Source organism: Edwardsiella hoshinae NBRC 105699 = ATCC 33379 (assembly GCF_000474215.1).
Lineage (GTDB): Bacteria > Pseudomonadota > Gammaproteobacteria > Enterobacterales > Enterobacteriaceae > Edwardsiella > Edwardsiella hoshinae.
The window spans coordinates 1-56880 of the sequence record NZ_BAUC01000025.1 but is presented as its reverse complement, the minus strand read 5'-3'; the positions used below and the strand labels follow the sequence as shown (position 1 = coordinate 56880).

General features: G+C 54.9%; 53 protein-coding genes and 2 tRNA genes (1 of these 55 only partly in view). 33 read left to right on the top strand and 22 right to left on the bottom strand.

Translation table 11 applies throughout. The annotated features are described in order from the left end of the window. Nucleotides 1-737: the 5' portion of a YicC/YloC family endoribonuclease gene (locus tag EHO01S_RS12170; protein ID WP_024524210.1), read on the bottom strand. Its footprint begins 127 nt before the window's first position; 737 of the gene's 864 nt are visible here — the first part of the coding sequence; its start codon is at nucleotides 735-737; its stop codon lies off the left edge, out of view. 132 nt (nucleotides 738-869) lie between these two features. Between EHO01S_RS12170 and rph the strand changes: the two genes are divergently transcribed. Together rph and pyrE are read left to right on the top strand one after the other, a co-directional pair. After that, nucleotides 870-1586, top strand: coding sequence for a ribonuclease PH (gene rph, locus EHO01S_RS12165; RefSeq protein WP_024524209.1), 717 nt, complete (start codon nucleotides 870-872; stop codon nucleotides 1584-1586). Nucleotides 1587-1669: 83 nt separating this feature from the next. After that, entirely contained in the window at nucleotides 1670-2311 is a 642-nt protein-coding gene (gene pyrE, locus EHO01S_RS12160) for an orotate phosphoribosyltransferase (RefSeq protein WP_024524208.1), read from the top strand. A gap of 37 nt (nucleotides 2312-2348) precedes the next feature. Here pyrE and slmA read toward each other — a convergent pair whose 3' ends face one another. From slmA to coaBC, 3 genes are all read right to left on the bottom strand, one after another. Then, the gene (slmA, locus tag EHO01S_RS12155) at nucleotides 2349-2945 is read right to left on the bottom strand and encodes a nucleoid occlusion factor SlmA (protein ID WP_024524207.1); all 597 of its coding nucleotides are present in this window, start codon (nucleotides 2943-2945) and stop codon (nucleotides 2349-2351) included. A gap of 107 nt (nucleotides 2946-3052) precedes the next feature. Further along, nucleotides 3053-3511, bottom strand: a complete 459-nt coding sequence (dut, locus tag EHO01S_RS12150) for a dUTP diphosphatase (protein ID WP_024524206.1) — start codon at nucleotides 3509-3511, stop codon at nucleotides 3053-3055. Then, nucleotides 3489-4706: a bifunctional phosphopantothenoylcysteine decarboxylase/phosphopantothenate--cysteine ligase CoaBC gene (coaBC, locus tag EHO01S_RS12145; protein WP_024524205.1), complete on the bottom strand. Its 1218-nt coding sequence runs from the start codon at nucleotides 4704-4706 to the stop codon at nucleotides 3489-3491. Before coaBC ends, dut begins: the two co-directional genes overlap by 23 nt. Nucleotides 4707-4893: 187 nt before the next feature. Here coaBC and radC point away from each other — a divergent pair, with 187 nt between their 5' ends. The 4 genes from radC (at nucleotide 4894) to mutM (ending at nucleotide 7136) form a co-directional block, all read left to right on the top strand. Beyond that, complete coding sequence (radC, locus tag EHO01S_RS12140; protein WP_024524204.1) at nucleotides 4894-5574, top strand: RadC family protein; 681 nt, start codon at nucleotides 4894-4896, stop codon at nucleotides 5572-5574. Nucleotides 5575-5813: 239 nt separating this feature from the next. Continuing rightward, entirely contained in the window at nucleotides 5814-6050 is a 237-nt protein-coding gene (gene rpmB, locus EHO01S_RS12135) for a 50S ribosomal protein L28 (protein ID WP_005290060.1), read from the top strand. An 11-nt stretch (nucleotides 6051-6061) separates the two neighbouring features. Further along, nucleotides 6062-6229: a 50S ribosomal protein L33 gene (gene rpmG, locus EHO01S_RS12130; protein WP_005290066.1), complete on the top strand. Its 168-nt coding sequence runs from the start codon at nucleotides 6062-6064 to the stop codon at nucleotides 6227-6229. Nucleotides 6230-6326: 97 nt separating this feature from the next. After that, nucleotides 6327-7136 (top strand): bifunctional DNA-formamidopyrimidine glycosylase/DNA-(apurinic or apyrimidinic site) lyase, encoded by an 810-nt coding sequence (gene mutM / locus EHO01S_RS12125; protein ID WP_024524203.1) that lies wholly within the window; start codon nucleotides 6327-6329, stop codon nucleotides 7134-7136. Here the strand turns inward: mutM and coaD are convergent. From coaD to rfaQ, 6 genes are all read right to left on the bottom strand, one after another. Further along, the gene (gene coaD, locus EHO01S_RS12120; protein ID WP_024524202.1) at nucleotides 7133-7618 is read right to left on the bottom strand and encodes a pantetheine-phosphate adenylyltransferase; all 486 of its coding nucleotides are present in this window, start codon (nucleotides 7616-7618) and stop codon (nucleotides 7133-7135) included. The genes mutM and coaD overlap by 4 nt on opposite strands. After that, on the bottom strand, nucleotides 7615-8391 hold the full coding sequence (locus EHO01S_RS12115) for a glycosyltransferase family 2 protein (protein WP_024524201.1): 777 nt from the start codon (nucleotides 8389-8391) through the stop codon (nucleotides 7615-7617). Before EHO01S_RS12115 ends, coaD begins: the two co-directional genes overlap by 4 nt. A 3-nt stretch (nucleotides 8392-8394) precedes the next feature. Further along, nucleotides 8395-9672, bottom strand: coding sequence for a lipid IV(A) 3-deoxy-D-manno-octulosonic acid transferase (gene waaA / locus EHO01S_RS12110; RefSeq protein ID WP_024524200.1), 1278 nt, complete (start codon nucleotides 9670-9672; stop codon nucleotides 8395-8397). A 111-nt stretch (nucleotides 9673-9783) separates the two neighbouring features. Continuing rightward, a complete protein-coding gene (locus EHO01S_RS12105) occupies nucleotides 9784-10896 on the bottom strand; it encodes a glycosyltransferase (protein WP_024524199.1) in 1113 nt (370 codons plus the stop codon). After that, nucleotides 10893-12023, bottom strand: a complete 1131-nt coding sequence (locus EHO01S_RS12100) for a glycosyltransferase family 4 protein (RefSeq protein ID WP_024524198.1) — start codon at nucleotides 12021-12023, stop codon at nucleotides 10893-10895. Before EHO01S_RS12100 ends, EHO01S_RS12105 begins: the two co-directional genes overlap by 4 nt. Continuing rightward, nucleotides 12020-13096, bottom strand: a complete 1077-nt coding sequence (gene rfaQ, locus EHO01S_RS12095) for a putative lipopolysaccharide heptosyltransferase III (protein WP_024524197.1) — start codon at nucleotides 13094-13096, stop codon at nucleotides 12020-12022. Before rfaQ ends, EHO01S_RS12100 begins: the two co-directional genes overlap by 4 nt. Nucleotides 13097-13226: 130 nt before the next feature. Between rfaQ and EHO01S_RS12090 the strand changes: the two genes are divergently transcribed. Then, complete coding sequence (locus EHO01S_RS12090) at nucleotides 13227-14198, top strand: polysaccharide deacetylase family protein (RefSeq protein WP_024524196.1); 972 nt, start codon at nucleotides 13227-13229, stop codon at nucleotides 14196-14198. 71 nt (nucleotides 14199-14269) lie between these two features. On the opposite strand, the gene EHO01S_RS12085 is transcribed toward EHO01S_RS12090, so the two are convergent. From EHO01S_RS12085 to rfaD, 7 genes are all read right to left on the bottom strand, one after another. After that, a complete protein-coding gene (locus tag EHO01S_RS12085; protein ID WP_051355218.1) occupies nucleotides 14270-15532 on the bottom strand; it encodes a glycosyltransferase in 1263 nt (420 codons plus the stop codon). 143 nt (nucleotides 15533-15675) lie between these two features. Further along, entirely contained in the window at nucleotides 15676-16782 is a 1107-nt protein-coding gene (locus tag EHO01S_RS12080) for a glycosyltransferase family 4 protein (RefSeq protein WP_024524194.1), read from the bottom strand. Then, nucleotides 16763-18016, bottom strand: coding sequence for an O-antigen ligase family protein (locus EHO01S_RS18390; RefSeq protein ID WP_071991022.1), 1254 nt, complete (start codon nucleotides 18014-18016; stop codon nucleotides 16763-16765). Before EHO01S_RS18390 ends, EHO01S_RS12080 begins: the two co-directional genes overlap by 20 nt. Next, nucleotides 18010-18951: a glycosyltransferase family 2 protein gene (locus EHO01S_RS12075; RefSeq protein WP_024524193.1), complete on the bottom strand. Its 942-nt coding sequence runs from the start codon at nucleotides 18949-18951 to the stop codon at nucleotides 18010-18012. Before EHO01S_RS12075 ends, EHO01S_RS18390 begins: the two co-directional genes overlap by 7 nt. 7 nt (nucleotides 18952-18958) lie before the next feature. Continuing rightward, nucleotides 18959-19921 carry a lipopolysaccharide heptosyltransferase RfaC gene (gene rfaC, locus EHO01S_RS12070; RefSeq protein ID WP_024524192.1) on the bottom strand — a complete coding sequence of 321 codons (963 nt, stop codon included), beginning with the start codon at nucleotides 19919-19921 and terminating at the stop codon, nucleotides 18959-18961. Further along, nucleotides 19909-20985 carry an ADP-heptose--LPS heptosyltransferase RfaF gene (rfaF, locus tag EHO01S_RS12065; protein WP_024524191.1) on the bottom strand — a complete coding sequence of 359 codons (1077 nt, stop codon included), beginning with the start codon at nucleotides 20983-20985 and terminating at the stop codon, nucleotides 19909-19911. Before rfaF ends, rfaC begins: the two co-directional genes overlap by 13 nt. Nucleotides 20986-21008: 23 nt before the next feature. Further along, nucleotides 21009-21938, bottom strand: coding sequence for an ADP-glyceromanno-heptose 6-epimerase (rfaD, locus tag EHO01S_RS12060; protein WP_024524190.1), 930 nt, complete (start codon nucleotides 21936-21938; stop codon nucleotides 21009-21011). Nucleotides 21939-22244: 306 nt separating this feature from the next. Here rfaD and EHO01S_RS12055 point away from each other — a divergent pair, with 306 nt between their 5' ends. Together EHO01S_RS12055 and tdh are read left to right on the top strand one after the other, a co-directional pair. Then, nucleotides 22245-23441 carry a glycine C-acetyltransferase gene (locus tag EHO01S_RS12055; protein ID WP_024524189.1) on the top strand — a complete coding sequence of 399 codons (1197 nt, stop codon included), beginning with the start codon at nucleotides 22245-22247 and terminating at the stop codon, nucleotides 23439-23441. Nucleotides 23442-23450: 9 nt separating this feature from the next. Then, nucleotides 23451-24476, top strand: coding sequence for an L-threonine 3-dehydrogenase (gene tdh / locus EHO01S_RS12050; protein ID WP_024524188.1), 1026 nt, complete (start codon nucleotides 23451-23453; stop codon nucleotides 24474-24476). Nucleotides 24477-24536: 60 nt separating this feature from the next. On the opposite strand, the gene EHO01S_RS12045 is transcribed toward tdh, so the two are convergent. Further along, nucleotides 24537-26060 carry a YifB family Mg chelatase-like AAA ATPase gene (locus tag EHO01S_RS12045; protein WP_024524187.1) on the bottom strand — a complete coding sequence of 508 codons (1524 nt, stop codon included), beginning with the start codon at nucleotides 26058-26060 and terminating at the stop codon, nucleotides 24537-24539. 484 nt (nucleotides 26061-26544) lie between these two features. On the opposite strand from EHO01S_RS12045, the gene ilvL reads away from it, so the two are divergent. From ilvL to ilvA, 6 genes are all read left to right on the top strand, one after another. Further along, the gene (gene ilvL, locus EHO01S_RS18385) at nucleotides 26545-26643 is read left to right on the top strand and encodes an ilv operon leader peptide (protein WP_071526333.1); all 99 of its coding nucleotides are present in this window, start codon (nucleotides 26545-26547) and stop codon (nucleotides 26641-26643) included. 137 nt (nucleotides 26644-26780) lie between these two features. After that, on the top strand, nucleotides 26781-28430 hold the full coding sequence (gene ilvG, locus EHO01S_RS12040; RefSeq protein ID WP_024524186.1) for an acetolactate synthase 2 catalytic subunit: 1650 nt from the start codon (nucleotides 26781-26783) through the stop codon (nucleotides 28428-28430). Then, nucleotides 28427-28717, top strand: coding sequence for an acetolactate synthase 2 small subunit (gene ilvM / locus EHO01S_RS12035; protein ID WP_005290111.1), 291 nt, complete (start codon nucleotides 28427-28429; stop codon nucleotides 28715-28717). Before ilvG ends, ilvM begins: the two co-directional genes overlap by 4 nt. 49 nt (nucleotides 28718-28766) lie before the next feature. Beyond that, entirely contained in the window at nucleotides 28767-29696 is a 930-nt protein-coding gene (locus tag EHO01S_RS12030; RefSeq protein ID WP_024524185.1) for a branched-chain amino acid transaminase, read from the top strand. 108 nt (nucleotides 29697-29804) lie between these two features. After that, the gene (gene ilvD / locus EHO01S_RS12025) at nucleotides 29805-31661 is read left to right on the top strand and encodes a dihydroxy-acid dehydratase (RefSeq protein WP_024524184.1); all 1857 of its coding nucleotides are present in this window, start codon (nucleotides 29805-29807) and stop codon (nucleotides 31659-31661) included. After that, nucleotides 31658-33202, top strand: a complete 1545-nt coding sequence (ilvA, locus tag EHO01S_RS12020) for a threonine ammonia-lyase, biosynthetic (protein ID WP_024524183.1) — start codon at nucleotides 31658-31660, stop codon at nucleotides 33200-33202. Before ilvD ends, ilvA begins: the two co-directional genes overlap by 4 nt. Here the strand turns inward: ilvA and ilvY are convergent. Continuing rightward, complete coding sequence (gene ilvY, locus EHO01S_RS12015) at nucleotides 33168-34130, bottom strand: HTH-type transcriptional activator IlvY (RefSeq protein ID WP_024524182.1); 963 nt, start codon at nucleotides 34128-34130, stop codon at nucleotides 33168-33170. The two genes, ilvA and ilvY, sit on opposite strands and share 35 nt — an antisense overlap. 194 nt (nucleotides 34131-34324) lie before the next feature. On the opposite strand from ilvY, the gene ilvC reads away from it, so the two are divergent. After that, the gene (gene ilvC, locus EHO01S_RS12010; RefSeq protein ID WP_024524181.1) at nucleotides 34325-35803 is read left to right on the top strand and encodes a ketol-acid reductoisomerase; all 1479 of its coding nucleotides are present in this window, start codon (nucleotides 34325-34327) and stop codon (nucleotides 35801-35803) included. Nucleotides 35804-35831: 28 nt separating this feature from the next. Here the strand turns inward: ilvC and ppiC are convergent, their stop codons facing one another. Next, nucleotides 35832-36113: a peptidylprolyl isomerase PpiC gene (gene ppiC / locus EHO01S_RS12005; protein WP_024524180.1), complete on the bottom strand. Its 282-nt coding sequence runs from the start codon at nucleotides 36111-36113 to the stop codon at nucleotides 35832-35834. Nucleotides 36114-36309: 196 nt separating this feature from the next. Here ppiC and rep point away from each other — a divergent pair, with 196 nt between their 5' ends. Further along, nucleotides 36310-38331 (top strand): DNA helicase Rep, encoded by a 2022-nt coding sequence (gene rep, locus EHO01S_RS12000; protein ID WP_024524179.1) that lies wholly within the window; start codon nucleotides 36310-36312, stop codon nucleotides 38329-38331. A 38-nt stretch (nucleotides 38332-38369) separates the two neighbouring features. Here rep and gppA read toward each other — a convergent pair whose 3' ends face one another. Continuing rightward, the gene (gppA, locus tag EHO01S_RS11995; protein WP_024524178.1) at nucleotides 38370-39872 is read right to left on the bottom strand and encodes a guanosine-5'-triphosphate,3'-diphosphate diphosphatase; all 1503 of its coding nucleotides are present in this window, start codon (nucleotides 39870-39872) and stop codon (nucleotides 38370-38372) included. 5 nt (nucleotides 39873-39877) lie between these two features. Further along, nucleotides 39878-41167: an ATP-dependent RNA helicase RhlB gene (rhlB, locus tag EHO01S_RS11990; protein WP_024524177.1), complete on the bottom strand. Its 1290-nt coding sequence runs from the start codon at nucleotides 41165-41167 to the stop codon at nucleotides 39878-39880. 145 nt (nucleotides 41168-41312) lie between these two features. Between rhlB and trxA the strand changes: the two genes are divergently transcribed. The 16 genes from trxA to EHO01S_RS11910 all read left to right on the top strand — a co-directional run bounded on the left by trxA (nucleotide 41313) and on the right by EHO01S_RS11910 (nucleotide 56867). Continuing rightward, on the top strand, nucleotides 41313-41639 hold the full coding sequence (gene trxA / locus EHO01S_RS11985) for a thioredoxin TrxA (protein WP_024524176.1): 327 nt from the start codon (nucleotides 41313-41315) through the stop codon (nucleotides 41637-41639). A gap of 433 nt (nucleotides 41640-42072) precedes the next feature. Then, a complete protein-coding gene (gene rho / locus EHO01S_RS11980; protein WP_005297111.1) occupies nucleotides 42073-43332 on the top strand; it encodes a transcription termination factor Rho in 1260 nt (419 codons plus the stop codon). Between the two features lie 281 nt (nucleotides 43333-43613). Then, nucleotides 43614-44702, top strand: a complete 1089-nt coding sequence (gene wecA / locus EHO01S_RS11975) for a UDP-N-acetylglucosamine--undecaprenyl-phosphate N-acetylglucosaminephosphotransferase (RefSeq protein WP_024524175.1) — start codon at nucleotides 43614-43616, stop codon at nucleotides 44700-44702. 30 nt (nucleotides 44703-44732) lie between these two features. Continuing rightward, complete coding sequence (gene wzzE / locus EHO01S_RS11970) at nucleotides 44733-45773, top strand: ECA polysaccharide chain length modulation protein (protein WP_024524174.1); 1041 nt, start codon at nucleotides 44733-44735, stop codon at nucleotides 45771-45773. Between the two features lie 80 nt (nucleotides 45774-45853). Beyond that, nucleotides 45854-46984, top strand: coding sequence for a non-hydrolyzing UDP-N-acetylglucosamine 2-epimerase (gene wecB / locus EHO01S_RS11965; protein ID WP_024524173.1), 1131 nt, complete (start codon nucleotides 45854-45856; stop codon nucleotides 46982-46984). Next, nucleotides 46981-48243 carry a UDP-N-acetyl-D-mannosamine dehydrogenase gene (gene wecC / locus EHO01S_RS11960; protein ID WP_024524172.1) on the top strand — a complete coding sequence of 421 codons (1263 nt, stop codon included), beginning with the start codon at nucleotides 46981-46983 and terminating at the stop codon, nucleotides 48241-48243. The genes wecB and wecC overlap by 4 nt, the downstream gene beginning before the upstream one ends. Then, nucleotides 48240-49304, top strand: a complete 1065-nt coding sequence (gene rffG / locus EHO01S_RS11955; protein ID WP_024524171.1) for a dTDP-glucose 4,6-dehydratase — start codon at nucleotides 48240-48242, stop codon at nucleotides 49302-49304. The genes wecC and rffG overlap by 4 nt, the downstream gene beginning before the upstream one ends. Nucleotides 49305-49365: 61 nt before the next feature. After that, nucleotides 49366-50247, top strand: a complete 882-nt coding sequence (rfbA, locus tag EHO01S_RS11950) for a glucose-1-phosphate thymidylyltransferase RfbA (RefSeq protein ID WP_024524170.1) — start codon at nucleotides 49366-49368, stop codon at nucleotides 50245-50247. Continuing rightward, nucleotides 50225-50920, top strand: a complete 696-nt coding sequence (rffC, locus tag EHO01S_RS11945; RefSeq protein WP_024524169.1) for a dTDP-4-amino-4,6-dideoxy-D-galactose acyltransferase — start codon at nucleotides 50225-50227, stop codon at nucleotides 50918-50920. Before rfbA ends, rffC begins: the two co-directional genes overlap by 23 nt. Before the next feature lie 19 nt (nucleotides 50921-50939). Continuing rightward, nucleotides 50940-52070 carry a dTDP-4-amino-4,6-dideoxygalactose transaminase gene (gene rffA, locus EHO01S_RS11940; RefSeq protein WP_024524168.1) on the top strand — a complete coding sequence of 377 codons (1131 nt, stop codon included), beginning with the start codon at nucleotides 50940-50942 and terminating at the stop codon, nucleotides 52068-52070. Continuing rightward, nucleotides 52070-53320, top strand: coding sequence for a lipid III flippase WzxE (wzxE, locus tag EHO01S_RS11935; RefSeq protein ID WP_024524167.1), 1251 nt, complete (start codon nucleotides 52070-52072; stop codon nucleotides 53318-53320). The genes rffA and wzxE overlap by 1 nt, the downstream gene beginning before the upstream one ends. Further along, nucleotides 53317-54396, top strand: coding sequence for a TDP-N-acetylfucosamine:lipid II N-acetylfucosaminyltransferase (locus EHO01S_RS11930; RefSeq protein WP_024524166.1), 1080 nt, complete (start codon nucleotides 53317-53319; stop codon nucleotides 54394-54396). The genes wzxE and EHO01S_RS11930 overlap by 4 nt, the downstream gene beginning before the upstream one ends. After that, on the top strand, nucleotides 54393-55769 hold the full coding sequence (gene wzyE / locus EHO01S_RS11925) for an ECA oligosaccharide polymerase (RefSeq protein ID WP_024524165.1): 1377 nt from the start codon (nucleotides 54393-54395) through the stop codon (nucleotides 55767-55769). The genes EHO01S_RS11930 and wzyE overlap by 4 nt, the downstream gene beginning before the upstream one ends. Further along, nucleotides 55759-56499, top strand: a complete 741-nt coding sequence (gene wecG, locus EHO01S_RS11920) for a lipopolysaccharide N-acetylmannosaminouronosyltransferase (protein WP_024524164.1) — start codon at nucleotides 55759-55761, stop codon at nucleotides 56497-56499. Before wzyE ends, wecG begins: the two co-directional genes overlap by 11 nt. A gap of 158 nt (nucleotides 56500-56657) precedes the next feature. Continuing rightward, nucleotides 56658-56734: transfer RNA gene (locus EHO01S_RS11915), tRNA-Arg, on the top strand. 57 nt (nucleotides 56735-56791) lie between these two features. Then, nucleotides 56792-56867: transfer RNA gene (locus EHO01S_RS11910), tRNA-His, on the top strand. The last annotated feature ends 13 nt before the right edge of the window (nucleotides 56868-56880 follow it).

Sequence of the window (56880 nt, the reverse complement as noted above, 5' to 3'; positions counted from 1 at the left end):
ATCATGAAATCCAGGCGGCGTCCAACGGCCTCTTTCTTCTTCAGGATGGCATAGGTTTCTTTGACATGTGCGTCTAAGCGATCCAGTTCTTCAGCCACATCGATACGTTGGGCCATCAGTACTAGCTCTTGCTCCAGACGATTGTTCTCGAGTTGGACTTGAGCCTCTTCTAGCTTGCTAACCAGACGCTCACGTTGCCATTGAAGGATCTCAGGCATCCGGGTACGCACCTTGGCAACCTCGACAGAGACGGCGTCGAGGCGTTGTTCGATTAATGCTTTGAGGGCACCACCTTCACGCTCACGCGCGTCGATGAAGTCATCGATAGTGCTATCCAGAGCGCTCAGCAGTTCGCTGCTGATGGCATCCAGATCCTGCTCGGCGGCAGCCATTACGCCAGGCCAACGCAGTACGTCCAACGGATTGATCTCGCCTTCGTCGCTCTGGAGTTTGACCCAGTTGGCTGCTTCAACCAGCTGTTTAGCCAGGTTTTCGTTGAGGATGAGCGCGCTTTGTGCGCTGGGATCGAGTTCGAAACGCAGGTTACACTCGACCTTACCGCGGGTCAGACGGGTGCGCAGGCGCTCACGGATCACCGGCTCCAGGCTTCGAAATTGCTCCGGAAGACGGATATAGGTTTCCAGATAGCGTTGGTTGACTGAGCGCAGCTCCCAGGCTGCGCTGCCCCAGTTACCCTTGACTTCGCGTCGGGCGTAAGCGGTCATGCTACGGATCATAGTGCCTGCCTATTACTAAAACGGTGTGTGTTGTCGGGATTATAGCCCCGTGGCGTCCTGCGTGATAGGCATAAGCGGATGAAGGCCGTATAATGCGCAGCCGATTACTGTATTACCTGCGGAGATGAGCTTATGCGTCCAGAAGGCCGAGCAGCCGGACAGATCCGTCCACTGCGTTTGACTCGCCATTATACCAAGCATGCGGAAGGCTCCGTACTGGTGGAGTTTGGCGATACTAAGGTGCTATGTACCGCCAGCGTCGACGAGGGAGTGCCGCGCTTTTTGAAAGGTCAGGGCCAAGGCTGGGTTACCGCAGAGTATGGCATGCTACCTCGCTCTACCCACAGCCGCATGGCGCGTGAGGCGGCCAAGGGCAAGCAGGGCGGCCGTACCATGGAGATCCAACGGCTGATCGCTCGGTCGCTGCGAGCAGCGGTAGATCTGAAGAAATTGGGTGAATTCACTATTACCTTAGACTGCGACGTGATCCAGGCGGACGGTGGTACGCGCACTGCATCCATCACAGGTGCTTGTGTGGCATTAGCCGATGCATTGAACGCTCTGGTTGTGGCCGGTAAGTTAAAAGTGAACCCATTGAAAGGAATGGTCGCCGCTGTATCGGTTGGCATCGTTGCTGGCGAGGCGTTATGTGATCTGGAGTATGTAGAAGACTCGGCCGCCGAAACCGATATGAATGTGGTGATGATGGAAGATGGCCGAATGATCGAAGTGCAGGGCACTGCGGAGGGTGAGCCATTTAGCCATGAGGAATTATTGACGCTCTTGGCGTTAGCCAAAGATGGTATAAGTCAGATCATCCAGGCGCAGAAGGCGGCGCTAGCACAATGATTTTTAGGCGACTGTATTAGTCGCCTTTTTTTTGCCCGAGAGATGGGCATCTCTGGTGTTCACAGACTTTGAAGGAGAAATGTATGAAGGCCTATCAGCGCCGTTTTATTGAATTCGCACTTAGCAAACAGGTTCTTAAGTTCGGCGAGTTCACGCTGAAATCGGGGCGTACCAGCCCCTATTTCTTTAACGCAGGGTTGTTTAATACCGGGCGTGATCTGGCGCTGCTGGGGCGCTTTTACGCGGAGGCGCTGGCCGATAGCGGTATCGCATTCGATGTACTGTTCGGACCGGCATATAAAGGGATACCGATCGCTACCACGACGGCTGTGGCGTTAGCCGAGCATCATGATCTGGATGTTCCTTACTGTTTTAACCGTAAAGAGGCGAAGGATCATGGTGAGGGTGGGACCTTGGTCGGTAGCCCTCTCCAGGGGCGGGTGATGTTGGTGGATGATGTGATCACCGCCGGTACCGCTATTCGTGAGTCGATGACCCTGATTCAAGCAAACGGTGCGGCGCTGGCTGGGGTACTGATCTCCCTCGATCGCCAGGAGCGCGGCCGTGAAGCATTGTCCGCGATCCAGGAGGTCGAACGCGATTATGGCTGTCGGGTGATTTCTATCATCACATTAAGCGATCTGATCCATTATCTGGAGGAGCAACCGGAGATGGCGCCGCATTTGGCTGCGGTTAAGGCGTATCGCGCCCAACATGGCGTATGAGTTAGATGCAGGCCACCTATTGGTGGCCTGCCGTGTATCATTGCAGCTGGCTGGCTAGCAATGGCCAACGCGTATCAAACTCTTGCGTCGGGCGGTAGCGAAACTCGGAGCGGACAAAACGCGATAGCATTCCTTCGCAGAATGCCAGTAATTGGCTGGCCAGCAAGGTTTCGTCGTGAGTAAAGGTATTGCCTTCCCGTAGGCGTCGCTCTTTCAGTACTTGGCGTAGCTGTGCTTCGATGCGCTCAAACAGCTGATTGATGCGGCCCTGTAGGCGATCCTGTTCGAACATCAGCGCATGACCGGTCATGATGCGGGTCAGTCCAGGATTACGCTCGGCAAAGCCTAGGATTAGCAACAGAATCAGACGAAGCCGATTGAAGGTGTCTTTCTCATCTTGCAGGATAAGGTTAATCCGCGAGATGAGCGAGTCTTCGATAAACTCGATGAGACTGTCGAACATCCGTGTTTTACTGGGAAAATGGCGATAAAGCGCGGCTTCTGATACGCCGACGTTAGCCGCCAGCTTTGCCGTAGTGATGCGTTGGCTGCCATCGCTGGATTCGAGCATTTGCGCGAGTGCCTGCAAAATCTCTTCACGACGGTTCCTTTTCGTATTTTCTTTTTCTGCCATGCCTGACAAGACCCTTGCTAAACGGCGAAAACGGATTCCCCACAACAGACACCGCCGCAATGAAGTGCGACGGTGTGATTTGGCTTGATAGCGTTGCGTGCGACGGATTACTGGCGACCGGAGTGGCCGAATCCACCTGCACCACGCGAGCTGTCTTCGAATGACTCTACCAAATTAAAATCGGCCTGCACTACCGGCACCACTACCAGTTGTGCGACGCGTTCGCCAGGCTCTATGGTGAAAGAGGTTTGTCCACGGTTCCAGACGGAGATCATCAATTGGCCCTGATAGTCGGAGTCGATAAGACCGACCAGATTGCCCAGAACGATGCCATGCTTATGGCCTAAGCCTGAGCGCGGTAGGATCATCGCCGCCAGAGACGGATCGGCGATGTGGATAGCCAGTCCCGTCGGTAATAGGGTAGTTTCGCCTGGAGCCAGCACCACGGCGCTATCCAGACAGGCTCGGAGATCCAGACCAGCAGAGCCGGGAGTGGCGTAGGTCGGCAGGGGGAACTGCTGGCCTATGCGCGCGTCAAGGATCTTAACGTCGATTTTTTTCTTCATAGTGTCTGACAATCTCATTGATTAAGGCGCTACCCAGGAGGGATTTACTGCTGAGCGGCAACCGTTTGTCACCCTGGGGCCAAAACAGATGTAACGCGTTAGTATCGCTATTGAAACCCTGTCCATCTTGTGAAACATCATTGGCACAGATCAGGTCAAGGCCTTTACGTACCAGTTTTTGTTTGGCGTATTCTTCCACATTCTGGGTTTCGGCGGCAAATCCTACCACAAACGGGCGCGCTGTGGTCATGGCCGCGACGCCAGCGACGATATCCGGATTTTTCACCAAGGTCAGCGTTAATGTATCGCCTTGCTGTTTTTTCATTTTCTCTGGTGCGATCTGCTGTGCTCGGTAGTCAGCGACGGCGGCACAGGCGATGAAGATATCACTCTCGGTGGCATGGTGTGCAACGGCGGCCTGCATCTCCAGAGCGCTCTGAATGTCGATGCGAGTTACCCCCGCTGGCGTCGCTAGTGTGACCGGCCCACTGATCAGGGTGACCTGTGCGCCACGTCGTGCCGCGGCCTCGGCGATGGCGAACCCCATCTTGCCAGAGCTGTGATTGCTGATGAAACGTACCGGATCCAGCGCTTCACGTGTCGGCCCGGCGGTGATCAGGACACGGTAGGCCGCGAGATCATGAGCCTGGCTGAAGTGGTTATCGATTCGTTCGACCAGCGTCAGCGGATCTAGCATGCGCCCTGGACCGACATCGCCACAAGCTTGTTCACCGTTATCGGGTCCCCAGATTGCCGCTCCACGGCGAGCTAAGAGCGCCAGATTATCCTGCGTGGCGACCGCGCGGTACATCTGTTGATTCATCGCGGGGGCCACAGCGATGGGGGCAGCGCTGGCAAGGCATAAAGTGGACAATAGGTCATTGGCCATGCCTGCCGCTAAGCGAGCGATCAGATCGGCGGTGGCGGGGGCTAACAAGATCAGCTCGGCCCACTTAGCCAGCTCAATATGCCCCATGGAGGCCTCGGCGGCCGGATCGAACAGATCGTCGGCAACGGGGTGACCAGAAACCGCTTGGAGGGTAAGAGGAGTGATGAAAGCCTGTGCTCCGGAGGTCATGACTACGCGTACCTCCGCACCCCGCTCGCGCAGACGGCGCACGATTTCCGGACATTTGTAGGCGGCGATTCCACCGCTGATGCCTAATAGGATACGTTTACCGTGAAGTCCCGTCATGGTGTCGATTCCGTGTGAAGCCCAAAGTGGCAAGATTTTACCATATCTCGTCTCGCCTCGCCGATCCTGCAACCGACTTTGAAATAGTGCGCACAGCTGCGCGTTTTTTGATTTATTTGTTTGTGCTGTTTATTTGTACAGGTATTTTTTTTTATTCATTCGTTAGGGCTGCCGGGAGGAGAGCGAGATGCAAGAGAAGCCAGTTGTTTGGCCGCAGGGATTGCTGCCCAGAGAGAAGTTGCTGCTACTCGGTGCGTCATCGCTTAGTGATCAGGAATTATTAGCACTATTTTTGCGGACAGGGGTGCCGGGGGTGCATGTGCTCCAACTCGCGCAACAGTTGTTGATGCGATTTGGTTCGCTCCAGGGAATATTACAGGCGGATGTCGATACCTTCTGTGCCACACCAGGGCTTGGAATGGCGAAGTTCGCCCAGTTACAGGCTGTGCTTGAACTGTCACGGCGAGTATTACAGCATCGCATGAGCGAAGTCAGCGCTATGACTAGCCCCGATTTAACCGCGCTTTTTCTCCATAATTTGTTCGCTGCGTTAGAGCGGGAAGCTTTTGTCGTGTTGTTTTTGGACAATCAGCATCGTGTTATTCGATCTGAGCAGATGTTTTCGGGTACTATAAACTGTGTGGATGTATATCCACGGGAAATCGTCCGGGAAGCGCTTAAGCTAAATGCAGTAGCGCTAATCCTGGCGCATAACCACCCGTCCGGTAATCCCGAGCCCAGTGTGGCGGACCGTTTGCTGACAACTCGCGTGGTTAAGGCCTGTGCACTGGTGGATATTCAGGTTCTCGATCATATGGTCATCGGCTGCGGTCAGCGGGTTTCTTTTGCTGAACGTGGGTGGATTTAATCATATTTTTTCGCGATCCTGAGGGATCTTTAGCTGTTCGGGTCTTGAGCACATGCGCTCTAGAGCGTATACTACGCCACCTTTGAGAATCTAGGTTGTGGCGTTAAGAGCCTATCTCAGCAGGTTTCGACCTGACTCAGAGTCTACTCGGCGGAGTTTGCCGGGATGGGCTCTAAAGCCTGACGAGGCGGCCACGACCTATACGAAGCTCGAGCTGATTTGATTTTTGGAGAATAGACATGTCCCGAGTCTGCCAAGTTACTGGCAAGCGTCCGGTGACCGGTAACAACCGTTCCCATGCGCTGAATGCGACCAAACGCCGTTTTCTGCCGAACCTGCACTCACACCGTTTTTGGGTTGAAGGTGAGAAGCGCTTTGTAACTCTGCGTGTATCTGCTAAAGGTATGCGTATCATTGATAAGAAGGGTATCGAAGCGGTTCTGGCCGATCTGCGTGCCCGTGGTGAGAAGTATTAAGGAGCTGAATCATGGCTAAAGGTATTCGCGAGAAGATCAAGCTGGTTTCGTCTGCTGGTACTGGTCACTACTACACCACTACCAAGAACAAACGTACCAAGCCGGAAAAATTGGAACTGAAAAAGTTCGATCCGGTGGTACGCCAGCACGTGATCTACAAAGAAGCTAAGATTAAATAATTTTAGTGGATTGGAAAAACCCGGCTCTGCCGGGTTTTTTTTTGCCCATCCATCCCTATCTATAATCATATGCCGTCAATTTATTGAGTGAGGGGCCATGCCTGAATTACCTGAAGTCGAAACGAGCCGACGCGGTATCGCACCGCATCTGGTAGGTCACGTGATCGATCGTCTATTGGTACGCCAACCGCGCCTGCGCTGGCCGGTTCCGGAGGCGTTGATGCTACTGCACGGATGCCCGATACTGAGTGTCCAACGACGTGCGAAATACCTGCTACTTGAACTGACTGAAGGCTGGATAGTCATCCATTTAGGCATGTCTGGCAGTGTGCGCATATTGCCTGCCTCGACGCCGGCACAGAAGCATGATCATATCGATCTATTGCTGACGGATGGCATGATGTTGCGTTATACCGATCCGCGTCGTTTCGGGGCTTGGCTCTGGTATGAGGATCTGTCGACCGCGAGCGTATTGGTGCCGTTGGGGCCAGAACCACTTAGCGATGCCTTCAATACTGAATATCTATTGGAGAGGGCGCGTGGGCGTCGCACGGCGGTTAAACCCTGGCTGATGGACAATAAGCTGGTGGTCGGCGTAGGGAATATCTATGCCAGCGAGTCGTTGTTCAGCGCGCAGATCCATCCGGATCGTCTGGCGGGCTCATTGAGTGCCGAGGAGAGCACGCGCTTGGTGCAGGCGATAAAGGCCGTGTTACAACGTTCCATCGATCAGGGGGGAACCACGTTGCGTGATTTCTTACAGGCGGATGGTAAGCCGGGCTATTTTGCCCAGCAACTACAGGTCTATGGCCGGGCTGGTGAGGCTTGCCTGACCTGCGGCAGTACGATTAAGAGTGGCAAACATGGGCAGCGTACTACCTATTACTGCCCGCATTGTCAGCGTTAGGCGTCTCGTAGGCGCGCGAGTAGCGCTTGCGCAACAGAGGGGGGCAGGAAAGCATCGACATCACCACCGTGACGCGCTACCTCTTTCACCAGTGAGGAGGAGATGAAGGACCATGCCTCCGCTGGCATCAGGAATACGCTCTCAAGTGAGGGCATCAGATGGCGATTCATATTAGCCAATTGCAATTCATATTCAAAGTCGGAGACGGCTCGCAGACCGCGCACCAGAATATCGGCCTGTTGGCGCTGGGCAAAGTGGGCCATTAGGTCGCTGAAGCCCTGGACCTCGACGTTAGGCAGATGTGCCGTAACATTGCGTGCCATCGCTACGCGTTCCGCTAAGGTAAACAACGGACGCTTGCTGGGGCTGGCAGCGATGGCTAGGATCACACGCTCAAACATCTGTGCGGCACGTGTGACGATATCCAAATGCCCATTGGTAAGCGGATCGAAAGTACCTGGATAGATCGCGGTGCGGCTCATGGTAGCCTCTTTTCGGTATAACCGTGCTGTAGTGCCCACAGCTCAGTGTATTTGTTGAACGTGTATTGCGCATTCACCATAGCTAACAGCCAACCCTGCTTACCATCCAGAACCCCGCCACGCAGTAGTAGCGTCTTCAGTAGGGCGCCCAGTGTGTGGCTGAAGATCCCCCAGAGCGAGGTGCGCTTACCCTGGTTATGACGTTCATGCGCCCAGGTGGTGGCATAGTGTAGTTGTTTCTGTTGAAAGCTAGCAAAATCGCGGCAAGTCAGATGCAGCAGGTCACCCGGCAAAGCATGGATCGAGGCGCCATTGCAGTCCAGAGACTCATGGACCTGATGAGCGTTATAGCGGTAGCGCTGGCGCGGATAGAGGCGAACCACCCGATCAGGATACCAGCCACTATGGCGCATAAAGCGCCCGAGGAAGAGGTTACGCCGAGCGATGCTGTAGACCCGCTCGGTGGCGGGTTGCGCCAATACTTGCTGGATAGCATCACGTAATGCCGGCGTGACGCGCTCGTCGCTATCGAGCATCAGGACATAGTCGCCGCTGGCATAGTCTTGCGCCCGTTGGCGCTGAATACCAAATCCTTGCCAGTCATGGTTCTCATAGACCTTGGCTCCAGCCGCGCGTGCGATCGCCTGCGTCTCATCGCAACTGCCTGCATCCAGGACGATGATTTCGTCGGCCCAGTCGATGGAAGCCAGGCAGTCGGGTAATAGCTCGGCGGCATTCTTGCAGATCAGAACGACGGAGAGGCGTGGTGACATGACTTAGTGGCTCCGTAACGGCAGATAGGGCAATAATAGCTGCAATAAGCGCTGTAGGGCGCCCTGATTCTGGTGTAGTACCTCGACGGCATGGCGGCCATACCATAGACGGTAATCTTCATCGGTCAACAGGGTGGTGATCTCGCTGACCAGCGCATCGCTGTCTGCGACGGTGATCAAGCCGTCGGCCTGCTGTAGCTTGGCGCAAATATCTTTGAAATTAAAGGTATGTGGCCCCATCAGTACCGGGATGGCGTGCGCTGCTGGCTCGAGGGGATTGTGGCCGCCTCGTTCTACCAGACTCCCTCCGACAAAGGCCATGTCGGCGATACCATACAGCAACATTAGCTCCCCCATGCTATCGCCGATGACCACTTGCGTCTGAGGTGTGGGGATCAGGCCGCTACTGCGCATCAGGTAGTTGAACCCTCCTTTCTGAGTTAGCTGCTCGGTCTCCTTGAAACGTTCGGGATGGCGAGGAACTAGGATCAACAGCAAATCAGGGAATTGGCTGAGCAAGCGGCGATGTGCTTGTAGCATGATGGCCTCTTCTCCCTGATGGGTACTGGCGGCGATCCAGACTTTACGATGCGGGGCCCATTGGCGGCGTAATGTGACGGCTCTGGCCGCCAGTTCCGGTGTCACGGAAATATCGAACTTGATGCTGCCGGTTACGGCCAGTTGAGCGCGTTTGAGTCCAAGCTCGATAAAGCGTTCGCCATCTTCTTGGTTCTGTGCCGCGATTAGGGTGATTTTTCCTAGCAGACGGCGCATGAAACTTCCTAGCTTACTATATCCTTGAGCCGAACGTGCAGAGAGACGAGCATTAGCGATGACCAGCGGAATTTGGCGTTGATGCAGGGCAGCGATCATGTTAGGCCATAGTTCGGTCTCCATCACGATCACCAGTTTAGGGCGTACGGTGTTTAGGAAACGCCGCATGGCGCCGGGCAGATCATAAGGCAGATAGACGTGATGGACATCCTTGCCAAAGGCCGACATGACTCGCTCCGAGCCTGTTGGAGTCATGGTGGTGACGGTGATCGGCAATGTCGGATAACGGTGGCGCAGCGCGCGTACCAGTGGAATCGCGGCTAACGTCTCTCCGACCGAGACCGAGTGCAGCAAGATCCCACCCGGTACGACCTTGTTACGGCAGAAGCCATAGCGTTCGCCCCAGCGTTTGCGGTAAGCCGGTGATTTACGGCTACGCAGCAGGAGTCTAAGCCAGATCAGGGGCTGAATGAGATAGAGTAAAATCTGGTAGAAACGTAGCAACATGTGAGTTTATTCATCGAGGTCAATTATTCTAATGATACCATAATTAACAGTTGGCGCGTACATCTAACATTCTTAGCGTGCGTTATAGTAGAACTATTTATTTCTGCTTCATTAGCTAGTACTTTTTTCTATTAATGATAAGTATTTTTTAATCACATTAGCGCTATTGAACTTATTATACATTTCCTGTGTAATATGTGGTGGGTTGAACCATGCGAATGTCATTTTTTCAGCAAGTGACTCGGCAGTCAGCTCTGACATATAGATAGATAATTTCCCATTCATGATTTCTGACACGCCGCCTGGACAGTGAGTACTAACAACTGGGGTGTGACAGATAAGAGATTCAATTAAAACAGTAGGCAATCCTTCACTGTCTGAGCTTAATACTACCATTCTGGAATTCTTTATTTCTGGAAGAGGATTGTCTTTAAATCCTGCCAAGATAACTTTATCTTGTATATTTAATGATGAGATTTTTTCTTTTATCTCATTTGTTTTTTTGTCATCCCCTTTACCTAATAGAACTAGCTTTGTAGGTAGATTTGCTATAGCAAAAGCATGTAATAACCGATCGTGTCTTTTGACGTTATGAAAACGGCCAACATGTAGGATATAACTCTCTTCATGTATGATGCTTGGCGCCTGGGACTTTTCTCTTATTTCATTGAAATCGAAGGGGTTGTATATAGTGATTATTTTTTTTGGTTTAACATCCACTTTGTCTACTAAGTCTTTCCCAACCGCATCAGACACACAGATTATATTTTTTTTATTGTATACACATTGTATTTTTTTCTTTTTTATTAATCTTTTTAACCCGCTCTTGTTGCCTAGGTATGATTGTGAAAAAATACCATGAATACAATGCCAAACATTCATTTTTTGTAATAAGCGGGAGCGTGAAACGATACGATCTGTCTTATGTAGACTGGAGATGATTAAATCTGGCTGGCCTAGTTTAAAGAATATTTTTTGCAATAGGCTATCCATTGCTCTGGCTCGGCGAGAAACTTCATTTATTTTTTTTAGACATCCTTGATAATTATCAGGACTGACGAAATAATTAACGCCTGATGGGATTTCATAATCTCTTCTTTCAGCTAATGAGAGAATTGATACAATGTAACCTTGCTTATGTAGTCCTTTCGCTAAGGATAGCGTTACGTTTTCAGCTCCACCACCAGGTAGACCATCAATAATAAAAAGGATATGCTCTGTCATTTTTTAATTACGTCCTGATATAACTCTGTTAGTTGTGATGACATGTTTGCTGGAGTTAGCGTTAGAATCTTACTTCTAGCTTGTTTTGCCATTGGTGAATCCTGCACTTGCGGAGGTAACGCCATGATCGCTGCACGCAGTGCTGCGATGTCCAACGCATCGCAGACATAGCCATTTTCGCCATTACGGATGAACTCGGCACCGCCACAACCTGTGCTGGTGATCACCGGTAGACCGCAGGCCATTGCCTCTAAAATGACGTTAGGGAATGGGTCGTAGAGTGTAGGTAGCAATAAACCGTCGGCCATTTGGTAGAAAGGTAGCGTTTCCGGTTGCATTCCGAGGAAACGTACGCGCTCACTACAATCTAAGGTTTGTGCTAGCGCCTGATAACGTGCCGCCTCTTTATCTTTGCCGACCACCAGTAGGTAACGTGACGTGGGAGCGATTGCCTCAATCGCTGCTCGTAGCCCCTTGCGTTCAAAACCCGATCCGACATAGATCAGACAGGTTGCTCCTTGCGGGATCTGCCACTGGCGACGTAGTGTCACCCGTTGCGTCTCATCAGGCGGTAGGAAGTGTTGATGGTCGATGGCGTTATAGATCACATGGATCTTTTCATCAGGCAGACCGAAATCCTCCATGATCTCCTGTTTAATCATAGCAGCATTACAGATGACGGCGCGAAGCTCTGCGCTCTGGTACATGGCGCGCTCTGCCGCCATCACATAACGATGGTAGCGATCGTGCCACAGGAGGCGGGCTTTCCATCCCGGTAAAATCCGCGCTCGTTGTGCTAACCAGCGCTGGTGGACGCCATCGCCGGCGCGATAAAGGTCGCAACCGGGAATGCGTTCATGGCTTTGTACCAGATCGAAACGCTGCCGCCGCCAGAGTGCGCGAGCGGCATGGGCAAAACCACGCTCGCGACTGATCCGTCCCCATTTCCGTGGATCGCAGAGATGGATATGCCAATTGGGTTTGATCGGACCTTGCCATTGGCGTGTGATGACATTCAGCTCAATGTCGTGACTATCCAGCGCCTCCAGCGCACGTGCAACAAAACGCTCGGCCCCGCCATCCGGGCGATATTTCTGCCGTACTAGGGCTAGCCTAAATTGAGTCATGCCAGTAACCTCTGCGCCGCAGTAATGACGGCATCGCTCGGGATTAAGTCCAAATAACGCTCCTCGGTTTGAGTATTGATGGCATCCGGGTCGGGTAATCGGCCGAAATCGCCAGCCCAGATGACCTCACCTTGCGCTTGCCAGGGGCGCCAAAAGGTGAGTTTTGATGGGCCGAATAGCGCGATTAGCGGCGTTTGTAACGCCGCTGCCATATGCATAGGAACGGAATCGACGCCGATAAACAAACGGGCATGGTCGATGGTCGCCGCCAATTGACGTAGCGAGAGTTGGCCAGCCAAGCTGATGACATTCGCGTCGGGGCAGCCTTGCTGGATCCGATCGATCATTGCCCGTTCGCGTTCATCAGGACCTGAAGTTAACAGGATGTGTTGTCCGCACTGCGATAAGGCATTAATGACCTCACTCATCCGTGCCTCTGGCCAACATTTAAAGAACCAGCGTGAGGTCGGCTGGATAACGATGTAATCCGCGGACCATGACTGGGGAAGAAGGGCCTGCACTTGTTGCCAGTCTTGCTGCGTATAGCTCATGGTGACGCGTGAATCGATGTGAGGTAAATCCAGCGGAGTGAGGATGGAGAGATTTTGCTCAACGGTGTGCAGGTGCCCATGATCCGCTGTGCTGATCAAGTGGGTGTGGCTCTGTCGCCATAGTGGGTGACGGCGCTTTATAAAATCGAAGCCTAGGCGCACGGGAGCTCCGCTGAGCCCGGTAACGATGGCGCTTCGCCATTGGTCGGCCAGATTGACGACCAGATCGTAATGGTGGGCGCGTAGCGTACGTAGTAAACGCCACTCTTGGCCAAGCTGATGGCGTATTCCCTGTTTTTTCCACTGGCGATCGATGCTGTAGATCCAGTGGATGGCGGGGTTGGCTGAGAGCATTTCCCGTGTTTCCGCATACAGTAAAACGTCTATCTTAGCGCTTGGATAGCGCTGCTTTAGCGTATTAATAACAGGCGTAATCAGTAGCATATCGCCATGATGACGCAACTTGATAATCAGAATACGCTGAGGAGAAAATGCGACGGGAAGCGTCGGATTTGATGCCATGCTTTTGCCTTTTCCTGCAGTTTGACCCTTGATTTTAGTGGATAAGGTCGATGGGGAGAAGTGTTGTGGCGGTTTTAAAGCAATTGTTCTACCATGAGCGAAAGAATAGGCTTGAGGAAGAAGTATTAGTATGAGCCAGCCTGCATTTATCATTACCATCGATACAGAGGGGGATAATCTGTGGCAGAACCACGATCGGATCGCGACAGAGAATGCCCGCTATTTACCCCGTTTTCAGCAGCTATGCGAAAAATATGGGTTTAAGCCAGTCTATTTGACCAATTATGAAATGGCTAGCGATCCTGTCTATGTTGCCTTCGCCCGCGATGTTATCGCGAGAGGTTGCGGCGAAGTCGGTATGCATTTACATGCCTGGAATAGCCCGCCGGAAATTCCACTTACCGATAACGATTGGGCAAATAAACCCTATCTAATTGAATATCCTAACGATGTGATACGGCAGAAAGTCGACTATATGACCCGTTTATTGGAGGAGACCTTCCAAACGAAGATGGTAAGTCATCGAGCGGGACGTTGGGCGATGAATGCATTCTATCTGCAATTATTGTTGGAGTATGGTTATCAGGTGGATTGTTCGGTTACGCCACGCGTCGACTGGCGTGGCGCCAAAGGAGCTCCACAAGGAAATGGCGGGAGTGATTACCGGAACTATCCCGATAAAGCGTATTTCGTTGATACCCTTGACTTGGGGAGAGAGGGAGGTGCTCCATTGCTGGAGGTGCCGATGAGTACGCGTCTGAAGCATTCACCATTCTTTAATCAATTACGCGCTGCTTATGATCGTCTGCGTGGCAAGCTGCGTCCACCTTCAGTGGAATGGGTGCGCCCGCGCGGCGGTAATCTACCAGAAATGCAGCGCGTGGTCGATTACCACCTATCTAAAGGTAATGATTATATTGAGTTTATGCTGCACTCATCGGAGTTTATGCCAGGGGGGAGCCCAACCTTCCGTAATGAGCAGGATATAGAGCAACTGTATCGTGATCTGGAGATGTTGTTTGCCTGGTTAGCTCCGCGTGTGCAAGGCATGACGTTAGCCGAGTATTATCAGATGAAATGTGCGCAGCGAGTGGCGGCATAGTCATATTGAGACAGTAAGATAATCCTGTATGACAAGGGAGGCGAGAGCCTCCCTTTAATCATGATACGGTTTTAGGGGGTGCCGAGCATGGTCGTTTCTTGTGCTAACGCACCTAGGCGTTGACACAGGGCGTCGGCCAATGCTGCAAAGTCTCTACTGGCGGCGGCGTGCTCGCGAGCGCCTTCACTGAGACGCTGATAGACCTCAGGATGATGGTAGAGATATTCAATACTGTCGGCGAGCTGTTGGGGCGACAGTATTTGTGGTGGGGTCAAGCAGTCGTGTAGCGGATCGTACACTAATGGGGCAAAGTTTATTGAGGCGCCGCAGAGGTCGGCATACTGCTGAACTGAAAGAGTGGGTGTCAGACAGAGCCCAGTATGCTGGTGGCGTACTGTCTCAGGTAATCCATCGATATTGCTGGTGATGGTAGGGATTCCATAAGTACCCGCCTCCAGTGCCGTTAATGATGCGGTTTCATGCATGGATGGGCAGAGATAGAGATCGAGTTGCTTATAAAAAATATCCATATTGCTGACAAAACCCATTAGGGTAGTATTTTTTTCAACCTTGAGGGTTGCACGTAGGCGAGCGAGGTAGTCGGCTTCCTTACCGACGCCTGCAATATAGCAGTGGTGCGGAATGGCACGTCGCTGTAGCTCTTGGGATGTCAAAAGGAGCAGACCAAGGCATTTGAGCGGTACCAAGCGCCCGGCGCTGCCGAAGATGATGGGTTGCCCTACCGTGCGTATGGGTTTGGTGGCATGGCTCAAGGGCAACTGGCGTGGGGCATTGAATTCGATATCGATCGGTTGGCTGACGTGGTGCTTAAGCTCTAGCATGCGCTTACAGGCATGGGAAACCGCTAGGCAGTGAGTGACTTGGGCAAAGAAACGCGTTGGGAGCGAAGGTGTATGCTGATACCAGGACATACCGTGTTCATAATAGACGACTGGACAGGAGGCGAGATAGCGTGCGGTGTATGCGCTGGAAAGATGCCACTCGGTAAACTGATTCCAGATCAAGATGACGTCGGGATGGCTTTGATGAATAATATGCAGGCGGTTCCACGCGCGGAAAAACTTAGGACGGTTAGGCAGGTTGAAGCGGCCATAGCGTTTGATGGGGCGCAGATGAACCTGAGGTAAACCCTGTAATCGAGGGCGTAGTGCTGCGGCAATATCTTGGTGTTCCATGACCAGCGTGTGTTGCATGTGAGGATAAGCTTGAGTGGCATAGCGCAGAAAATCGCAAAACATGGTTTCAACGCCGCCGACATTGCGTAGATCGATCAGATGAACGATATGGTAGGCCATGCTGGAGTTATTATTCATATAATAAATATTTTTATAAAAATGGTGTGCGACTATAAATCATAGTATAAGACGAAGCACATATATGTTTATGTACTGTTTATCAGATTATTTCCTTATTTCAGCGTGCGTTTTCCCCTCGGTGTCAGCCCGAAGGGGAAAGGTTATTTCGCTAATGTCGCTTGATAGAAAGCGACCATCTCTTTCATCATATGATCAAATGTCATATATGTCTGTGCATGCTCATAAGCATTTTCGCGTAGGCTTGCGCGTAAGTGGGGTTCTTCGAGCAGGCGCTGAATCGCGTTGGCTAATGCCCGGCTATCATGTGCCGGACAGAGGAGACCGGTTTGCTCATGGTCGATCATTTCCGGTAAGCCGCCAGTGGTAGTGGCGACAATATTTTTCTTCATTAGGAAGGCCTGAGAGACTAAACGCGTCTGGGCCTCCGTCGCGACGGAAGCAATCACGACAATATCGGCGAGAGCTAGGTAATTTTCGATGTCATTGTGGTAGCCGAGAAAACGGATCTGTTTTCCCAAGTAGGGCTGGGCTAGATTAAGAACGTGCTGCTTAAACTCAGCCGTTTGGTTGGTCGACTCTCCTACCTGGATACAGGTGAGTGGTAAGCCTTGATCCAGTAATTGCTTGCAGGCCTCAATGTAATAATTTTGCCCTTTATCCGGGCGGATCATCCCAATGTTGGCGACGACGATGCTGTCTGTAGTGATCCCCAGTTTTGCTCGTAGCGTCGCTGTATCATGATGCGGAGAGAAACGAACTGGATCGACACCCGCGGGAGCGACCAGCGTCTTACCTTGGTTTGGTATCCCGAGTGTTTCCAGCATATCCTGGATCTTTTTGGCTGTCGTGATGATGCCGTGGTTGCCATGCTTCCAGACCAGGCCATGGAGTCCGTTGATCTTTATCGGATCGGTCACATGGCGCGAGCGGATGACTTTTACTCCGGTCAATACTTTGACCAACGCGCCATAGACCGCATCACGGCTACCATGACAATCCAAGAGTGCGATCTGTTGTGCACGGATAAATTTCAGTAGTGGGGCGAGCGTCTGAGGATGTAGCGATCCGCGTACTCGAATGGCGAAGGTCGGCAGGTTTTTCTCCTGAGCCTTGGCGAGGATTGCCGAGCCCGGCCGAGCGATAATCCAGGTCGGGTAGCCATGTCGATTGAGCCATTCCGTCTGCTCGACGATGCGTAGCTCTTGACCTCCCCAATCCATCGACGTCTCAAAGTGAGCGATATTCATGTTCAGTTCTCTGGCTTCCTAGTACTAATGATAGTGCGATGCAGATTAAATAGGTAATAGTAACTTCTCGACTAAAAAATAAAACATCACTCAGGCCATAACCAATAAGGCTAAGCGTACTTAGTAATAACAATGGATTTTTTTGTATTAGGCTAGTCAGTAAGAGAGATAAATAAACTGTTATTAGTAATAGGGTTCCCCATACTCCTTGTAGTGAGAGGGTTTCGATGACTTCATTGTGGAGATGTACTTTAAGGAATTGCATGATAAATGGACTAAATTCTTTATGCTCGACCGCATTCAGTGTTAATGCATAACGACTTTCAGCTGATTGGCCTAGAGGATGATGTTTAAATACGTAGATTCCAGCCTGCCACATCGCGAAGCGAGCACTTAATGAACCGGTAGCGGTAGCGACATTATAATTTTCAGTTTCCTGAATCGCTGTAACCATTCGCGGCTTAATGAAAGGTTTATAGCTTAATGTGATGATTATTATAAGGCTACCAACGATTACAGTTATAATCTTCCAGTTTACTCGATTGTGTAATACCCAGATACTAGTCACTAACGCTAATAGTAGATATACTAAGATAGCTGCTCGCGTTTGTGTCAATAGGATGGTGACTATTGATGCACATAGGTTTAAAATGACTAATAATATCCCACCCTGTTTATTAATATACTCTAAACATAAATAAAGGCTGATAAGAAAAATCGGTGTAATAATATATGCGGTAGCTGTTGCTCGATTAGTTGATAGTTCAACTCGAGGCATGTTGAGCACTTCGTATTGATAAAGAGCATAACCGAATACAGCAATAGGTAATATTTTTATTAGAAGGTTAATGTAATTATTTCGTAGCAATAGCCTTATATTTTCACGCAATAAAATCACCGTATAAATAATCATTGAACCAACGATTAGTCTTTTCCCCGTGCCTTCATAACATTCATAAATATCGTTTAGCTGATCACTATGCTGATGATTATAAATAGCCCAGACAATTCTGGAAATGCCAAACACTAATAAACAACATGGGATGATACAATCTATTGTTTTGATTTTACAATGTTTATTTTTTAATAGCTGAGAAATTATATATGTGATGCATAAATAGCTACATAGATAGAAAACATCTCTTGTCCATGGACTTGAAAACGAAGCAAGAGTAAATGCTATCAATAGCATCATGCTAATAATAGTATGGAAATTAAATTGTCGAATTACCATGCTCGTGATCTCGTCTTTAATGATAGATACATTTTTTTTCTACTAAATCTTACCTGAGGGCAAAGTAGATATTTGATAAGATTTATTTTTCTTAGCCTATTTTTTATATGCGGTGGTAGTATTGCTATTCTTTTTCTAGAGATGAGGTCTGATATTGCTTTTACGATCAAAGCATCAAATAGATGTTGTTGAATTGGCCTTTCGAGGAAAAAATACTCAATTTTATCCATAGCATCAAACATTAGTAGTGATTTCTCACCCTTTTTATCATCTGAAAGACTATTTTCTCTTTTTCTGAGTTGATAGCAAATAGTATTAGAATATACTATTTTATTAGCATTATGGATAGCATAAGCAACAGTTACCATATCTTCATAGCATGTAAGATCAGGAAACATATCCAAGTTTAATAAAGAATGTTTAATAAATTTCCCTGAAATATGGCCATCAATCATTTTATGATCTAGAAATAAATTCTTGGCGGAATTTTTATCCAATATTTTTTCTTTGTCTGTAATGACTATTTTTTGTAATTGTAGTTTACCTCTGACCTCCTCCAAGGGAGTAATCAGCAGATCGCAATGACATGATTTAAGTTTTGAGATAACCCATGCTAAAGAATTATTTTTAAATGCATCATCACTATCTAGGATGGTAATATAATCTCCTGTACAGTGTGTAAAAGCAAACTTTCTTACTTTACCAACATTATGAAAATCAACCGAGAAGACTTTCTTGGTGAAATTTTTCGCTGGGAAATGGTTAATGATTTCTAACGAGTTATCGCTTGAACCATCATTAACGATAATCGCCTCAACGCATGCGGGATGACAGTTTTTCTCTAGTGCCTGCTCGAGACTTTGCAAACAGGTCAATATATAGTCTGCTGAGTTATGAACGGCGATAATGATGGATAGTATCGGGTTAGCTATCATATTTTTCTCAATTGATGTTGATTTGTTGACTCACGCGCACAGCGGTTAAATCCTGTAAGCGCCCGCTGGGCGAGATAAGCGATACTTGCCCCATCCCATAGCCCCCAATAAGCCCCGGATCGGTAGGGCCATATAGGGTAATGTTAGGCCGATCTAGCGCGGCGGCGAGATGGCTGAGGCCGGTATCGACGGAAATCACCTGACTGGCACCTGCCAGTACGCTGGCCACCTCGGCCAGTGTCATTTTAGGCAGGACATCGACATGCGTAAATCCTGCGGACAGGCGGAGGGCGCGTTGACGTTCATGCTCCGCTCCCCATGGTAATTTAACGCGTTGCGAGGTATGGCTGCCGACCCAGGCGATCAGTTCTCGCCAGTGCGCCTCTGGCCAATGTTTTTCGTCGCGGGTGGTGGCGTGCAGAAAAACCATATACTGTCCGGCATCGAGAGGTCGTTGCTGAGTAAAGTGCTGGGCAATGGCATAGTCACCATGTTGTGATGGCAATGAATAACCCAGGCTCTGCGCCACTAACTGACGGGTGCGTTCGACGGCATGCTGCTGACGAGAGACGGCGTGACGACGGTCATAAAACAGGCTAGCCAGCGGTTCACGGACACTGGCACGATCGAAGCCGTGTTTAATTCCGTACGCTTGCCGAGTGACCAGCAGCGCGCTTTTCAGTAACCCTTGGGCATCAATAACCGCATCGTAGTGCATCTGATGTAGTTGTTGCTTAAATTGTCGCCACTCGTGACGGGTCTGTGCGCTGAATAGCGCTTTGCGCCAACGCCGGATGGCAACCGGGATGACGCGATCGACCGCGACATGCCAGCTGGGAATTTGGGCAAACCCCTCTTCCACCACCCAGTCGACGCGTAGACCAGGGATCGCCCGTTGAGCGTCGGTCAATGCTGGCAGGGTATGAATGACATCTCCCATTGAGGAGGTTTTTACCATCAGGATGCGCACTGAACTTCCCCGTTGTTTGTCTGCGCGCTGGCGCGCAGCAAAGCGTGCAGCGTTTGCTCGACGCGATCCGGCGTGATATCGATCAGACTTTGGTGGTAGCCGGTGTCTCCCTTCCCGCGCCGCACCTTATGGTAGCCGGAGATCAGCCGGATCACCTGGGCATGTTGGTTCAGCGGTGGTGTGAAATCTGGGCTGCTGGGCCCATAGAGCGCTACTAGTGGTTTATCGAGGGCGGCGGCAATATGCATTAAACCAGAGTCATTACTGACGACGGCTTGGCAGGCGGCGATCAGCGCTACGGCTTGCTCCAGCGTAGTATGTCCTGCCAGATTCAGACAGTATTCTCGACTTTCCTCATCCAGGGCTTGGCGAATTTCTTCACCCGCAGCGTGATCCTTGGCAGAGCCAAACAGGGCTATCTGATAGCCCTGGGTGATAAGGCGTTGCGCCAGGACGGCATAGTGATAGTGAGGCCAACGTTTTGCCGGCCCAAACTCGGCTCCGGGACAAAAACCGATCACTGGGCGATGATCCGTCAGGTTAAAGGCGGCGGCGGTTTCGGCTATCTCCTCGTCCCGTACCTGAAGGGCGGGGTAGCGCAAAGGCTGAGGCAGATCGGTGGCGCGCCGTACGCGCGCGGCCGGATAGGCCAGCGCGACATAACGCTCGACCATGCGCGGGAAGGCCGATTTATCCAGCGGACGCAGATCGTTCAAGAGGCCATAGCGCATCTCGCCCTTCCAACCGATGCGCAATGGAATGCGGGCGAAGAAAGGGATCAATGCCGACTTGAAGGAGTTGGGCAGCACATAGGCGCGATCATATTCTCGCTCACGCAGTTGGCGCCCCAGGCGGTAGCGCTCACCGAGTCCTAGGCTGCCGTGCCCCAATGGCATGGCGATCGCGTCATGCACTTCAGGCATGCGTTCAAGAAGCGGACGACACCAGTTGGGTGCCATCACATCGATTTCTGCCTCAGGGTATTCCGCCTTCAGGGTGCGGTACAGACTCTGTGACATCATCATGTCACCGACCCAAGACGGTCCGATCACCAGTATTTTCATACTGTTAGAAATTCCTTACTCTATTAGGGCTTACGGTTTAGCCATTCCATGTATTCACGCACACCCTGGGCGACGGTTTTAAACGGTCGAGTATAACCGGCCGCGCGCAATTGCGTCGTATCAGCCTGAGTAAAGGCCTGATAACGCCCCTTCAGTTTATCTGGGAAGGGGATATAGGTCACTTGGCCCTTCTGGTGGAAATCGACGACGGCATCGGCTACCGCTTGGAAAGATTCGGCATTGCCGGTACCACAGTTGAAGATCCCTGATACCGAATTCTCCCAGAACCACAGATTGACGTCTGCGACGTCGCCGACGTAGATGAAGTCGCGGCGGAAATGCTCACTGCCTTCGAACAGTTTCGGTGCTTCACCATTATTGATCTGAGTATTCAGATGGAAAGCAACGCTCGCCATGCTGCCCTTGTGACCCTCACGCGGTCCATAAACGTTGAAATAGCGAAAGCCACAGATCTGTGATTCGGCGTGAGGCAGGATACGGCGCACATATTGGTCGAAGAGAAACTTAGAATAGCCGTAGACATTCAGCGGGCCCTCGTAGCGGCGATCTTCAACGAACTTATTGGTCATGCCGTAGGTTGCCGCGGATGAGGCATACAGGAAGGGGATTTGGCGCTCCAGGCAGTAATGCAGCAGTTCTTTCGAGTATTGATAGTTATTGTCCATCACATACTTGCCATCCCACTCGGTGGTGGAGGAGCAGGCGCCCTCATGGAATACCGCCTCAATATCACCAAAGTCATCGCCCGCGACGATTCCGGCAATGAAATCCTCTTTGTCCATATAGTCGGTGATATCCAGGTCGACCAAGTTAACAAATTTGGTGCCATCCTTGAGGTTATCCACCACCAGAATATCGGTATAGCCTTTATCGTTCAATGCCTTAACGATGTTGCTGCCGATCATGCCGGCGCCGCCAGTGACAATAATCATGAGGTTTACCTTTCAATGAGCTAACGAGAGCGCGCGAAGCGCCGATAGATGGCGCCATCATAGCATTTCATGGCCCGGCAATCAGCGCTGAGGGCGCGCTTGTTAAGCAAAAAGCGTGTGAAGAGGTGGAGTAAGTCTACGGCATTGGAATCACTTTGTGACCTATTCTCGCTTGCCTCGTCACGTGACGTGATAGATGCTGCATCTTTACCATTATAGAAGTTACAAACTCGTTTCAATACTGTTTCAGCAGTAAGATGCTTCTATGAACGCGGAATTTAGCCTATCGAACTCAGGAGATACCCCATGTCGGCGGATTTTTACCAGCAACTCACACAGCAGCTTGAGATGACGCGAGCTGACGGGCTGTACAAGAACGAGCGTATCATTACTTCTGCCCAGCAGGCGGAGATCGCCGTGGCCGATGGCAGTCATGTCTTAAACTTCTGTGCCAACAACTATCTAGGGCTCGCGAATCACCCGGCGCTGATCGCCGCGGCCAAGGCTGGCATGGACAGTCATGGTTTCGGCATGGCGTCGGTACGCTTTATTTGCGGTACGCAGGACAGTCATAAGGCGTTGGAGCAACACATCGCCGCCTTTTTGGGAATGGAGGACGCCATCCTCTATTCTTCTTGCTTCGACGCTAACGGAGGTCTGTTCGAGACGTTGTTGGGGCCGGAGGATGCCATTATCTCTGATGCGTTGAATCACGCCTCCATTATCGACGGCGTGCGTCTGTGTAAGGCCCGGCGTTATCGCTACGCCAACAACGATATGGACCAATTAAAATCATGTTTAGTGCAGGCGCGCGCTGAGGGGGCCCGACATATTCTGATCGCCACTGATGGGGTGTTCTCCATGGATGGGGTGATCGCCGATTTGAAGTCGATCTGTGATCTGGCGGATGAATATGATGCTCTGGTGATGGTGGATGACTCGCATGCGGTCGGTTTCGTCGGCGCGCACGGGCGAGGGACTCATGAATACTGCGGGGTGATGGATCGTGTCGATATTATCACCGGTACTCTAGGCAAAGCGCTGGGTGGTGCCTCCGGTGGTTACACTGCTGCGCGGAAAGAAGTCGTTGAATGGCTGCGTCAACGTTCACGCCCCTATCTGTTCTCTAACTCATTGGCGCCCTCGATCGTTGCCGCTTCCATAACGGTGTTGGAGCTTCTGGCGCAAGGAGATGATCTGCGTGCGCGGTTGTGGGATAACGCCCGGCTATTTCGCGAAAAGATGACGGCCGCCGGTTTTACCTTAGCGGGTGCCGATCATGCCATTATTCCGGTGATGCTGGGGGACGCTAAGTTGGCGCAGCGTTTCGCCGATCTGCTATTACAAGAAGGGATTTATGTGACGGGGTTCTTCTATCCGGTGGTACCGCAGGGGCAGGCGCGTATCCGTACCCAAATGTCGGCGGCGCATACGCCAGCACAGATCGAGCAGGCCGTAGACGCCTTTATTCGTGTCGGTAAACAGCTTGGTGTGATCGCCTAAGGAGGCATGATGAAAGCCTTATCCAAATTATATGCGGAAGAAGGTCTCTGGATGACCGATGTCCCATTGCCGCAATTGGGGCACAACGACATCATGATCAAGATCCGTAAGACGGCGATCTGCGGTACCGATGTACACATCTATAACTGGGATACCTGGTCGCAGAAGACGATTCCGGTGCCGATGGTGGTCGGCCATGAGTATGTTGGCGAGGTGGTCGCTGTCGGCCAAGAGGTTAGCGGGTTCCGCATCGGTGATCGTGTCTCCGGTGAGGGACATATTACTTGCGGGCACTGTCGCAACTGTCGTGCCGGACGCACCCATTTGTGCCGTAACACCATCGGCGTTGGTGTTAATCGTCAGGGGGCATTCGCCGAGTATCTGGTGATCCCCGCCTTCAACGCTTTTAAGATCCCAGACAATATCTCCGATGAGCTAGCGGCGATCTTCGATCCCTTCGGCAATGCGGTGCATACGGCCCTCTCCTTTGATCTGGTTGGCGAGGATGTTTTGGTTTCCGGTGCGGGGCCGATCGGTATCATGGCAGCGGCGGTGTGCCGTCATGTCGGGGCGCGTCACGTGGTGATCACTGACGTGAACGATTACCGTTTGGAGCTGGCACGCAAGATGGGGGTAACGCGAGCGGTAAACGTCAGTCGCGAATCTTTAGCGGAGGTCATGCAAGCCTTGGGGATGACGGAGGGCTTCGATGTTGGGTTGGAGATGTCTGGCGCTCCGGCCGCTTTCCGCACCATGTTGGAGACCATGAACCATGGCGGTAAGATCGCCATGTTGGGTATCCCTCCGGGTGATATGGCCATCGATTGGAATCAAGTGATTTTTAAAGGATTGGTGATCAAAGGGATCTATGGCCGGGAGATGTTTGAAACCTGGTACAAGATGGCAGCATTGCTGCAATCTGGTCTCGATCTGACCCCGATCATTACTCATCGTTACGCGATCGACGATTTTCAGCAGGGCTTTGCCGCGATGCGCTCGGGTCACTCTGGCAAGGTGATCCTTGACTGGGTATAAGTCTCGCGATACCCCTCTTTAATAGGATGACGCCCACTGGCTGCGGAGCGCGGCGGTGGGTTACTCCCCTTGCAGTAGCGTGTGTAAAAGTCGATCGATGGCGCGATAGCTTAGGGCTTCGGCCAGATGGTGTTGGGCGATGTTCTCCATGCTTTCCATATCGGCGAGCGTGCGGGCGACTTTCAGTAGACGGTGCCAGGCGCGCACCGACAGGCCGAGACGGGTCAGAGCCTGTTCCAGGAAGTATGCATCGTGCGTACTTAGGCGGCAAACACGATCACGCTCTACCCCCTCCAAATGTGCATTCAGCCGGCCGCTACGGGCGTATTGCCGTGCCCGGACGGCGGTGACGCGTTGGCGCAGTGTGGCACTGTCTTCGCCGTTCGCGTGTTGGCTGGCCAATATGCCTGCGGGTAATAGCGGCACTTCGATAGAGAGATCGAAGCGGTCAAGCAGCGGCCCGGAAAGGCGGGAGAGGTAGCGCAGAACTTGACCTGGTGTGGCTCGGCTCCCTGCGCCAGCCCCGTGTCCAGCGCTGCTGGGATTCATCGCCGCCACCAACTGCACACGGGCGGGAAAGCTGACTTTGATGCGGGCACGGGAAAGGTGAACGATGCCGGACTCCAACGGCTCGCGCAAGGCATCCAAGGTGCGTCGATCGAACTCGGGTAACTCATCGAGGAACAGGACACCGTGATGAGCTAAGGAGATCTCGCCTGGGCGCGGCAATGAGCCGCCGCCGATCAGTGCCGCCATCGAAGCGCTATGGTGTGGTGCGCGAAACGGACGCACGCCATAGCGTGTCTGCTCCGAACCTGGATAGGCCAAGCTACTGATTGTTGCCTGCGCCAACGCCTCATCGGGAGTCATCGGCGGCAGGATCCCCGGTAGACGACAGGCCAGCATGGTTTTCCCGGTACCCGGAGGCCCAAGGAGTAGCAGGTTATGCCCGCCTGCGGCAGCGATCTCCAGGGCGCGTCTGGCTTGCGCCTGGCCGATGATATCGGCCATATCCCCCAGAGACGCATAGTCATTGCTGGGTTGGCGGGGCGGCGGTCTGTCCAAGACAGCCTGTTCGCGCAGGAAGGCGCAAACGGCGAGTAGGGAAGGGGCGATAGGGGGGCGTGGTGCGGCCAGCAATCCAAGCTCGTCGGCGTTGCCACAGGGGGCGATTAACGTCCGGCCCGCCTGTATGGCGCTGATTGCCGCCGGTAGAATGCCCGGTACTGAGCGGAGCTCACCGGAGAGGGCGAGCTCCCCCATAAACTCATAGTGATGTATGGTGCGTACGCTGGAGAGCTGCCCCGCAGCGAGCAGTAGAGCCAATGCCATCGGTAGATCATAACGTCCACCCTCCTTAGGGAGATCGGCGGGAGCCAGATTGAGAGTGATACGTTTGGCGGGAAACTGGAATCCGCTGTTCAGGATGGCGCAGCGTACGCGATCTTTTGCCTCGCGTACCGCCGTTTCAGGTAGACCAACCAGGGTAAAACCCGGTAATCCATTGCCGATATGTGCTTCGATCCTGACTTCGGGAGCTTGTATGCCGAGGGCGGCACGGGTGTATACACTGGCCAGTGTCATGATGATCCTCCTTATCATCACCATCATGGCGTAAAGTGCAGGTGTCGCGCGTAACTATCAAACGAGGCTGTGTAGCGTTACGCAAGAAAGTTGCGCATATGTAACGCCATTTCACAATTCAACACTAAAAATAACTCATTGCCGATTTACGCGGCACGCCCGCCTCGCCAACGTTAACGAAAACAATGCAACAAGCCGGCATCAGGAAAACAATAAAGACCATGAGCCATGGAGCGTGGTGTGACAGCAATGGAGATATCACCTCTCTATCCTACTGAAAGGAAACTTATCATGTTCGGTGCTTCCATCGCAGGTGGAGAAAAATTCAGCGCACAGTTAATTTGTAACATATTGATAAATAAATGTTTTTATCGATATTGCGCCAGGGGTGGTGCAATTGGTGTACAAAAAAAGGTTGTCAGCGCGCGAACTTCTATGATAACTCTTTAAGCACTGAGCAACGAAACAACAGATTTCACTATTTATGAGCCTACTCGTCCAAGTGATTAGCCTAGTCGTGATTAGCGTGGTGGTGATTATTATCCCACCGTGCGGGGCTGCACTTGGACGAATAAAGGCTTAATAATCAAGCCTGAGTCAGAAAAGAGCCCCCGCACCATCCGGTTCGGGGGCTCTTTTTTTTCGCTGCGACCGGCCGGGCAGGGAAGTCAGTAATCAGAATAAAATTCTGTATTTTAGGGCGATGTCGGAGAGTTAATCATGAATGGAGCGCAGTGGGTAGTACAAGCGTTACGTGCTCAAGGGGTGAGTCAGGTATTCGGCTATCCAGGCGGCGCTATTATGCCGTTATACGATGCGTTGTATGACGGCGGTGTGGCGCACCTACTGTGTCGGCATGAGCAGGGCGCTGTGATGGCGGCGATCGGCTATGCCCGCGCCAGTGGTCGTGTTGGCGTTTGCATTGCGACCTCTGGACCGGGAGCGACTAACCTGATCACTGGCTTGGCCGATGCTATGATGGATTCGGTTCCGTTGGTGGCGATTACCGGTCAGGTTGCTTCCGGTTTGATCGGGACCGATGCGTTTCAGGAAATGGACGTGCTGGGATTATCGTTGGCGTGTACCAAACATAGCTTTATGGTGACATCGCTGGCCGAGTTGCCGGCGATCATGGATCAGGCGTTTGCCATTGCTACCCAAGGGCGTCCCGGCCCAGTGTTGATCGACATTCCCAAGGATATTCAATTGGCGCAGGGCGAACCCTCCGCCTCATTGCGTAGCGTTGACGTCGCCGCACATGACTGCCCGGCGGCAGACTTAGCCCGAGCCCGGGCGCTGTTGGCTACCGCTCAGCGTCCAGTGTTATATGTTGGTGGCGGTGTTGGCATCGCCGGTGCGGTGCCAGCATTGCGGGAGTTGGTCGCGTGCAGCGGCTTGCCGGTGGCGGCAACGCTGAAGGGGCTGGGGGCGGCAGACGATGCACATCCTGGCTATCTGGGGATGCTGGGCATGCACGGGAGTAAGGCGGCCAATTTGGCGGTACAGCAGAGCGATCTGTTATTGGTCGTCGGTGCCCGCTTCGACGATCGTGTCACCGGGCGTCTGAATGCTTTTGCGCCGCAGGCGCGGGTGATCCATCTGGATATCGATCCGGCGGAGCTGAATAAGTTGCGTCAGGCGCATGTGACCCTATGCGGCGAGTTGACTCATCTGTTGCCAGCATTGACGATGCCGCTGTCCATCGCTCCTTGGCAGCAACACATCGCCCAGTTAAAAGCACAACACGCCTGGCGTTACGATCACCCGGGCGAAGCCCTCTATGCTCCCCTGTTTCTACGCCAGCTCTCTGAACGCAAGCCGGCGCGGGCGGTGGTTACCACCGATGTAGGGCAACACCAGATGTGGAGCGCCCAACATATGCGTTTTGCCCAGCCCCACGATTTCATCACCTCTAGTGGGCTCGGCACCATGGGATTCGGTATTCCGGCAGCGGTTGGCGCGCAGATGGCGCGTCCTGACGATTGCGTGATCTGCATCTCTGGTGATGGTTCGTTCATGATGAATGTGCAGGAGCTGGGTACCATCAAGCGGGCGCGCCTGCCGCTGAAGATCGTCTTGCTGGACAACCAGCGGCTGGGAATGGTGCGCCAGTGGCAGCAACTGTTCTTTGATGCTCGCTACAGCGAAACCGATCTCTCCGATAATCCTGATTTTCTTACCCTGGCGCAGGCATTCGGTATTCCCGGGCAGCGTATCAGCCACAAGGCGCAGGTCGCGGATGCCTTGGAGGCTTTGTTTACCACGCCGGGCCCCTACCTGTTACAGGTCGCCATCGACGAATTCGAAAATGTCTGGCCGCTGGTGCCGCCGGGCGCTGGCAATGAATCCATGCTGGAGAGCGTATCATGATGCAGAATCCCTCATCCCAACACTACCTGGCGATCCAGGCTCGTCGCCGTCCGGAGATCTTAGAGCGCGTGCTGCGTGTGGTACGTCACCGCGGTTTTGAGATCTGTGCCATGCATATGGCGCAAGACGGTGAATGCGACAGTGTCAACATCGAGCTGACCGTCGCCAGCGCCCGTCCCGTCAGTCTGCTGTCGTCTCAGTTGAGCAAACTGCTGGATGTGGCCCAGGTTGAGGTTCGTGCCCTCGCTCCCCGACCCATGATGCCCTGTCGTCAGGCGTTAGGCTGAATTGTCCTCGTTATCTCATTAGGCGCAGGTCGCCACAAGGAATAGCACAATGACCACCAAGAAAGCGGATTACATCTGGTTCAACGGCGAGATGGTGCCCTGGGGTGAGGCCCGGGTTCACGTGATGTCTCATGCGCTGCATTACGGTACCTCGGTCTTTGAGGGGGTGCGCTGTTATGACACTCATCGCGGCCCGGCCATCTTCCGCCACCGGGAACATATGCAGCGCTTGCATGACTCGGCGCGTATCTATCGCATGCCGCTTGCCTACAGCGTCGATGCGTTGATGGCTGCTTGCCGGGAGACCGTACGCCGCAATCAACTGACCAGCGCTTATATCCGTCCGTTGGTGTTCATCGGTGATGTCGGCATGGGGGTGAATCCGCCAGCGGGTTACCAGACCGATGTCATCATCGCCGCTTTCCCTTGGGGCGCTTATCTGGGCGAAGCCGCGTTGGATCAGGGTATCGATGCCATGGTTTCCTCTTGGCACCGAGCAGCACCGAATACCATCCCGACCGCCGCCAAGGCTGGCGGTAACTATCTCTCTTCGCTATTGGTCGGCTCGGAGGCGCGTCGTCATGGTTATCAAGAGGGGATTGCACTGGATGTCCACGGTTACGTGTCTGAAGGCGCGGGTGAGAATCTGTTTATAGTCAAAAACGGGGTGATCTTGACTCCACCGTTTACGTCGGCCGCCTTACCGGGGATCACCCGTGACGCCATCATCACCCTGGCGAAAGAATTGGGACTGGAGGTTCGGGAACAGGTGCTATCGCGCGAGGCGCTGTACCTGGCCGATGAGATCTTCATGTCGGGAACGGCGGCTGAGATCACTCCGGTACGTAGCGTTGACGGCATCCAGGTCGGGATTGGGCGTTGCGGCCCGATCACCAAGCGGGTACAGCAGGCCTTCTTCGGCTTGTTTAACGGTCAGACCGACGATCGTTTCGGTTGGTTGGATGTAGTAAATCCCTAAGCTCGGCACGATGCCGGGCCAGATAGACTGGTAGGGTGCCGGCGTCGTCCGCGCCCATGGATTGACCTCTGCCCGCCGGATGCGGGCGACACTGGGAGTGAATTGTACATGGCTAAGTATCGTTCCGCCACGACCACCCATGGCCGTAATATGGCGGGTGCCCGCGCGCTGTGGCGCGCAACCGGAATGACTGACGAGGATTTCGGTAAACCGATTATCGCGGTGGTGAACTCGTTCACTCAGTTTGTGCCAGGTCATGTACACCTGCGCGATCTGGGGCGGCTGGTGGCCGCGCAGATCGCAGCCGCCGGCGGTGTGGCCAAGGAGTTTAATACTATCGCGGTGGATGATGGCATCGCCATGGGGCATGGCGGCATGCTCTATTCACTCCCCTCACGCGAGTTGATCGCCGACTCGGTGGAGTACATGGTTAACGCCCATTGTGCAGACGCTATGGTCTGTATCTCTAACTGCGACAAGATCACGCCGGGTATGATGATGGCGGCGTTGCGTCTGAATATACCGGTGATCTTCGTTTCTGGCGGGCCGATGGAGGCGGGCAAGACGCGTCTCTCCGATCAACTGATCAAGTTAGATCTGGTCGATGCCATGATCCAGGGAGCTAACCCGCAGGTGAGTGATGAAGAGAGCGCGCAGATTGAACGTGCCGCATGCCCGACGTGTGGCTCTTGCTCTGGGATGTTCACTGCCAACTCGATGAACTGTTTGATGGAGGCTTTGGGGTTGGCATTGCCAGGCAATGGTTCGCTGTTGGCAACCCATGCCGATCGCCGGGCATTGTTCGAGGAGGCCGGGCGACGCATCGTCGAACTGACACAGCGTTATTACGAGCAAGATGACGCCTCGGTGTTGCCACGTAACATCGCCAATAAGGCAGCCTTCGAGAACGCTATGACACTGGATATTGCCATGGGCGGCTCAACCAATACCGTGTTGCATCTGCTGGCAGCGGCCCAAGAAGCCGAGGTCGACTTCACCCTGGCCGACATCGATCGCCTATCGCGCCAGGTACCACACCTGTGCAAGGTGGCGCCGAGTACTCAGCGTTATCACATGGAAGATGTCCATCGTGCCGGCGGGGTCATGGGGATCTTGGGGGAGTTGGAGCGTGCGGGGCTCTTGAATCGCGGCGTCGTCAATGTGTTAGGGCTGGATCTGGTCGAGACGTTGGCGCGTTATGACATCATGCGCAGCGACGATGAAGCGGTACAACGTCTTTATCGTGCCGGGCCTGCCGGATTGCGGACGACCGAACCCTTCGCGCAGTCATGCCGTTGGGAGACGTTAGATCGTGATCGTCAGGCCGGATGTATTCGGACACGTGAGTTCGCCTATAGCCAAGATGGCGGCCTGGCGATCTTAGCGGGTAATTTAGCCGTGGACGGTTGCATCGTTAAAACCGCTGGGGTCGACGATGATAGCCTGATCTTTCGTGGCCCCGCGCGGGTCTTCGAGAGCCAGGAGGCGGCGGTTGAAGCAATCTTGACAGGCCAGATCCAGGCGGGCGACGTAGTGGTGATCCGCTATGAGGGCCCGAAGGGGGGACCGGGGATGCAGGAGATGCTTTACCCTACCTCTTATCTGAAGTCGATGGGATTAGGCAAACAGTGTGCGTTGATCACCGACGGTCGTTTCTCCGGTGGTACTTCGGGGCTGTCCATCGGCCATGTCTCTCCAGAAGCGGCCAGCGGCGGCGCCATCGGCTTAGTCTGCGACGGTGATCCGATTGAGATTGATATTCCGGCGCGCCATATCCGTTTGGCGATCCCCGAAAGCGAACTGGCGCAGCGACGTCAGCAGGAGTTGGCGCGTGGAGACCGGGCCTGGACGCCGCGGAGCCGTCAGCGGCCCGTATCCCTGGCCTTACGAGCGTATGCCAGCCTGGCGACCAGTGCCGACCGCGGTGCGGTACGCGACAGAAGCAAACTGGGAGGGGACCGATGAGCGAGACACAACCGCTTTCCGCGGCACCGGATGGCGCTGAATACCTCCGTGCGGTACTGCGCGCACCGGTATATGAGGTGGTACAGGTGACGCCGTTGCAGGTGATGGAGAAACTCTCTGCCCGCCTAGACAACCATATCCTGGTAAAACGCGAAGATCGCCAGCCAGTACATAGTTTTAAGTTACGTGGTGCTTACGCGATGATCGCCGGGTTGAGTGCGGCACAGCGCGAGCGTGGGGTGATCACCGCTTCGGCGGGTAATCATGCTCAGGGGGTGGCGCTGTCGGCCGCCAAATTGGGGATGGCGGCCACCATCGTCATGCCGCGCGCGACGGCGGATATTAAGGTCGAGGCGGTGCGAGGCTTCGGTGGCCGGGTATTGCTGCACGGTGCCAATTTCGATGAGGCCAAGGCCCATGCCTTGCGGTTAGCGCAGGAAAGCGGACTGACCTTTATTCCTCCTTTCGACCATCCAGCGGTGATTGCCGGTCAGGGTACGCTGGCATTGGAGCTGCTACAGCAGAATGCTCATCTCGATCGTATCTTTGTGCCAGTGGGAGGCGGAGGCCTGGCTGCCGGGGTAGCAGTACTGATTAAACAACTGATGCCACAGGTGCAGGTGATCGGTGTGGAGGCTCGAGACTCCGCCTGCCTGTGTGCGGCGTTAAAGGCTGGCCGACCGGTTGAGTTGGATCGGGTTGGCCTGTTCGCTGAAGGGGTCGCGGTGAAGCGTATCGGGGATGAGACCTTTCGCCTATGTCAGCGCTATTTGGATGATGTGATCACGGTGGACAGCGACGCAATTTGTGCCGCCGTGAAGGATCTATTCGAGGATGTTCGTGCGGTGGCGGAGCCCTCCGGCGCGCTGGCGTTGGCAGGGTTGAAGCAGTATGTCCAGCGTCACGCGATCCGCGGCGAGCATCTGGCTCATGTGCTTTCTGGCGCTAATCTGAACTTCCACGGCCTACGTTATGTCTCCGAGCGTTGTGAGTTAGGCGAGCAGCGTGAGGCGCTGTTGGCGGTGACCATCCCCGAGCGTAAGGGTAGTTTCCTGGCCTTCTGCCAGTTATTGGGCGGGCGTTCGGTGACCGAATTTAACTACCGTTACGCCGACGCCGATCAAGCTTGCATCTTCGTCGGGGTGCGCTTGACCAACGGCCAACGCGAGCGTGAGGAGATCGTGACCTCACTGCGCGGCGGTGGTTACCAGGTGGTGGATCTCTCCGATGATGAGATGGCCAAGCTGCATGTGCGCTATATGGTCGGCGGTCGGCCGGGTAAGCCTTTACAGGAACGGCTCTACAGCTTCGAGTTCCCCGAGGCGCCAGGCGCGCTGCTCAAGTTTCTCCAAACCCTAGGAACTGACTGGAACATCTCGCTGTTTCACTATCGTAGCCACGGTACCGACTTCGGCCGAGTATTGGCGGCCTTCGAGCGCCCGGACAGTGATGCCAACTTCGAGGCACGTCTCAAGGAGCTGGGTTATGAGTGCCATGATGAGAGCGCTAATCCAGCCTTTCGCTTTTTCTTGCAAGGGTAGACGGTGTTACGCCACGGGGCGTCGTGATGCAGGAGGCGGCCGTGTCGGCCAGCAGTGACCAGAAAGCGGCGATCGGTGGTTCGCGTAGGCGTTTGTGTTGCACACAGACGCCGAGCTCGAAGGGATCGATGGCGACGCTATTATCCAGCGTGATGATGCGCGCCCGTATGCTCTCCGGGCTGTTATCGATCACCACGTCGGGTAGCAGAGCGATGCCGCAGCCTAAGGCTACCATTGAGACGATGGCCTCATGACCAGCCACTGTCGCGTAGATGCGTGGGGTGTGGATACGTCGGCGCCGGAACCATTGGTCGATGCGCTGTCGCGCCGGACCATGTTGCGGCAGGATGAAGGGAATCTGCGCCCAGTCCGGTCGGGCGCATTGTGCCTGGCGGCGTACTGGGCATGGCAGCGCCGGCATGATGAGACGTAGCGGGATTTCGCCGATGGGGAAGAAGGCCACGCTATTGGGAAGTGTCTGTGGTCGCCCGGCGATAGCCAGATCCGCCGCGCCGCCTTGTACCTTATCGACGGCGTCGGCGGCATCACCGGTGGTCAGGCGGATATCGACCTGCGGGTGATGGGCGCGAAAGCGGTCGAGGATCGGTGGGAGATGGCTGTAGGCGGCGGTGACCGAGCAGAATAGGTGCAGCTCACCGTTTAGCGCCAGGCCCTGGCTGTCGAGGCCACTGCGCAGTTGGCGGTAATGCAATAGGGTCTGGCGGGCGAAGTCTTGCAGTTGCTCGCCGGCCGCGGTCAGGCGTACATTACGGTTATCGCGCAATAACAGCGGTTGTCCCAGCTCCTCCTCCAGGCGCTGTATCTGGCGTGACAGTGTCGAGGGGCTGACGTGCATTGCCGCGGCGGTACGGGCGAAGTGGCGGCTATCGGCCAGTTGCAGAAACAGTTTGAGATCGCGGATATCCATACTCGTCCTCGGCGATTTCATTGCAAAAAACGCAATAACATCTTCTCAATATATCAATTTAAGCAACGTTCGTCCTGGCCTATGATGAGATATCGCCGTCGGGCAAGTGGCGGACGGTTCGAAACATCACAATCAGGGCGCGCGCGGCGCATCGCCGGACGCACGCGCCATCACCGAACAGGATGGAGTGCCGCATGACGAACTATTTTAATACACTGAATCTGCGTCAACAGCTGGCGCAACTGGGTAAGTGTCGCTTCATGGCGCGGGAGGAGTTTGCCGATGGTGTCGCGGCGCTACGCGGCAAGAAAGTGGTGATCGTCGGCTGCGGCGCCCAAGGGTTAAACCAAGGGCTGAACATGCGCGATTCAGGTCTGGATGTCGCCTATGCCTTGCGTAATCAGGCGATCGCCGAGCGGCGCGATTCTTATCGCCGCGCCTGCGAACATGGTTTTACGGTCGGCGACTATCAGACGTTGATCCCGCAGGCTGATTTAGTGATTAACCTGACTCCGGATAAGCAGCACTCCGCCGTGGTGCGGGCGGTGCAACCGCTGATGAAGCAGGGGGCAGCGCTGGGGTATTCGCACGGTTTCAACATCGTTGAGGTGGGAGAACAGATCCGCCCAGACATCACCGTAGTGATGGTCGCGCCCAAGTGTCCCGGCACTGAGGTGCGCGAGGAGTATAAGCGTGGTTTTGGGGTTCCGACTCTGATTGCGGTGCATCCGGAGAACGATCCGCGCGGCGAAGGGATGGCGATCGCTAAGGCGTGGGCAGTGGCGACCGGGGGGGATCGCGCCGGGGTGTTGGAGTCCTCATTCGTGGCGGAGGTAAAGTCTGATCTGATGGGCGAACAGACCATCCTGTGCGGCATGCTGCAAACCGGTTCGCTGTTGTGCTATGAGCGCCTGGTAGCGGACGGGGCCGATGCGGCCTGGGCCGGCAAGCTTATCCAGTTTGGCTGGGAAACCATTACCGAGGCCCTGAAGCAGGGGGGGATTACTCTGATGATGGATCGCCTCTCTAATCCGGCGAAACTGCGCGCCTATGCGCTGGCCGAACAACTCAAGGCGCTGATGGCGCCGCTGTTTGCCAAGCATATGGATGATATCCTTTCCGGTGAGTTTTCCCGCGGCATGATGGCCGACTGGGCTGAAGAGGACGCTCAGTTACTGGCCTGGCGGGCACAAACCGGCAAGAGCGCCTTCGAGAACGCGCCGCCGTTCAGCGGCAAGATTGACGAGCAGAGCTACTTCGATCAAGGGCTGTTGCTGGTGGCGATGGTCAAGGCGGGCGTTGAACTGGCTTTTGAAACTATGGTGGCCTCCGGTATCGTCGCCGAGTCGGCTTATTATGAGTCGCTGCATGAGCTGCCGCTGATCGCCAACACGATCGCCCGTAAACGGTTGTATGAGATGAACGTAGTGATTTCCGATACCGCCGAGTATGGTAACTACCTGTTCGCCAACGCGGCGGTTCCGTTGTTGCGCCAACATGTCATGGCGACGCTACAGGCCGGTGATCTGGGCCAGGCGTTACCGAACGGTGCGGTGGATAACGCCACGCTGCGCGACATCAACCAGGCCATCCGCCAGCATCCCATCGAGATTGTCGGAGAGCGTCTGCGCGGTTATATGACGGCGATGAAGCGCATTGCCGTGGCGGGATGAGCTCCGCTGGACGTCTGTCGTGCGCCGTTCAGTTGCGGTATAGCACCTTAATGATGTGGTAGCCGAAACGGGTCTTGACCGGGCCGATGGGGGTCAGCAGCGGGCTGCTGAAGACGGCGCGGTCAAACTCGGGCACCATGCTCCCTTGACGAAATTCACCGAGATCGCCCCCCTGGCGTTTCGAGGGGCAGCGCGAATGGCGGCGCGCTAGCGTCTGGAAGTTGGCGCCTCGGCGCAATTTTTGCAGTAGTGCCTCGGCCTCAGCCTGGCTGTCGACCAGAATATGCAGCGCGGCGGCGCTTCGGGCCATGGTAACTCCTTACTCTTTACTCTACGCGTGGCGATGCGCCTGGCGGCATATCGCCCCCGGCGGCGAAAGATGCCAGTGTACGGTGGCTGGCATGGTCAGGCAATGCGCCTCCTGCACCGGGGGCGTTTTTTTTCTGTTAGCGCTTTCTGTTACAATCGCGCTGCCCCTCGATGTCATCATTAGCAGGTATATCATCATGCGCTTAAATCCCGGTCAGCAGCAGGCCGTCGAATATGTTACCGGTCCTTGTCTGGTTCTCGCCGGTGCCGGCTCTGGTAAAACGCGCGTGATCACCAACAAGATCGCCCATCTGATCCGGGTGTGTGGTTATCCCGCGCGCCAGATCGCGGCCGTTACTTTTACCAATAAGGCCGCGCGCGAGATGAAGGAGCGTGTGGCGCAGACCCTGGGGCGCAAGGAGGCCCGCGGGCTGATGATCTCGACTTTCCATACCCTGGGATTGGAGATCATCAAGCGCGAATATAAGGCATTGGCAATGAAGCCCAACTTCTCGCTCTTTGATGATCAGGACCAACTGGCGCTGTTGACTGACTTGACTGAATGCTGGCTGGAGAAGGATAAGACCCAGCTGCAACAGCTGATTGCGACCATTTCCAATTGGAAAAATGATCTGATTGATCCGGCCCAGGCCGCCGCGTTGGCGCGTTCGCCGCGCGAACGACTGTTCGCCGACTGTTATGCGCTGTATGACGCTCAACTGAAGTCCTGTAACGTGCTCGATTTCGACGATCTGATCCTGTTGCCGACCTTGCTGTTGCGGCGTGATCAGGCGGTACGGGAGCGTTGGCAGCAGCGCATCCGCTATCTATTGGTCGATGAATACCAGGATACTAACACCAGCCAATACGAGTTAGTTAAGCTGTTGGTTGGTGGCCGCGCCCGTTTCACCGTGGTTGGTGATGATGACCAATCTATCTACTCTTGGCGCGGCGCGCGCCCGCAGAATCTGGTGTTATTGCAAGAGGACTTCCCTGCGTTGCGGGTGGTTAAGCTGGAGCAGAATTACCGCTCTTCGCAGCGTATCCTCAAGGCGGCCAATATTTTGATCGCCAATAATCCGCATGTATTTGAGAAAAGGCTATTTTCTGAGCTCGGCTATGGGGAGCCGCTCAAGGTGATCACCGCCAACAACGAGGATCACGAAGCGGAGCGGGTCGTTGGTGAACTGATCGCCCATCACTTTATCAATAAGACTGCCTACAGCGATTACGCAATCCTCTATCGCGGTAACCATCAATCGCGGGTATTCGAAAAGATGCTGATGCAAAACCGCATCCCCTATAAGATTTCCGGCGGAACCTCGTTTTTCTCCCGGGCGGAGATTAAGGATCTGCTCTCCTATCTGCGGGTGCTGACCAATCCAGACGATGACAGCGCCTTCCTGCGCATCGTTAATACTCCCCGGCGTGAGATCGGTCCGGCGACCTTACAGAAGTTGGGAGAGTGGGCCAATCAGCGCGGGATCAGTCTGTTCCGTGCCAGCTTCGACGTCGGTCTGGAACAGACGTTGAAAGGGCGTAGCCTAGAGGCACTGCAACGCTTCACTCATTGGATGGCGGAGATCGCTGCGTTGTGCGAACGCGACGCCACGGCGGCGGTACGCGATCTGATCCATGGCATCGATTACGAAAGCTGGCTGTTTGAGACCTCGGCCAGCCCGCGGGCAGCCGAGATGCGCATGAAGAATGTCAATCAGCTATTCGGCTGGATGACGGAGATGTTGCAGGGTAGCGATCTGGATGAACCGATGACCCTGACGCAAGTGGTCAACCGTTTTACCCTGCGTGACATGATGGAGCGTGGTGAGTCCGAAGAGGAGGCCGATCAGGTGCAATTGATGACGCTACATGCCTCTAAAGGATTGGAGTTTCCCTATGTCTATCTGGTCGGCATGGAGGAAGGCCTACTGCCGCATCAGAGCAGCATCGATGAAGAGAATGTCGATGAGGAACGGCGTTTGGCCTACGTCGGCATCACCCGCGCCCAGAAGGAGTTGGTATTTACCCTGTGTCGTGAACGGCGTCAGTATGGGGAGTTGGTGCGTCCGGAGCCGAGCCGCTTCCTGCTGGAGTTACCGCAAGATGATCTCGTTTGGGAGAGTGCGCGTAAGGTGGTGAGCCCCGAGGAGCGGATGCAACGTGGGCAGTCGCATTTAGCTAATCTGAAAGCGCAGTTGGCGCGCGCGAAGTCATCCTAATCCGGGAATAATTAGGGCGCCCGTCGGGCGCCCATGGCTTACTGGGTCAGCGTTTCCGCGATCGTCAGTGGCCAGTGGACATACCCCTGCCACAGGCTTTCCTGCTGTAGGCTTTCGGCACGTAGCGGATGCTCGGCCAGCCAGCCTGAGGGCAGTGTAAGCCGCAACGCCTCATCCGCCGACAGACCGATCTGTGGCGCGGGCAGTGTGCCATCGTTGCGCTGACTGGCGAAGATGATCGCCAGGCGTAACAGACGGCATAACCGTTGGGCGATGGGCAACGGCACGGCGTTTTGCTGACCGAACAGGGCCAGATTGAGCGGACCGCTTTGGTTAGCCAGTAGCGTCGACAACAACTTTTTCTGCGCCGGGGTGAAGCCCGGTAGATCCAGATGGCGCACCAGATAGGCGGCATGTTGCGCTGCTTGGCGCACATCGACGCTCAGCCCCAACTCATGCAGTAGACAGGCGGCATGCAGCAGTGACTTGGCGCAATTGTCCAGCGGCCATACCCCATCCAGCGCTTGAGCGAGGCGCTCGGCCAACAGCCAGACTCGTTCGGCTTGGCGCTCGTCGATCTGGAAGCGGCGTTGGATGTTATGCAAGGTTCGGGTGCGTACGTCGCTATCGATCGGCAGGGCCAGCATGCCGTAGACCAATCCCTCGCGCAGGGCGCCACCGGAGAGGGTCATGCTATCGATGTTCAACGCTTCGAACAGGGCGATCAGGATAGCTAAACCGCTGGGGAACACCAAGGCGCGCTCCAGGGTGAGTCCCTCGATTTCCAGTTCCTCTAACTTGCCACACTCAATGGCCCGATCACGCAGTTGGCACAGCTTGTCTAGGGTGATGCGCTCATCCATCCCCTGGGCGACCATGATCTCTTGCAATGCTTGCACTGTGCCGGAGGCACCGACACACGCTTGCCAGCCATGGCGCAACAACGTATCGCGCACCGGAACGATCATGGCATGTGCTGCCTCACCAGCACGGGCGAAGTTCTCTCGCGTCAGATGCCGATCGCTAAAGTAACGCTCCAACCAGGTGACACAGCCCATTTGCAAGCTAAAGAGCACATCGGCCTTGGCGCCTTCACCACACGCCAATTCGGTGCTGCCGCCACCGATATCGACCACCAGACGTTGCCGCGCTCCACCGGTGGTGTGCGCGACGCCCTGATAAATCAGCCGTGCCTCTTCTTCGCCGCTGATGATACGCACCGGCCTGCCGAGGATCGTCTGCGCCTGTGCGACGAAGACGTCGGCATTGCGCGCGATGCGTAGCGTGGCCGTCGCGACTACGCGGATGTGATCGACCGGAATATCCTGGAGGCGCTCGGCGAACAGGCGTAGGCATTGCCAGCCACGCTGCATGGCTTCTAGCGACAGATCATTGTCGGCGTTTAACCCGGCAGCCAGACGCACCTTACGTTTGATACGTGTCAGGGTCTGGATTCCGCCCGCCATCTCACGCACCACCAGCATATGAAAGCTGTTGGAACCCAAGTCGATGGCGGCGTACAACGAGGCACAGTTGCCCATTTTGATTAACCCGTACGCTTACGGTTAGGGCGCGGAGCGCCATTGCCTCGACGTGGCGCGCCCGGACGACGCGCGCCGCCAGCGTTACGGCTACGGCTTAGACGCTTCGGTGCCGGCAGATCCGTGAGCAGAGCCTCGCTATTGTATTTACTGACCGGGATGGAGTGACCGATATAGTTCTCGATGGCCGGCAGGTTCAATACGTACTCTTCGCAGGCCAGGCTGATGGAGTTACCGCTGGCACCCGCACGCCCGGTACGGCCGATGCGATGCACATAGTCTTCGCAGTCATCCGGGAGATCGTAGTTAAATACATGGGTCACGGCCGGAATATGTAGACCACGGGCGGCGACGTCGGTAGCCACCAGGATGTCAATGTGTCCCTTGGTGAAGTCATCCAGGATACGCAGACGCTTCTTTTGCGGTACATCGCCGGTCAACAGGCCGACACGGTGACCGTCGGCGGCCAGATGGCCCCAGATGTCCTCACAACGGTGTTTAGTGTTGGCGAAAATGATACAACGATCCGGCCACTCTTCTTCCAATAGGGTTTGCAGCAGACGCATCTTCTCTTCGTTGGAGGGATAGAACAGCTCTTCTTTAATACGATGGCCGGTCTTTTGCTCCGGTTCGACCTCGACGTATTCGGCATTATTCATGTGCTCGAACGCCAACTCACGTACCCGGTAAGAGAGCGTTGCCGAGAATAGCATGTTGAGACGCTGTGCCGCCGGCGGCATGCGGCGGAATAGCCAACGGATATCTTTAATAAAGCCCAGATCGAACATCCGGTCGGCTTCATCGAGCACCACGACCTGGATGGCTGCGAGATCGACGTGACCTTGCTTGGCGTAGTCGATCAGACGACCGGTGGTACCGATCAGAATATCAACGCCTTGTTCGAGCACCTTTAGTTGTTTGTCGTAGCCATCGCCACCGTAGGCCAGTCCCAGGCGTAGGCCGGTCTCCCGTGCCAACGGCTCGGCATCGGAGTGGATCTGGACGGCCAGTTCGCGTGTCGGCGCCATGATCAGCGCGCGTGGCTGATTGGTTTTGCGCTCGGCAATAGCCGGATGAGTCAGGAGATAATGAAAAGTAGACGCTAAAAATGCTAGCGTCTTGCCGGTGCCGGTTTGCGCCTGTCCCGCGACATCACGCCCGGCAATCGCCAGGGGCAATGCCAGTGCCTGAATAGGCGTGCAGCTGTGAAACCCTTTAGATTCAAGGGCTTTGACCACCATCGGGTGCAGGGCGAAGTCGGCAAACTTCTGTTCAGTCAAGTGTGTTTTGCTCATAATGGCGTAGAATAACAGTTAACCTCATCTTCACGAAAGTATTGCTTTACGAAAGCGTATCCGTTGAAATAAAGTCAACCCTTTGTTGGGGGAAGTAGGCTATTACTATAACCAACAAGGCAGACTTAATCCTGTGGAGTAGAACATGAGCGATAAAATTGTTCACCTGAGCGACAGTGGCTTCGAGGCTGATGTACTGAAGGCAGAAGGTCCGATTCTGGTTGATTTTTGGGCTGAATGGTGCGGTCCGTGCAAGATGATTGCTCCGATCCTGGATGAAATCGCAACTGAGTATGCGGGTAAACTGACCATTGCTAAACTGAATATCGATGAGAACCCGGCGACTGCGCCGAAGTACGGCATTCGCGGTATTCCGACCCTGCTGTTGTTCAAAGATGGCGCGGTTGCGGCCACTAAAGTGGGCGCTCTGTCGAAGACTCAACTGAAAGAGTTCCTGGACGCTAACCTGTAAGGTTGGTCGTCATTTGTGATGGCGTCCGGCGGTTAATGGATTCTTGCTGTTGACCGCTAGACGTCTGCTCATAAGCGTGTTAAGTTTAACCACGCTGCCAGTCAGTACTTACCTGTAGTTTGAATCATCTGGTTTGAACCAAAAGTTAGAATCTAAGTTTTACTCTGTTTGAAACCTCTGTATCACAAGCGTTTTTCCTAATTGGTGAGGCTGCGCTATCGGGTCAAACGTGTAAATCAGCAAGTTAAAACATAGGTTTTAAATCGTTAACGCCTCTTTTCGTCCCCTCAGCGAGAATCGTCCGCTGGATCTATTGCGCCGTTAGTCGTCATGGGGCAGGGGGAGGGAAAGTTCGCAAACAGGCATGGGTGACCCTGTCATACCATTCACTATACAGTTCGAGATACACCCCGAGTTTAAAGAACCCACCACTATGAATCTTACCGAATTAAAGAATACGCCAGTTTCTGAATTGATTACGCTTGGCGAGAGCATGGGGCTGGAAAACCTGGCGCGCATGCGGAAACAGGATATTATCTTTGCCATCCTTAAGCAGCATGCCAAAAGTGGCGAAGATATTTTTGGCGATGGTGTGCTGGAGATCCTCCAGGATGGATTTGGTTTTCTCCGCTCCGCAGACAGCTCCTACCTTGCCGGTCCCGATGATATCTACGTTTCTCCTAGCCAAATCCGTCGTTTTAACCTCCGTACAGGCGATACCATTTCCGGTAAAATTCGCCCGCCGAAAGAGGGCGAGCGTTATTTTGCCTTGCTGAAGGTTAACGAAGTTAACTATGACAAGCCGGAGAATGCTCGCAGCAAGATCCTGTTTGAAAACTTGACGCCGTTACATGCCAATTCTCGTCTGCGTATGGAGCGTGGTAACGGTTCTACCGAAGACCTGACCGCACGCGTGCTGGATCTGGCCTCGCCGATCGGCCGGGGTCAGCGTGGTTTGATCGTGGCTCCGCCGAAAGCCGGTAAGACCATGTTGCTGCAAAACATCGCCCAAAGCATCGCTTACAATCACCCAGATTGTGTACTGATGGTGTTGTTGATCGATGAACGTCCGGAAGAAGTGACCGAGATGCAGCGTCTGGTGAAAGGGGAAGTCGTCGCTTCGACTTTCGATGAGCCGGCCTCGCGTCACGTGCAAGTAGCCGAGATGGTGATCGAGAAGGCGAAGCGTCTGGTCGAGCACAAGAAAGACGTTATCATCCTGTTGGATTCCATCACCCGCTTGGCGCGAGCCTATAACACGGTGGTTCCGGCTTCCGGTAAGGTCTTGACTGGTGGTGTGGATGCCAACGCCCTACATCGTCCGAAGCGTTTCTTCGGTGCGGCGCGTAACGTTGAAGAGGGCGGTAGTCTGACCATCATCGCCACGGCGTTGATCGATACTGGCTCCAAGATGGATGAGGTGATCTATGAAGAGTTTAAGGGCACCGGTAACATGGAGTTGCATCTGTCACGTAAGATTGCGGAAAAACGCGTCTTCCCGGCGATCGATTACAACCGCTCCGGTACGCGTAAGGAAGAGCTGCTGACTACGCCGGAAGAGCTGCAAAAGATGTGGATCCTGCGTAAGATTATTCACCCGATGGGTGAGATCGACGCAATGGAGTTCCTAATCAATAAGTTAGCGATGACAAAAACCAATGATGAATTCTTCGATATGATGAAGCGCTCTTAATTATTGCGCTATCAACTCGGGAAGACGACGCCACGTTAGTAATAACGTGGCGTTTTTTTCGTTGAGCGGATAGGATTAGCCAAATAGGTTGTGGCACAAAATGTGTGAGAATGAAGCGTGCGGTGAGTCTATGCCGATCGAGCACCGATAACGTTCAGCTCAGCGGTAGGGGTGCGCCTTTATCACGGGATTGACCGGCACATTGCGTCGAGGTACTGGTGTTGTTACAAGGATATCGCCGCTGGGTGTCGTTGTGGTGATCAGACAGAGAGCAGTTAACTGTGAATTTACTCACTCTGAGTAGTAAGCTTTTCTTTATCTTCCTATTTTCAATGGTCTTTTTGTTCCTTGCCCGCAAGGTGGCCAAGCGGATAGGTTTGGTGGATAAACCCAATTATCGTAAGCGGCATCAGGGATTGATACCGTTGGTAGGGGGGATTTCGGTGTACGCAGGGATCGGTTTTACCTTTCTGGCTTTTCGGCCTGATATTCCCCACGCCAATCTCTATTTGATCTGTGCTGGGATATTAGTGCTAGTCGGCGCACTGGACGATCGGTTCGATATCAGCGTGAAGTTTCGTGCTACGGTACAGGCGTTGATCGCCATCGCCATGATGGCTGGCGCCGGTTTGTATCTACGTAGTCTGGGGGCAGTCTTGGGGCCTTGGGAGCTGATTCTCGGGCCGTTCGGCTACCTGGTGACACTATTCGCGGTATGGGCGGCGATCAACGCCTTCAATATGGTGGATGGTATCGATGGCCTACTCGGTGGTCTTTCCTGTGTCACCTTTGCTGCCATGGGGATCCTGTTGCTGTGGGATGGACAGCACGACTTAGCATTGTGGTGCTTCGCTATCATCGCCGCTATCTTGCCTTATATTCTCTTGAACCTCGGGGTTTTCGGTCGGCGCTTCAAAGTGTTCATGGGCGATGCCGGCAGTACCCTGATCGGGTTTACGGTGATCTGGATCCTATTGCAGAGCACCCAGGAGCGCGGGCATCCGATGAATCCGGTGACGGCGTTATGGGTGATTGCGATTCCCTTGATGGACATGATCGCCATCATGTATCGGCGTTTGCGCAAGGGGATGAGTCCGTTCTCGCCCGATCGACAACATATTCACCATCTGATCATGCGGGCAGGATTCACCTCGCGTCAGGCCTTCGTCTTGATCACCCTCGCCGCTGCCTTACTGGCCGCCATCGGGGTGATGGGAGAATATTGGCTGCCGGAATATGTCATGATGGCACTCTTCTTGCTTGCTTTTTTCCTGTACGGCTACTGTATCAAACGCGCCTGGCGAGTGGCACGACTGGTGAAACGAATCAAACGCCGCTGGCGCCGTAAATCGGCAAGTTTGCATGTGTAACGGCCCATGCCGGCCATAAAGGGAAAATCGATGGTAAGTCAACGACCGATGTCAGTAGAGAATGAACTGGATATTCGGGGATTGTGTCGCGCACTATGGCGCGGCAAGTCATGGATTGTAGGGATGGCGGTGTTGTGCGCCGTGTTAGCGCTCGGGGTATCCCTATTGATGCCGCAGAAGTGGAGCGCGACGGCGATCACCGCGAGCCCGACGATCAACACGCTAGGCGGCTACTATTCGCAACAGCAGTTTCTACGCAATCTGGCTCAACTGAGTGCGCCTAATGGTGGGGCGGCCGAGAGCAGCATCGCCGATGAGGCCTATGGTGAGTTCATTACCCAGTTGGCCTCCTATGATACGCGGCGGGAGTTCTGGCTGCGTAGCCCATATTACCAGGAGCATAAAGAGGGGAGTGCGCGTGCCGATGCGGCCTTGCTGGACGAACTGATTAACCAGATCGTCTTCACGCCGGGAGAGGCGGCGAAGAGAACGCCGGATAGCATTCGCCTCACTGCCGATAGCTCCGCGCAGGCTAACCAGTTGCTACGTCAATATGTGGCGTTTGCTGCCAAGCGTGCCCGCACTAATCTGGACGCCGCGCTACAGGGGGCCTGGGCCGCGCGGACTGTATCGATGAAGGCACAGGTGAAGCGCCAGGAAGAGGTGGCTCAGGCGATCTATCAGCGTGAGCTGGCCGGCCTGGAGCAGGGATTGAAGATTGCCGCTCAGCAGGGGATCACTCGTAATCAGGCCGATGCCACGCGGGCGACTTTGCCTGACTCCGAGCTGTTCATGCTGGGTCAGCCGATGTTGCGTGCCCGTCTCGCGGCGTTGCGTGCCGTCGGTCCCTCTTATGATATCGATTACGACCGTAATCGGGCGATGCTCAATACCTTGAATGTCGGGCCGGTTGTCGATGCGACTTTCCAACCCTACCGTTATCTGCGCACGCCGGAGGAGCCGGTGAGGCGTGATAGCCCGCGGCGGATCTTTATTCTGGTGATGTGGGGGGCCCTCGGTGCGTTGGTCGGTGCCGGCGTTGCATTGGTTCGTCGTCCCCGTCATGGATGATCGACGTTAGCGCTTAACAGGGAATGAGCCGCTTCCTGGTTGTCTGCCGGGAGCGGCAGCAACGAAAGAAGAATGATACAGTGAAAGTGTTAACTGTCTTTGGCACGCGCCCTGAGGCGATCAAAATGGCGCCGTTAGTGCAAGCACTCGCTGCCGATGCCGCGTTTGAGGCGCGCGTCTGTGTCACCGCCCAGCATCGGGAAATGCTGGATCAGGTGCTGAGTTTGTTTCAGATTACCCCCGACTATGATTTGAATATCATGCAACCGGGGCAGGATTTGAGTGATATCACTTGCCGCATTCTCAGCGGTCTCAAACCCGTATTAGCCGACTTCCGTCCCGATCTGGTGATGGTGCATGGTGATACCACTACGACGCTAGCAACCAGCCTAGCGGCCTTTTACCAACGTATCCCTGTCGCCCATGTGGAGGCGGGGCTGCGTACCGGTAATCTCTATTCCCCTTGGCCTGAGGAGGCCAACCGTACGCTGACCGGCCATCTGGCGCGTTTTCACTTCGCGCCGACGCCGACGGCTCGCGCGAATCTGATGCGTGAAGGGATCGCGGCGCAGCATATTCATTTGACGGGGAACAGTGTGGTCGACGCCCTGTTATGGGTACGCGATAAGATCCGAAGCGATGTGGCTTTACAGGCGCGTCTGGAGGCGCACTACCCCTTCCTGGAGGCACATCGGCCGTTGCTGTTGGTGACTGGCCATCGTCGGGAGAGTTTCGGCGGCGGTTTCGAGCGGATTTGTACGGCCTTGGCGCAGATTGCGCGTAGTCATCCACAGTTACAGGTGGTGTATCCCGTGCACCTGAATCCTAACGTTAGCGAGCCAGTCAATCGTATTTTGCGCGATATCGCTAACGTCTTTTTGATCCCACCGCAGGATTACCTGCCCTTCGTCTATTTGATGGAGCGCGCTCGACTGATCCTTACGGACTCGGGTGGCATTCAGGAGGAGGCCCCCTCGTTGGGTAAGCCAGTGTTGGTGATGCGCGATACCACCGAACGACCAGAAGCCGTCGCGGCAGGGACGGTGCGTCTAGTGGGGACGGATGCGATGACGATAGTCACACAGGTTAATCAGCTGCTGAATGATGAGCAGCAATATCGGGCGATGAGCCATGCCACCAATCCCTACGGCGATGGACACGCCTGCCAGCGTATTTTGGACGCATTAAAAAATTATCGGGCAACACTATGAGTTTTAATACTATCTCCGTTATTGGCCTGGGTTATATTGGTTTACCGACGGCGGTGGCATTTGCCGGCTGTCAGAAGCAGGTGATTGGTGTCGACGTTAATCAGCACGCGGTCGAGACGATCAACCGTGGTGAGATCCATATCGTTGAGCCCGATCTGGATCGGGCGGTAAAACGGGCGGTGGAGGGCGGATTCCTGCGTGCGGTGATGCGCCCCGAGCCTGCCGATGCCTTTTTGATCGCCGTCCCGACCCCGTTTAAGGGGGAGCATGAGCCCGATCTGTGTTACGTCGAGGCGGCGGCACGTTCGATTGCACCGGTACTGAAGCGTGGCGATCTGGTGATCCTTGAGTCGACCTCACCGGTCGGCACCACCGAGCAGATGTGCGTCTGGTTAGCCGAGTGTCGTCCGGATCTGCGTTTTCCTCACCAGGCCGGCGAACAGGCTGACATCCGTGTCGCTTACTGTCCCGAACGGGTGCTGCCGGGCAAGATCATGCTGGAACTGTTGCGTAATGACCGGGTGATCGGCGGCATGACACCGACCTGTTCGGCACAGGCTAGCGAGCTCTATAAGCTGTTTCTCGAAGGCGAATGTGTGGAGACCAACGCGCGTACCGCAGAGATGTGCAAATTGACCGAAAACAGTTTTCGTGACGTCAATATCGCCTTCGCCAATGAACTGTCCCTGATTTGCGATGCCCAAGGGATCGATGTCTGGCAGTTGATCGCGCTGGCGAATCGTCATCCGCGCGTCAATATTCTGCAACCGGGGCCGGGCGTTGGCGGTCACTGCATCGCCGTCGATCCGTGGTTTATTGTGGCGCAAAACCCACAGTTGGCGCGCTTGATCCATACGGCGCGTCTGGTGAATGACGGTAAACCCTTGTGGGTGGTTGATCGGGTTAAGGCGGCGTTAGCCGATTGCCTGGCTGCCGAGGATAAACGCGCCTCGGAGGCGACCATCGCCTGCTTCGGCCTGGCCTTCAAGCCGGATATCGATGATCTCCGCGAAAGTCCGGCGATGGAGATCGCCGAGATGGTGGCGCACTGGCACAGTGGTCGCACCTTGGTAGTGGAGCCGAATATTCAGCAGTTGCCAGCCCGTCTGGCGGGGCTGGCGCAGTTGGTGGATAGTGGCACGGCGTTAGCCCAGGCTGATGTGGTGGTGTTGCTGGTGGATCATCAACCGTTTCGTGCGTTGGCACCGCAGGCGGTGCGTCAGCGCTTCGTGGTTGATACCAAGGGGGTATGGCGGTGAGACGCATTCTAGTCACTGGCGGTGCCGGTTTCATCGGCTCCGCCGTGGTGCGCCACATCATCGGGCAGACGACCGATAGCGTGGTGGTGGTCGATAAGTTGACCTATGCCGGTAATCTAGCTTCGCTGGCACCGGTGGCGAAAAGCGATCGTTATGCCTTCGAGCGCGCCGATATCGGCGATCGCGTGGCGATGGATCGGATCCTGGCCCATTATCAGCCGAATGCAATCATGCACCTGGCCGCCGAGAGCCACGTCGATCGCTCGATCGACGGGCCCGCAGCCTTTATTCAGACCAATATCGTGGGGACCTATACCCTGTTGGAGGCGGCACGAGCCTATTGGAGTGCGCTGTCTACCGCACAGCGCGCGGCCTTCCGCTTTCACCATATTTCGACCGATGAGGTGTATGGTGATCTGTCAGGGCCGCAGGATTTGTTTCGTGAAGATACGCCTTACGCACCGAGCAGTCCCTATTCTGCCTCGAAAGCCTCCAGCGATCACTTGGTGCGAGCCTGGTTGCGCACCTACGGCTTACCGGTGCTGGTGACCAACTGCTCTAACAATTACGGCCCCTATCATTTCCCCGAAAAGTTGATTCCATTAACCATTATCAACGCGCTGGCTGGCAAGCCGCTGCCTGTGTATGGCAACGGCTTACAGGTGCGCGACTGGTTGTATGTCGAGGATCACGCTCGCGCCCTGTACCGTGTCGTGACGGCGGGAGCGGTGGGCGAGACTTATAACATCGGTGGGCATAACGAGCGGCGTAATATCGACGTGGTGACGACGTTGTGCGCGCTGTTGCAAGAGATGATGCCGCAGATGCCTGCGGGCGTGGCACATTACGCCGATCTGATCACCTATGTGGCGGATCGCCCCGGGCACGATCTGCGTTACGCGATCGATGCCAGTAAGATCGAGCGCGAGTTAGGTTGGCGTCCTCAGGAGACTTTCGAGAGCGGCCTGCGTAAGACTGTGGCGTGGTATCTGGCGAACGTCCCCTGGTGGCGTGCCGTGATGGATGGCTCCTATGCCGGAGAGCGGCTGGGGCTAGCTTGAGATTCCCACGCGCCGCCGTGGTGTCGGTGGGTGTGCTCGCACGCGAAGAGAAGGATCACGCATGAAAGGTATTATTTTGGCGGGAGGGTCGGGAACTCGCCTCTATCCCATAACGCGCGGCGTCTCCAAGCAGTTGCTGCCGATCTACGATAAGCCGATGATCTATTATCCGTTGTCGGTGCTGATGCTCGCGGGGATCCGGGAGATCCTGCTGATCAGCACCCCGCAGGATCTCCCGGCGTTTCAACGTCTGTTAGGGGACGGCCGCGATTTTGGTATTCAGTTGCAGTATGCCGAACAACCGCGTCCGGAGGGATTGGCGCAAGCCTTCTTGATCGGCGAGTCGTTTCTGGCTGGCGACAGCTGCTGCCTGGTCTTGGGGGACAACATCTTCTTTGGCCAGGGGTTCAGTCCCAAGCTACGCCAGGTGGCGCAGCGTCGGCAGGGGGCGACGGTGTTCGGCTACCAGGTGATGGATCCCGAACGTTTCGGCGTGGTCGAGTTCGACGAGAATTTCCGCGCACGCTCCATCGAAGAAAAGCCGGTTCAGCCACGCTCCAATTGGGCGGTGACCGGGCTGTATTTCTACGATGCTCAGGTGGTGGAGTTTGCCCGCCAGGTGACGCCGTCGCCGCGCGGCGAGCTGGAGATCACCAGCATTAATCAAATGTATTTGCAACGCGATGCGCTTAGTGTCGAGTTGTTGGGGCGTGGCTTCGCTTGGCTGGATACGGGGACCCATGACAGCCTGCTGGAGGCCAGCGCTTTCGTACAAACGGTGGAGAAGCGTCAGGGATTCAAAATCGCCTGCCTGGAAGAGATCGCCTGGCGTAATGGCTGGTTGGATGATCATGGGGTGGCGCGTGCCGCCGAGTCATTGGCTAAGACCGCCTATGGCGCCTACCTGCGGGAGTTGCTGCATGTCCGTCCACGCCAGTATTGAGCCGCTGGCGTGGGAGAGCGCCTTCTTCGCCCTACACAGTGGTCGGTTGCGTTTCTGCGATCAGGCGCCGCCGTTGCAAGCGGCGGCGTGCGACGCCTACCAACTGGTGCAGGCTAAGGTGCCTGCCGACGATCTGGCGTGCTGCGATGCGTTGTATGCCCTGGGGTTTCGTCTGGCGGAGGGCGAGGTGGATTTTGTGCTGCCGGTACAGGCCGCATCGCCATCTGGCGGGCAACGTCCGGCACGGGTCGAAGATTGCCTGTGGCTGCGTGCCCTGGCACGTGAAGCCTTCGCTTTAAGCCGCTTTCGTGCCCCTTGGTATCATCCGCAGGATAGCGGTCGCTTTTACGCCGAATGGGTGGAGAAGGCGGTGTATGGCACCTTTGACCATGCATGCTTGTTAGCGCTGGATGACGCGGGTTCTCCGCAGGGGTTCGTGACGATGCGAGCGCTGGCGACGGGCGCTGCCCGCATCGGCTTACTGGCAGTGGCGCGTTCGGCGGCACGGCGTGGCGTCGGGCGGCGCCTGGTGGCACAGGCGCAGGCCTGGTGTCAGACGCAGCAGTTGTCGCACCTGTCTGTCGCAACCCAGATCGGCAATCTGGCGGCGCAACGTCTCTATCTTGGCTGCGGTGCGCGTTTGGACGCGACCGCCTATTGGTTGTACCGATAACTTTCTCTAGGTGAACACAATGATCCCATTTAATGCGCCTCCGGTCACCGGTAGCGAGTCCGATTATATGCAGGCGGCGATGGCCAGCGGTAAGTTGTGCGGCGATGGTGGTTTCACCCGCCGCTGTCAGCAGTGGATGGAGCAGCGCTTTGCGAGCGCTAAGGTGTTGTTGACCCCTTCTTGCACCGCCTCGTTAGAGATGGCTGCGCTGCTGTTGGACATCCAGCCCGGTGATGAGGTGATCATGCCGAGCTTCACCTTCGTGTCGACGGCCAATGCCTTTGTACTGCGTGGCGCGCGTATTGTCTTCGTCGACATCCGCCCAGATACGATGAACATCGATGAGACGCTGATCGAAGCGGCGATCACCGAGAAGACCCGAGCTATCGTTCCGGTTCACTACGCGGGTGTTGCCTGCGAGATGGATACCATCATGGCGTTGGCGCAGAAGTATGGCTTGTATGTAGTCGAAGATGCGGCGCAGGGGGTGATGGCGACCTATAAGGGGCGGGCGCTAGGAACCATCGGCCATATCGGCTGTTATAGTTTCCATGAAACCAAGAATTATACCGCTGGCGGCGAAGGTGGGGCGACGCTGATCAACGATGTGGCACTGATCGAGCGGGCAGAGATCATTCGTGAGAAGGGCACCAACCGTAGCCAGTTTTTCCGTGGTCAGGTAGATAAGTACACTTGGCGCGATATCGGCTCCAGCTACCTGATGTCTGATTTGCAGGCCGCTTACTTGTGGGCGCAGTTGGAAGTTGCCGAACGCATTAATCAGCGTCGCTTGCAGCTCTGGCAGCACTACCATGACGCTTTGGCGCCGTTGGCCGAGGCGGGACGGTTGACACTGCCGACCATCCCGGCAGCATGCCAGCATAACGCGCATATGTTCTACCTCAAGCTGCGTGACGAAGCGCAACGCGGCGCGTTGATCGATTTCCTCAAAGAGGCGGAGATCATGGCTGTATTCCACTATATCCCCTTGCATAGCAGCCCGGGCGGAGTCCGTTTCGGTCGCTTCGCCGGTGAGGATCGTTATACCACGCGTGAGAGCGAGCGCTTAGTCCGTCTGCCGTTGTTCTATAACCTGCCGGATGTCAACCAGCGTACAGTTATCAACAGCATACTGAGCTTCTTTCGCTGATGTCACTGGCTCGCGCATCGTTGTGGACCGCCGGTTCGACGCTGATCAAGATCGGCGCCGGATTGGTGGTGGTTAAGCTATTAGCCGTGGCTTTCGGCCCAGTTGGCGTTGGGCAAGCGGCTAACTTTCGTCAAGTGATCACTGTTCTGGGCGTCTTGTCCGGCGCCGGAATCTTTAACGGGATCACCAAGTATGTGGCGGAGTATCGCCAGCAATCCGACAAGCTCCAGCCGCTGTTGGGTACCGCCTCGACGATGATCCTCGTATTTTCCCTGTTGTTAGCGGTGATCTTTGTAGTGGCAGCAGGGCCAATCAGTGAGGCGTTGTTCGGTGACAGACGTTACCTGGCGGTGATCCGCCTGGTGGCCCTGCTCCAGATGGGGATAGCTGGCAGCAACTATGCCTTGGCGGTGATCAAGGGGTATCGCGATGCGTGCGGTAATGCGCTGGCGGTAGCGGGGGGCAGCCTGCTTGGGGTCGCCGCCTACGCGTTGAGTTATCTGCTCGGCGGCTATCGCGGGGCACTAGCCGGGTTGGCGTTGGTGCCCGCAGTCGCTATGCTGCCGGCCCTATGGGTGCTGTGGCAGCGACGCCATCTCCCCTGGCACTATTTCCGGCCTGCCTGGGATCGGGTGTTAGCGACGAGTCTAGGTAAGTTTACTCTGATGGCGCTAATGACGGCGGTGACCATGCCGGTGGCCTATGTCATGATGCGTAACCAGTTGGCGGCACAGTATGGATGGCAGGCGGTCGGGCTATGGCAAGGGGTGAGTGGGATCTCCGACGCCTACCTTCAGTTCATTACCGCTTCGTTTAGCGTCTACTTGTTGCCGACGTTGGCTAGCTTACATAGCCGCCAGGCGATTGGCCACGAGATTGGACGCGCGCTGTGTTTTGTTTTGCCGGCCGTCGCTGCCGTTAGTTTCACCGTTTGGTTGCTGCGTGATCTGGTGATCTGGCTGCTGCTATCCGGTCAGTTCAGCGCCATGCGTGATCTGTTCGCCTGGCAACTGGTCGGTGATGTGTTTAAGGTCGGTGCCTATGTGTTCGGCTACCTGGTAATCGCCAAGGCCTCGCTGCGCTTTTACCTGCTGTGTGAGCTCAGCCAGTTTTTGCTGTTGACGGTATTCTCGCGGCTATTGATTCCGTTGCATGGGGCGCTGGGCGCCGCACAGGCCTATATGGCGACCTATATTATTTATTTCCTGCTATGTGGCAGCGTATTCTGGATTTATCGTAAACGCGCATGACGACATTGATTCACGTACTCGGGGCGGATATTCCCCACCATAATCTGACGCTGTTGCGTTTCTTTAACGAGGTGCTGGCTACAGCATCGTGCGCTGCCCCGCGTCGGCGTTTTATGGTGGTGGCTCGTGACGCCACGCCATTCGTGGAATTGACACGCTTGTCGATCGAGATCTGGCCCGACAAGCGTGCACTCGCGCGGGCTTTGGTCGCGCGAGCTGGTGCGGATCGTACACAGCGCTTCTTCTTACACGGTCAGTTTAATCCCTGGTTATGGTTGGCGTTGTTGACGGGCAGATTGCAGGGACAACAGGTGCTGTGGCATGTGTGGGGCGCAGACCTGTATGAGGATGCCACTGGGTGGAAATATCGCATATTTTACCGTCTGCGCCGTCTGGTACAGGGACGGGTGGGGCATCTCTTCGCTACTCTGGGTGATCTGGCGTATTATCGCCAGCGTTACCCACAGGTACCCGCATCGCCGCTCTATTTCCCCACGCGTATGGATCCGGCATTGACCCGTCCTGCGGGTACGCAACGCACGCCGCGTGGATCTTTGACGGTGTTGCTGGGAAATTCGGGCGATCATAGCAACCGCCATCTGGTAGCGTTACGTTCGCTACATGCCGCCTTCGGCGAGCGGATCCGGGTGATCATCCCGTTGGGCTACCCGGCACATAACCAGGAATATGTGGGACAGGTGTGCGCCGAGGCGCAGCGGCTGTTCGGTGCCAATGCGATGCCTCTAACCTCTCCGTTGGCTTTCACCGATTACTTGGCGTTGTTGGCGAATTGTGATCTGGGCTATTTCCTCTTCGAACGGCAGCAGGGCATCGGTACGTTGTGTCTGTTGTTGCAGCAGGGCATCCCGGTGGTGTTGAGTCGGAATAACCCCTTCTGGCGTGATCTGGCCGACCAGCATTTACCACTGTTGTTCGACGGCGAGGCGCTGGATGAGGCGGCGGTACGAGCGGCACAACATCAGCTGGCCCAATGTGACTTGCAACGTGTCGCCTTTTTTAATCCTAACTATATCGAGGGCTGGCAACAGGCGCTGGCGCTGGGGGAGCGCCCATGACGCTGATGCAGTTTACCGGCTTGGCGCTGGTCTACTTCTTCTCACTGCTGTTCGTCGCATTTTTAACCTACCAGGAGTTTCGGCGGGTACGTTTTAATTTTAACGTATTCTTTTCTCTGCTCTTTCTACTAACGTTTTACTTCGGCTTTCCATTGACCTGTGTGTTGGTGTTCCGTTTCGAGGTACAAACGGTGGCGACCGAGGATCTGTTGTATGCGTTGCTTTCAGCGACGGCTTTCTATGCCATTTACTACGTCAGCTACAAGACGCGCCTATGCCCCGTCGCGTCGGCACCAGGGCGACACGTCTCTTGGTTGCAGGTTAACCGGGTCGAGGCGCAACTGACCTGGTTGCTGCTGGCATTAGTCGCGTTGGTGACGGTTACTATCTTCTTCCTCAACAATGGTTTTCTGTTGTTCAAGCTACACGCCTATAGCCAGATCTTTTCCAGTAGCGTTTCCGGTGTGGCCTTGAAGCGCTTCTTTTACTTTTTCATCCCGGCGATGTTGGTGGTCTACTTTCTGCGGCAAACGCCGCGTGCCTGGTTTTTTTTCCTGGCGAGTACCGTGGTTTTTGGCCTATTGACCTATGTCATCGTTGGTGGGACACGTGCCAATATCATTATCGCTTTCGCCTTGTTCCTCTTTATTGGTATTCAGCGCGGTTGGATCACCCTGTGGATGTTGGCGCTGGCTGGCGTCATCGGGGTGGTGGGAATGTTCTGGCTGGCGTTGAAGCGCTATGGATTGGCCGTGAGCGGCGATGAGGCGTTGTATACGTTCTTGTACCTGACGCGCGATACCTTCTCCCCGTGGGAGAACTTGGCGCTGTTACTCCAGCACTATAGTCAGATTGATTTTCAGGGACTGGCGCCGATCGCCCGTGATTTCTATGTCTTCATTCCTAGCTGGTTGTGGCCGGATCGTCCCCATCTGGTACTGAATAGCGCCAATTACTTTACCTGGCAGGTGTTGGATAACCATTCCGGGTTGGCCATCTCACCGACGCTGATCGGCTCGCTGGTAGTGATGGGTGGCGTGGCGTTTATTCCCTTGGGGGCGGTAGCGGTCGGGCTGATCATCAAGTGGTTCGATTGGTTGTACGCCCGCGGATGCGCGGAGGCGAACCGCTATCGTGCGGCGGTGATCCAGGCATTTTGTTTCGGCGCGGTGTTCAACATCATTGTGCTGGCGCGTGAGGGGTTAGATGCCTTTGTCTCGCGTGTGGTGTTTTTCTGTATCATTTTTGGCTGCTGCCTGTTGTTGGCTAAGCTGTTGTATTGGTTATTTGATGTGGCCGGATTGATCCGCCCGCGTAGGCCAACTGCGGGGAGGGAAAACGCTGCCGTTAAGGAAAAAAACGATGGAGAGTAATCAGGCGATTCCGCATTACGACATCCGCGGGATCGATATCTGGGGATTTCGCGACAGTGAGCAGTTTCTACAACACTTGTTTGCCGGGGAGCGAGTGCGGACGGGGACGCTGGTGGCGATCAATGCCGAGAAGGTGATCACCGCCGAGCAGGATACGGCGCTTCGGACGTTGATCGCGGCGGCGGAGTACAAGTATGCCGATGGTATCAGCATTGTACGCGCGATACGCCGTAAGTACCCGGCGGCGCAGGTCAATCGTATTGCAGGAGCCGATCTGTGGGAGGCTCTGATGCAGCGCGCCGGCGCGTTGGGCGTACCGGTGTTTCTGATCGGAGGCCAGCCCGATGTGTTGGCGCAGACCGAAGAGAAGCTGCGCCGCCAGTGGGGGGTGAATATCGTCGGCTCACAGGATGGTTATTTTGGCGCTTCGCAGCGTGAGGCGCTGTTTGCACGCATCCGTGCCAGTGGGGCGCAAATCGTGACCGTGGCGATGGGGTCGCCGCGCCAGGAGATCGTGATGCGTGATTGCCGGGTCCATTATCCCCAGGCGTTATATATGGGGGTAGGAGGAACTTACGATGTCTTTACCGGGCGGGTTCGCCGCGCGCCGCTGCTGTGGCGCCGTCTGGGAGTAGAGTGGCTGTATCGTCTGCTCGCCCAACCCACGCGTTGGCGCCGTCAGGTTAAATTGCTGCGCTTCGTCGCCTACTACTACCGTGGTAAGCTCTAATAGGTCGTAGCCGTTGACGCATGGTACTGTGAGTTCGAGGTGGCGTGTGTCTTTTTGCGGCAGAATGGGCAAACTGTAACCAAACGCGTTTTTTCTGCAAAAAAGCACTGGACAGGATCGTCTGAAGCCCGTAGTATCCACCCCCGCAACGGCGCTGAGCGCCCGTAGCTCAGCTGGATAGAGCGCTGCCCTCCGGAGGCAGAGGTCTCAGGTTCGAATCCTGTCGGGCGCGCCATTATCGCTTACGGCGCAAGAGCTGCGGTGGTATCATTACCGCGTTAGAAGTACATTGGTGGCTATAGCTCAGTTGGTAGAGCCCTGGATTGTGATTCCAGTTGTCGTGGGTTCGAGTCCCATTAGCCACCCCAGATTTAAGTGGCA

What these genes read in the sequence shown, in the direction of transcription:
- EHO01S_RS11930 (WP_024524166.1), top strand. Translation starts at nt 53,317, where the DNA reads ATGACGACATTGATTCACGTACTCGGGGCGGATATTCCCCACCATAAT.
- rfaD (WP_024524190.1), bottom strand. Translation starts at nt 21,938, where the DNA reads ATGATTATTGTCACTGGCGGCGCCGGCATGATCGGCAGCAACATCGTT.
- dut (WP_024524206.1), bottom strand. Translation starts at nt 3,511, where the DNA reads ATGAAGAAAAAAATCGACGTTAAGATCCTTGACGCGCGCATAGGCCAG.
- EHO01S_RS12090 (WP_024524196.1), top strand. Translation starts at nt 13,227, where the DNA reads ATGAGCCAGCCTGCATTTATCATTACCATCGATACAGAGGGGGATAAT.
- EHO01S_RS12075 (WP_024524193.1), bottom strand. Translation starts at nt 18,951, where the DNA reads ATGATAGCTAACCCGATACTATCCATCATTATCGCCGTTCATAACTCA.
- rep (WP_024524179.1), top strand. Translation starts at nt 36,310, where the DNA reads ATGCGCTTAAATCCCGGTCAGCAGCAGGCCGTCGAATATGTTACCGGT.
- rpmG (WP_005290066.1), top strand. Translation starts at nt 6,062, where the DNA reads ATGGCTAAAGGTATTCGCGAGAAGATCAAGCTGGTTTCGTCTGCTGGT.
- wzyE (WP_024524165.1), top strand. Translation starts at nt 54,393, where the DNA reads ATGACGCTGATGCAGTTTACCGGCTTGGCGCTGGTCTACTTCTTCTCA.
- rhlB (WP_024524177.1), bottom strand. Translation starts at nt 41,167, where the DNA reads ATGAGCAAAACACACTTGACTGAACAGAAGTTTGCCGACTTCGCCCTG.
- coaD (WP_024524202.1), bottom strand. Translation starts at nt 7,618, where the DNA reads ATGAGCCGCACCGCGATCTATCCAGGTACTTTCGATCCGCTTACCAAT.
- wecC (WP_024524172.1), top strand. Translation starts at nt 46,981, where the DNA reads ATGAGTTTTAATACTATCTCCGTTATTGGCCTGGGTTATATTGGTTTA.
- coaBC (WP_024524205.1), bottom strand. Translation starts at nt 4,706, where the DNA reads ATGACGGGACTTCACGGTAAACGTATCCTATTAGGCATCAGCGGTGGA.
- EHO01S_RS12105 (WP_024524199.1), bottom strand. Translation starts at nt 10,896, where the DNA reads ATGACAGAGCATATCCTTTTTATTATTGATGGTCTACCTGGTGGTGGA.
- rfaQ (WP_024524197.1), bottom strand. Translation starts at nt 13,096, where the DNA reads ATGGCATCAAATCCGACGCTTCCCGTCGCATTTTCTCCTCAGCGTATT.
- ilvY (WP_024524182.1), bottom strand. Translation starts at nt 34,130, where the DNA reads ATGGATATCCGCGATCTCAAACTGTTTCTGCAACTGGCCGATAGCCGC.
- ilvA (WP_024524183.1), top strand. Translation starts at nt 31,658, where the DNA reads ATGAGCGAGACACAACCGCTTTCCGCGGCACCGGATGGCGCTGAATAC.
- EHO01S_RS12115 (WP_024524201.1), bottom strand. Translation starts at nt 8,391, where the DNA reads ATGTCACCACGCCTCTCCGTCGTTCTGATCTGCAAGAATGCCGCCGAG.
- ilvG (WP_024524186.1), top strand. Translation starts at nt 26,781, where the DNA reads ATGAATGGAGCGCAGTGGGTAGTACAAGCGTTACGTGCTCAAGGGGTG.
- waaA (WP_024524200.1), bottom strand. Translation starts at nt 9,672, where the DNA reads ATGTTGCTACGTTTCTACCAGATTTTACTCTATCTCATTCAGCCCCTG.
- ilvL (WP_071526333.1), top strand. Translation starts at nt 26,545, where the DNA reads ATGAGCCTACTCGTCCAAGTGATTAGCCTAGTCGTGATTAGCGTGGTG.
- EHO01S_RS12045 (WP_024524187.1), bottom strand. Translation starts at nt 26,060, where the DNA reads ATGACACTGGCCAGTGTATACACCCGTGCCGCCCTCGGCATACAAGCT.
- rho (WP_005297111.1), top strand. Translation starts at nt 42,073, where the DNA reads ATGAATCTTACCGAATTAAAGAATACGCCAGTTTCTGAATTGATTACG.
- ilvM (WP_005290111.1), top strand. Translation starts at nt 28,427, where the DNA reads ATGATGCAGAATCCCTCATCCCAACACTACCTGGCGATCCAGGCTCGT.
- EHO01S_RS12080 (WP_024524194.1), bottom strand. Translation starts at nt 16,782, where the DNA reads ATGAATATCGCTCACTTTGAGACGTCGATGGATTGGGGAGGTCAAGAG.
- mutM (WP_024524203.1), top strand. Translation starts at nt 6,327, where the DNA reads ATGCCTGAATTACCTGAAGTCGAAACGAGCCGACGCGGTATCGCACCG.
- rpmB (WP_005290060.1), top strand. Translation starts at nt 5,814, where the DNA reads ATGTCCCGAGTCTGCCAAGTTACTGGCAAGCGTCCGGTGACCGGTAAC.
- wecG (WP_024524164.1), top strand. Translation starts at nt 55,759, where the DNA reads ATGGAGAGTAATCAGGCGATTCCGCATTACGACATCCGCGGGATCGAT.
- trxA (WP_024524176.1), top strand. Translation starts at nt 41,313, where the DNA reads ATGAGCGATAAAATTGTTCACCTGAGCGACAGTGGCTTCGAGGCTGAT.
- ppiC (WP_024524180.1), bottom strand. Translation starts at nt 36,113, where the DNA reads ATGGCCCGAAGCGCCGCCGCGCTGCATATTCTGGTCGACAGCCAGGCT.
- EHO01S_RS12055 (WP_024524189.1), top strand. Translation starts at nt 22,245, where the DNA reads ATGTCGGCGGATTTTTACCAGCAACTCACACAGCAGCTTGAGATGACG.
- radC (WP_024524204.1), top strand. Translation starts at nt 4,894, where the DNA reads ATGCAAGAGAAGCCAGTTGTTTGGCCGCAGGGATTGCTGCCCAGAGAG.
- wzxE (WP_024524167.1), top strand. Translation starts at nt 52,070, where the DNA reads ATGTCACTGGCTCGCGCATCGTTGTGGACCGCCGGTTCGACGCTGATC.
- EHO01S_RS12100 (WP_024524198.1), bottom strand. Translation starts at nt 12,023, where the DNA reads ATGACTCAATTTAGGCTAGCCCTAGTACGGCAGAAATATCGCCCGGAT.
- rfaF (WP_024524191.1), bottom strand. Translation starts at nt 20,985, where the DNA reads ATGAAAATACTGGTGATCGGACCGTCTTGGGTCGGTGACATGATGATG.
- tdh (WP_024524188.1), top strand. Translation starts at nt 23,451, where the DNA reads ATGAAAGCCTTATCCAAATTATATGCGGAAGAAGGTCTCTGGATGACC.
- rph (WP_024524209.1), top strand. Translation starts at nt 870, where the DNA reads ATGCGTCCAGAAGGCCGAGCAGCCGGACAGATCCGTCCACTGCGTTTG.
- EHO01S_RS12030 (WP_024524185.1), top strand. Translation starts at nt 28,767, where the DNA reads ATGACCACCAAGAAAGCGGATTACATCTGGTTCAACGGCGAGATGGTG.
- gppA (WP_024524178.1), bottom strand. Translation starts at nt 39,872, where the DNA reads ATGGGCAACTGTGCCTCGTTGTACGCCGCCATCGACTTGGGTTCCAAC.
- slmA (WP_024524207.1), bottom strand. Translation starts at nt 2,945, where the DNA reads ATGGCAGAAAAAGAAAATACGAAAAGGAACCGTCGTGAAGAGATTTTG.
- ilvC (WP_024524181.1), top strand. Translation starts at nt 34,325, where the DNA reads ATGACGAACTATTTTAATACACTGAATCTGCGTCAACAGCTGGCGCAA.
- EHO01S_RS12085 (WP_051355218.1), bottom strand. Translation starts at nt 15,532, where the DNA reads ATGAATAATAACTCCAGCATGGCCTACCATATCGTTCATCTGATCGAT.
- EHO01S_RS18390 (WP_071991022.1), bottom strand. Translation starts at nt 18,016, where the DNA reads ATGGTAATTCGACAATTTAATTTCCATACTATTATTAGCATGATGCTA.
- rffC (WP_024524169.1), top strand. Translation starts at nt 50,225, where the DNA reads ATGTCCGTCCACGCCAGTATTGAGCCGCTGGCGTGGGAGAGCGCCTTC.
- rffA (WP_024524168.1), top strand. Translation starts at nt 50,940, where the DNA reads ATGATCCCATTTAATGCGCCTCCGGTCACCGGTAGCGAGTCCGATTAT.
- rfbA (WP_024524170.1), top strand. Translation starts at nt 49,366, where the DNA reads ATGAAAGGTATTATTTTGGCGGGAGGGTCGGGAACTCGCCTCTATCCC.
- pyrE (WP_024524208.1), top strand. Translation starts at nt 1,670, where the DNA reads ATGAAGGCCTATCAGCGCCGTTTTATTGAATTCGCACTTAGCAAACAG.
- ilvD (WP_024524184.1), top strand. Translation starts at nt 29,805, where the DNA reads ATGGCTAAGTATCGTTCCGCCACGACCACCCATGGCCGTAATATGGCG.
- wzzE (WP_024524174.1), top strand. Translation starts at nt 44,733, where the DNA reads ATGGTAAGTCAACGACCGATGTCAGTAGAGAATGAACTGGATATTCGG.